Origin of the sequence: Flavobacterium artemisiae (assembly GCF_042678225.1) — a bacterium.
GTDB classification, from domain to species: Bacteria; Bacteroidota; Bacteroidia; order Flavobacteriales; family Flavobacteriaceae; genus Flavobacterium; species Flavobacterium artemisiae.
The window spans coordinates 344,548-401,986 of sequence record NZ_JBHUDZ010000007.1; the positions used below are offsets into that span (position 1 = coordinate 344,548).

The following is a 57,439-nucleotide window of genomic DNA, read 5'->3' on the forward strand; positions in this document are numbered from 1 at the left end:
AATGGTACACAAGATCCTTTATGGGTATTGGACGGTTTGCCATTAGAAAGCAATGATGTTCCTAAAAACTTAGATAAAGACAACATCGACAATCTTACTAACTATTCTATCGCAGGTTTAAACCCTGATGATATTAAAGATATTACTATTCTTAAAGATGCAGCTGCAACTGCTATCTACGGTGCTCGTGCTGCAAATGGTGTTATCATCGTAACTACAAAAAAAGGACGTGCTGGTAAAATGGTAGTAAGTTTTAATACCAATACCTTTATTACACAAAGACCTGAATTTTCTAAGTTAAACTTAATGAACTCTAACGAAAAAGTTGATTTCGAACTTGGTCTTGCTTCACGTGATGATTTATCATATAGAACTACTAGTGGTGATATTGCTCGTATTCTTAATTCATCAAATGAATTAAACGCATACAGAAATGGAGGCTTCTCCGCTTTAAGCCCTGCTACACAACAATCTATCAATGCTTTAAGAGGAAACAATACTAACTGGGGTAACTTATTGTACCAAACTGCAATTAATACGCAGCACGGTTTAAGTTTATCTGGTGGTGGTGAAAAATCAGATTACTACTTCTCTTTAGGTTACTATGATGAGAAAGGTACAACTGTTGGAACTGGTTTCAAACGTTACAACTTAACATTAAAAAACAACTTTGAAATTACAGATAAATTTAAAGTAGGTGTTGGAATTTTTGGCGCAGAAAACAAAACTACATCTTACTTGACAGACATTAATGCGCAAACAAATATTGGAAATTATTCTAGAAACGTAAATCCATATTTAACTCCTTATAATGCAGACGGAAGTTATAAATACGACAGAGATGTTGTTGGACTAAGCAATGGTGATTATATCCCATTCAACTTTTTAGAAGAAAGAGAGAATACATCTAACGAGTTAAAAACAAGATCTGTAAAAGCGTTATTAGATGCTGAATATAAAGTAACTAAAGATTTAAAAGTAACTTCTCAGTTAGGTTTACAATTGGATAACACATCTAGTGAAAAATTTGCTGGTGCAGAAACGTACTATACAAGAACATACAAAGAAAGATCAAGATACTTTAGTGGTGGAAAACAAATGTATTTCCTTCCTACTGGCGGTATTATCCAAAATTCTAATACAGACTTCTTTCAGTACAACCTAAAAACGATGGTGAATTACTCTAAACGTATAGGTGAAAAACACGAAATCGAAGCCATGATCGGTAACGAGTTAAGAAGAAATTACAATACATATGTTTCAACAAAAGGTTTTGGTTTTAATGATAAAACCTTAACTACACAGCAAATTGTTTTCCCAAATGCTGGTTTTGCAAAGGAATCAGATTGGATCTCTTACGCTAAAACTAAAAATGAAAATGCTTTTGCATCGTTCTTTGCTACAGCAGCATATACTTATAATAAAAAATATAATGTTTTTGGAAGTGTTAGATACGACGGTTCAGATTTATTTGGTGTAGATCCTAAATACAAATACCTGCCATTATGGTCAACATCTGCGTCATGGACTGTTTCTGAAGAAGATTTCTTAAAAGACAATTTAACATTATCTAACTTAAGACTTCGTGCTTCTTACGGTTTACAAGGAAATATTGATAAAGGTACTTCTCCTTATGTAGTAGGTGCAAATAGTACAGCTACTATCCTTCCTGGTCAAACTGAACCTACTATTGTAGTGATAAGTCCTCCAAATGAAAAATTACGTTGGGAAAAAACTACAAATACAAACGTTGGTGCTGATATTGGATTATTTAACAACCGTATTAGTATCGTAACCGATTATTATACCAGAAAAAGTACTGATTTAATTGGTTCAAGAGCACTTCCATTAGAAAATGGTTACGAATATACAAACATGAACTGGGCACAAGTAAGCAACAAAGGTTACGAAATCACTTTGTCTACAAGAAATATTGATCGTCCTAATTTCTCATGGAACACAAGCTTCAACTTTTCTCACAACAAAAGTAATGTAGATCGTGTACAGGTACAAGACAACGCATTTTTACCAAGTTTAGAAGGTCGTCCTGTAAATTCTGTATTTGGATTTAAAACAAATGGTGTTGACGAAAATGGTTACCCATTATTTGTAAACAAAAAAGGAGAAACTGTAAATGCTCAAACATTCTTTAGTTTATATGATGATTTAGCAGATATTGTTTTCCCTGGAATATCTTCAGATACAAGATTATCTCCTGCTGAATTTAGAGAGTTATTTACCTATTTAGGAGACAGAGATCCTAAATTTACAGGAGGTCTAACAAACAGCTTCAAAGTACGTAATTTTGACCTTACTGTGGCTGCTTCTTTTAACATCAAACAAACAGTTACAAGAACTCCTCCTTACAACGGAACACAAGTTGACAGAGGACAAAATTACAGTAGAGATATTTTAAATGCCTCTTCTCCAACAAACACTTCATCTAATTTACCTGGAATTGTAAGTGAAACTGGCGGAACAGGAGATTCTTGGATGGCATATCAATATTTTTCAGGAAAAAATGCGATCCAAACGATGAACTACTTAGATACTTGGGCTAGCGAAATGAGCTATATGAGATTAAGCAGTGTGCGTTTAGGATATACATTTCCTAAAACATTTACAGATCATCTTAACATTCAAAGCATCAGATTTAATGTTGAGGCTAGAAACTTATTCGTAATTAGTTCTGATTACAAAGGTTACTTTGACCCAGAAACTTTCGGAAACATTTATGCACAACCAGTTCCTAAATCATACACTTTAGGATGTAATGTTACTTTCTAATAAAAATAAAAGATGAAAAAATTCTCAAAATATATATTACTTTTTGCTGCCGCTTTAACAGCAGCAAGCTGCGATGACTATCTAGACATTACACCTGTTGGTAGAGTTATTCCTGAAACTTTAGAAGAATACCGTGCTGTTCTGACATCTGGTTATGTTGCATATCCAGAGCACAAATCATTAACTGCTGTCCGCACAGATGAATTAAAAATGGAAGAGACAGCACAAGAGATCACAGTCTATAAAGATATATTTATCTGGAAAGACGTAAATCCAGATCGTATTACTACAACTTTTCAATACCAGGATTTATACAGCGCTATTTTTTACGCTAACGTAGTGATTAATGAAGCTGCTCCAAAATTACCAGCATCTGCTGAAAAAGATCAGTTAATTGGAGAGGCTTATGCCTTAAGAGCAATGGCTTTTTTCGACTTAGTTAATTTATTTTCAAAACCTTACAACCCTGCAACATCAGGTTCTGATAAAGGAGTTCCGTTGGCACTAGAAATAGATTTAGAGCAAACATTTCCTTCTCAGAGTGTAGAAGCGGTTTACAATCAAATTATTTCTGATACTCAAAAAGCAGAAAATTTATTAAACGTAAACACACAGACAAAAGGTTTAAACTACCGTTTCTCAAAAGCTGCTATATACAGTTTAGAAAGCCGTGTGTACTTATACATGCAGCAATGGCAAAAATCTCAGGATGCTGCCGACAAAGCTTTAGCGATAAACAGCACTTTGGTTGATTTAAAAGCGACACCTGTATTGGCTACAAAATACGATTCAAAAGAATCTATTCTGGCTCTTGAAGATGGCTACATCAATAGTATTAAATTATTATCTTTTGCTTCAGACGATTTATTAGCAGCATACAACAAAACAACAGATTTACGTTTCCCTATTTACTTTATAGCAGATGGAAGTAATTTCATTATTCAAAAAGGAGGAAATGATGATCAAAAATGTTCATTCAGAACAGCTGAATTGTATTTGACAAAAGCAGAGACTTCATTAAAATTAAACAATCTTAATGATGCTAAAACTACTCTTTTAAACTTTGTTGAAAAAAGATATACAACTGCAGGTTACAATCAAATCGTTGCTTCTGTAAATGCAATGAATGCTGCAGATTTAACAACTTTTATTGCTGATGAAAGACAACGTGAATTCGCTGTAGAAGGACACCGTTGGTTTGATTTGAGAAGAACTACTCAAAAACAAATCATTCACAACTATAGAGGTCAAGATTATACTTTGATGCAAAATGATCCACGTTATACCATTATTGTTCCGGCAAATGTGAGATTAAACAATCCCAATCTATAAGTTACCTATTGTTTTTTTTAAAAGAGTCCAGCCCAAAAGCTGGGCTCTTTTTTATTTATAAAGATCCAAATCAAACTTTTGCGAACGAATTTGCATAAAACAATTACTAGACTATATTTGCAAAATGATTGAGGGTTTGTAACGAACGCTTAAAATCATCCAAAACCAGAAATAAGCGCAAATGAAAATTGTAATTGTCGAAGACGAATATCTTGCTTCCAGCTATCTAAAATCTATTTTAGAACAGCAAGACATTTTGCAGATAAGCGAAATAACAGTTTTAAAATCAATAAAAGAAGCCGTTACTTTTTTTAGCGAAAACAGAATTGATCTGGCTTTTATGGACATTCATTTGGGTGATGGAAAAAGTCTCGAAATCTTCGAAAAAACCATCGTCTCCTGCCCTGTCATTTTTGTTACCGCTTACGACTCATACGCCATTTCGGTTTTCAAACACTTTACAATTGATTATCTTTTAAAACCTTTTGAAGAACAGGAATTACTAGAAGCCCTTTCAAAATTCAAAAAAATCAAAGACAGTTTTAACAGCGATGCTACTCTTCAATCTTTGGTTGCAATCGAAAATCCTGAAAATACCAAAATACAGCGTCATTTTTTGGTCAATCACGGTTATAAACTTATTTCTATAAACGATTCAGAAATCACGTATTTTGCTGCTACAGGAAAACACCTTTTTATTCATGTACAATCGGGAAACAGTTATTTGTACAATAATACCCTTACCGACATCATAAATAGTCTCGATCCGTTTTATTTTTTCAAAATAAATCGAAAATATATTGTGCACAGAAACATCATAAAAGAGGTCATAAAACATTCTGCGCAGAAAGTTGAATTGATTCTAACGGTTCCATCAACCGAAAATGACCCCATTTTGATCAGTAAAAAAGAGATTAATAATTTCAAAAACTGGCTCGATCAGTAATTTAAAACTATAATTCTTCTTAAAATTTGGATTTTCAGAAATGGCTAAAAACTGAATTATTCCTAAATTGTGATTTAAAATCTGTCTAAAAAATACTAAAAACGTTTTAAAACGTTAAAAAAGCGTTATAAGAATCATAAAACTGCGCTACAGAGCCCGTACGTTAACATTTCTTTTTTGGTTTATTCTTTATCTTTGAGAAACAAACATCAAATGAAAAAGAAAAATGCCACATATACGATTTTATCCAAACGAAGAATTTAAAGAAATAGAAATAAATGCCTCACTACAATTACGATACGCAATTTCAAACCGAGGCCGATTAATAAGTTTTACTGACGAAATAGAAACAGGACGTCTTCTCAAAGGCGGTTTAAGCGATGGTTACCCAACCTTTCGATTCAAAGTAAAAAAAGACGACAAAATCGTTAACAAATACCTCTTCCTTTACAAATTAGTAGCACAATATTTTTTACCAAAACAATCTGAAGACCAAACTTATGTTCTTCATTTAGATTACGTGCGAAGCAATGATGATGTAAATAATTTACGCTGGGCAACCAAACAGGAAATGATGGCTCACAGCCGTAAAAGTCCGCGCGTTATTCAGGCGAAAAAAAATCTTATCGAACACAATCTTAAAGCCGACGGACGAAAATTGACTACCACTAAAGTAATGTTAATCAAGAAAATCCTTGCTCGCCCAGAACAAAAAACACGTCTTAAAATGATCGCAAAACAATTTGGCGTAAGTGAAATGCAGATCAGAAGAATTGCCAGCGGAGAAAACTGGGGGCATGTGAAGGTTTAATTTTGTTTCAAGTTTGAAAGTTCAAGTTTCAAGTTGTTAAGTAATGTAAAACTTAGCTAATTCGGAGCGTACAAAAAATAGTTTGCCACGAATTACACAAATTTCCACTAATTACTATAAAATTCGTGTTGATTCGTGTAATTCGTGGCAAAAGCATTTTAGTCAAAAACTCAAAACCTGAAACTTATAATTCTTGGAATTCGAGGCGGAAAACGTTTTCGGTCAAAAACTTAAAACCTTAAACTTGAAACAAAAAAAAACAAACCCGAAAAATTAAAATAAATCCTTAAATTCGCAAGCACAAATAACAAAAGAATAAATCGGAAAATGAGTTTCGGAGATATAATCTCATTTTTCGGTAGTTAATACTAAAAACCAAAAAAATGAAATACGACGTTATTGTTTTAGGAAGTGGTCCTGGAGGATATGTTACAGCAATTAGAGCTTCACAACTAGGCTTTAAAGTAGCTGTAGTAGAAAAAGAAAACTTAGGTGGTGTATGTTTAAACTGGGGATGTATCCCAACAAAAGCATTACTAAAATCAGCTCAGGTTTTTGATTACTTAAAGCACGCTTCTGATTACGGATTGAAAGTTTCTGAATTCGATAAAGATTTTCCAGCAGTAATTCAACGCAGCCGTGGAGTTGCAGAAGGAATGAGCAAAGGAGTTCAGTTTTTAATGAAAAAAAACAAAATTGACGTTATTGAAGGTTTTGGAAAACTAAAACCAGGAAAAAAACTTGACGTTACTGATAAAGATAATAAAGTTACAGAATACAGCGCTGATCACATTATCATCGCAACTGGAGCTCGCTCTCGCGAATTGCCAAACTTACCACAAGACGGTGTAAAAGTAATTGGTTACCGTCAGGCAATGACATTGCCGACACAGCCAAAATCTATGATTATTGTAGGTTCTGGAGCAATCGGAGTTGAGTTCGCTCACTTCTATAACTCAATGGGAACAGACGTAACTATTGTAGAATTTATGCCAAACATTGTTCCTGTAGAAGACGAAGACGTTTCTAAACAAATGGAGCGTTCTATGAAGAAAGCGGGTGTAAAAATCATGACTAACTCTTCTGTAGAGAAAATTGATACTTCTGGAAACGGAGTAAAAGCAACTGTAAAAACAGCAAAAGGAGAAGAAATTCTTGAAGCTGACATCGTACTTTCTGCGGTTGGAATCAAAACAAACATCGAAAACATCGGATTAGAAGAAGTTGGTATTGCTGTTGACAGAGATAAAATCTTAGTAAACGCTTACAACCAAACTAACATTCCAGGATACTACGCAATTGGAGACGTTACTCCAGGTCAGGCTTTAGCTCACGTTGCTTCTGCTGAAGGAATTAACTGTGTTGAAAAAATCAAAGGTTTACACGTAGACCCAATCGATTACGGAAATATTCCTGGTTGTACTTATGCAACTCCAGAAATCGCTTCTGTAGGTTTAACAGAAAAACAAGCAAAAGAAAAAGGTTACGATGTAAAAATCGGTAAATTCCCATTCTCTGCTTCAGGAAAAGCAAAAGCTGCCGGAGCTGCAGACGGATTCGTAAAAGTAATCTTCGATGCTAAATACGGAGAATGGTTAGGATGCCACATGATTGGTGCTGGCGTTACAGATATGATTGCTGAGGCAGTTGTAGCTCGTAAACTAGAAACTACTGGTCACGAAATCTTAAAAGCAATCCACCCTCACCCAACAATGAGTGAGGCAGTTATGGAAGCTGTTGCAGATGCTTACGGCGAAGTAATTCACTTGTAAAAATATACAATGTAAAGGTTCCCCTTTACGGAGTTATATATAATTTTCAATTTATAAAATCCGATTTGCGAAAGTGAATCGGATTTTTTTATTCTAGGAAACGAAAATGTAAACTACGCAATAAAAATCTTTGTCAAAGTTTTAAACTTTGACAAAGATAATCGCGAAATCGCTACGTAAATATGTTGAATTTTTGTCCTTTGAAATAGTCCTTAAATTACTTTTGTATATTTGATTACATTTCATCTTTAAAAAATTATCTATTGACCACTATTTATTTAATTTTCTAATTGACTAATTTTCTAATTATCTAATTAAAAAAAAATGACCACCGACATTATAGAAGTAAACAATTTTATCGTACTCATCGAGCAGTCCAATTCTGATAAAGAGTTTGTACAAAGATGTGAGATTGACGGCGATGCAGTTGGTTTTGCTTTTTATGGTTCCGGAAATGTCGAATTAGAAATTAAACACAACGACCAGACAAAATATTTAACGAACACAACGGGTTTGGCAATTTCATTTTTCGGAAATCAAAAAGTTGGTTTTGCCCATAAAATTGCACCTGAAAAGCCTTTACAATCCATTAGTATTTTTGCTAAGCTCAAAACTATTCAGAATTTACCTCAGACAGAAAAAGAGATTTTCGAGAAACAATTGCCCGAATTGGTCAATCCAAACTCTCATTTTGTAAAAGGCCCTACTCTCTTTATGACTTTAGAAATGCAATTGGCTGTTCAAAAAGTATTTAATACTACTTACACAGGCAACACGAGACTGCTATTTCTAAAAAGTCAGGTGAATGAATTATTGGCACATTATTTTGCACTTTTATCCAGCGAAAAGAAAACAGATTTGACAGAAAAAGACAAAGAAAAACTTTTTCAGGCCAAAGATATTGTGAGTACCAATTATTCTAAACCACCAACAATAACAGAATTATCCAAACTGATTGGCCTGAACAGCAGTAAATTAAAAAAGAATTTTAAAGACCTATTCGGAATTCCTGTTTACAAATTCATTCATGAAGAACGTCTTAATAAAGCGTACGAATTACTTTGTAACAGCGAAAAAACAGTACAAGAAACCGCTTGGGACGTAGGTTACGAAAGTTTAAGTTCGTTCTCAAACGCCTTTCAGAAAAAATTCGGATCGAGACCAAACGAAGTCAAAAAACAATTCTTTTCAAACAAATCTTAATTCCTTTCAGACAAATGTTTTGATAATGATGTGTGCAACTTTGCATCATCATTAATTAAAAAACATTCATCATGAAAACAAACAACATTTTAGTAATCGGCGGTAACGGAAAAACAGGCCGACGTGTTGCACAATTACTAGCGAAAAAAGAAAATGTCAAAATCAGCATTGGCTCAAGAACTGCGGACATTCCTTTTGATTGGGAAAATCCAGAAACTTGGTCACCTGTTCTAAAAAATATTGACAGCGTCTATATTACTTTTCAACCCGATTTAGCGATTCCTTCTGCGCCAGAAACGATTCAAAAATTTACACTCTTGGCCACAAAACTTGGTGTAGAAAAAATGGTTTTACTTTCTGGAAGAGGCGAAAAAGAAGCGCAAGTCTGTGAAGAAATCGTAAAAGCTACAGCTCAGAAATGGACTATTGTTAGAGCATCTTGGTTTAATCAAAACTTTAGCGAAAGCTTCTTTTTAGAACCAATTTTAGCTGGATTTGTGGCGCTTCCAAAAGCAGATGTCCTAGAACCTTTTGTAGACGCTGATGACATTGCTGAAGTTGTTACAGAAGCACTTTTAAACGAAAAACATAACGGACAAACTTATGAGTTAACAGGGCCGCGTTTGCTTACTTTTAAAAATGCTGTTGCCGAAATAGCAAAAATTACTGAGAAAGAAATCATTTTTCAATCATTAGAATTAGATGAATATCTAAATATGCTTCGCAAATATCAAATTCCTGAAGATGAAATCTGGCTGATCAATTATTTATTCGCAGAAGTTTTGGATGGAAGAAATTCGATCATTACAAATGATATTGAAAAAGTTTTAGGACGAAAAGCAGCCGATTTTTCAGCATACGTTCAAAAAACGGCAAAAAGTGGTATTTGGAATGAAATAAATCAGTTATCATGAATTATTTAAGAGCTGTTTTATCAGGAATAATTCTCTGGATTTCTGTTGCTGTAACCTTTTTTATCTTAGAACATACCCCAATTATAAAAGATTCACTAAATATACAAACTGTAATAATCTGTCTTTTTATTATTTTCTATTCGTCAATTGGAGCTTCATTTTATTATAAAAAATCTATTTCGATCTCTGGATTTCAAGTTGGTGTGATTATGTCTCTCACAGCAATTTTATTAGACGCTTTGGTATTTGTTCCTTTAGTAGAAATTCCGAAAGGCAATACCTATCAGGATTTTTTCAGCAATCCATTATTATGGATTCTCGCGATTTTAAATATAGTAACAGTATATTTTTATTCGAAAACAAAATTAAAAATCAACTAAAAAACCAGCATCCGGATTGTATTAGCAATCCGGATTTTTTTATAAAAGCAAAACTTACAAGTTATTAACATTCGAAGTAAAATAAATATCGAAAACTTGACGCGGAAATGCTTAGATATTCTTACAGAATACTTATTTTTATTCCGTATAAATAAGTTATGTTATAGTGATGAAACTCCCTTTTATAGAAATAATCGAAGCCACAACAAAAGATCCAAACTTATTAATGTGGAAATTTTATGATGAAGATAAAGAAATTAAGAACGGAGCTAAGCTGACTGTTCGCGAAAGCCAGCAGGTTATGCTTTTAAACGAAGGCCAATTGGCAGATGTTTACTCGCCTGGACTTCATACTTTATCTACAGAAAATATTCCTATTCTAAGCAGATTAAAAGGCTGGAAATACGGATTTGAAAGTCCGTTTAAAGTCGATGTTTACTTTTTCAACACCCATCAATTTATCAATAACAAATGGGGAACTCCTGCTCCTATTTTGATGAATGATCCACAGTTTGGACAAATCAGAATTCGTGCTTTTGGAAGTTTTGATATTAAAATTGTAGACGTTGCTAAATTCTTCACACAATATGCTGGAACTTATGAGCAGTTAACCATTTTTGAACTCCAAAATCAATTAAGAGATTTTGTGGCTCCAAAATTTGGAGAAGTGCTCGCAAACGAAAACATTACGATTACAGATGTCGCGGGAAATATTACGCAATTAGGCAAGAAAATAGAACCGTATTTAAAGCCCTATTTTTCGCAATTCGGAATAGAATTAACGCAATTTATCATCACAAGTGTGACGCTTCCAGAAGAAGTTACCGCGCATTTTGATAAAATTACGAATATGAATATGGTTACCGATATGGATAAATTTACCAAATTCAATACAGCAACTGCCATTGGCGACAAAGGAACCGCTCTTCATGATGCCACTCAAAATGCATTGAGCATGGGAATTCTTTTAAATCAGTTACAGCAAAGCAAAGAAACTCCAAAGCAGGAAACTGCAGATGATTTGACTTCTAAACTTCAAAAATTAAAAACTCTTTTTGATGCTGGTTTAATAGATGAAGACGAGTTTAAAACTAAGAAAACAGAACTTTTAAGCCAATTGTAATGGAAGAGAAAAAAGTGAGTTCGTTATTAGATAAACTGAAGCAGAAAGCTCAAAACCAAACTAATTACGGCGGTGAAACAGAAATGACAGAAGCTAAAATGAATACAAAAGACTGTCCAAACTGTGGTGCCGGAAGAGCTAAACAAGACGGAGTAACACATTGCGCTTACTGCGGATTTGAGTTTTTGAGCGTCAAACTTACAGACGGAATTTATATCAAAAAAGAAGATAATTCAATTTAAAAAAATCATACAGCGTGTTCGGATTATTCAATAAATCAAAAGGTAAAGAAAACGAAGAAACATTTCCAGAATGGTATGCAGAACTTCAGGAATCACAACAAAGATGGTTTAGTTTTTTGGAAAAACTAGAAGCAAAAATGGAAGAATTTGCCACGGCAGCCATTCCAGAGCTTAAAGAAATACTGCAAAGTGACGACGATTTGTATAAACGAACTTTTCATAGAGTTTACTCTGGTGTCAATGGTCAATTATCAAATACCCGAGAAAAAGCAAGGGAAACTTATGACGAAAAAATACTTAGTGTTTATTACAATTATAATTCACAAATTTCCGTTTTAAGCAAACATCATGATTTGGTTTCCGATTTTAGAAATGCTTGTTCTGATCGTTATGAGGAATTTGAAAACAAATATGAATTTTGGAGAAACCAAATTGAGAAAACTCAGGAACGTGATCTTGAAGTAGAATATCAAAAAATATTAGACGAATATGAAGCTATTAAAAACAAATTCAACTGTACACAATGCGGCGGCGCTATTGAGATAGAGAAAATTTTCTTGATCGAAACGTATATTTTGTGCCCGTATTGCCAGACACAGAATACATTCGCGCCAAGCACGCAGGCGAGAAATCTGCAAAATATTGCCCGCGGACTTGCTGAACAAAGAACAGCGCATTTGTATGAAGAATTTGAAAGAGAAAGTATAAAGGAGCGTGAATTGTACCATCAGCGTCATGAATTGAGTCTGAGTAAAATTCACGAAAGTGATAAAAAAATACTGAACGAAATTCAGGCAAAAATGGACGATTTAGAAGAACAAAGGCAATTTGTTATTAAAAATGCGCCGAGACTCAATCAGATTTATTTGAGAGCGATGTATGACGAATGGAATAAAATCACGCCCGATTTAAAAGAGCACAACGAAAAAATGTATCAAAATCAAATACCCCATCTATAATTTATTAACCCTTAAAAATCAAACAATGTTTAAAAAAATTTTTGGCGCTCTAACTGGCGACAGCAAACAGGAAAATGAAAATTTTGAAGCGCAGACTTCAAATAATAATTATGAAAATGATTATGAAGATGAATACACAGAAGTAGAATACGATCCTGAAACTTTACACGGAACACATTATACGGTTGAGGATTTTGATGCAGAGGTTGCTGAAAGAGCCGAAGCTTGGATTGCAGACGAACGCGCAAACGGAGAGAATGTTCACGAAAAAGATATTCAGAACATTTATTTTAATTACAGAAGAGCGGTTTATACTGAATGGAACAACTGCGATTCTGACCAAATGATTCGTTTTGAACACGCTAATTCATTAAAATACACAGGAATCCAAACTTCTGGTTTTGTAAAAGTAGATGATAATAATCCATTTTTAGAGCCTGTTCACGGTGTAGATTTAAGAACTTATACTGCAATGTGTTTAAAAATAAGCGCTGGAATCGATTATCTTGAAGTTTGTAAAGCAATGGGATTTGAACCAGTTGTTTGGGAAGAATTAAACACAATCTGGCCGCAGCGTATGGGCGAAGATACTTCGTTTACTGTTACGACTTTGTTCGGACAGTATTATGCTGAAAACGTAACAGTTCCTCAATTAGAAAACTTAAAAGCTGCAATTTCGGAAGAAGGACAAGCAAATCTGGATAGAATAAAAACGGATCGTTATTTCTACGAAGAACTTGCTGGTGCTAGACAAGCGGCTTACGAATACGGAATTGACGGAGCACAATGGATTTTGGATAATTTCGGAATTAATTTAGCCGATTTTCAATCAGTTGCTATGCAATGGATGACAGAGCAAAACCAAAATTGGAATTCTGAAGATATTATGGAATTTTCTAATTATCAACAGGAAAAACAAAAAGAATATGCTGCAAAATTTGCTGCAGAACAAGGAGGAAATATCGCAGACGATGTGAATTTCTAAATTGAATTCTTTTCAAATAAAACTAAATCCGATTTGAAGACAGATCGGATTTTTTATGTAAATTAAAGGTTGTTTTTAATTGATTTGTTTCACGAAATAAATCAATTCTACAAGCTTTAAAAAGATCAAAAAATAAAAATTATATAAAATCAGGAATTATGTCAGACACAAAAATATTCTACGCCGACGGAGAAAATCCAAAAATGATCGAAGCTTATAAAAAAGCACAAGAAACTTTTAAATATTTCTGGAGAGAGCTTTCTTGGGAATACCGCAGAATTATTCCCGGACTGGATGTCGCGTGTGTAAAACTCGCTTTTACGCAAGATATAGACGGCGAAACTGTGGTAGAACATATGTGGATTAACGATGTAAATTTTGACGGAGAAACTATTTACGGTGTTTTGGTAAATGATCCTGATGAATTAACGAATGTAAATAACGGAGACGAAATCGCAATCCCGATTGACCAAATCAGCGATTGGCTGTTTGCGAGTCAGGGAAAAACATACGGAGCGTTTACCATACAGGCGATGCGTTCTGAAATGAGCGATGAAGAAAGAGCCTCTCACGATGATGCTTGGGGATTAGAATTTGGCGATTTTAATGATATTCAGGTTGTTTTTGAACAAAAAGAAAAAGCAGAAAATCTTGAAGAACATCCGATGAGCAAGAATATGAAAGAAAGTCTGATCGAATTTCTAAAAGAAAATCCGTCAGAAATAAATTCTCAGGACGAATTGGGTTACACTTTTTTACACCGTGAAGCTATTGCAGGAAATAGTACATCGGTTGAAATTTTACTACAATCTGGAGCCGATAAAAATGCTCAAAATCACGTTGGCAAGACGCCGCTGGATTACGCTAAAGAATTTAATTGGGAACATTTGATTCCATTATTTTAATTAATTAAACAATAAAAAATGGCAAATTCTTTTTATTCTCACCTGGCTTTTATTGGTCCTGAATCAAATGCATCGATTTCTGTTTTAAAAGAATATTTAGATGCTTTTTACGAAGATCCAGAAGATGGCACCCAAACAGAGATTGTTCTGGAAAACAATCAGATTACAATTACTTTTGACGATGGATATAATTTTTATATTTATTTAGCACAAGAAGAGCATGTAAATGTAGAAGCGGTAGAACTTGCAGATTTCAACTCCGAAGATTACAATGAAAATCCTTTTGACGCAGCTAAACTTAGAGCTTCTACAAAACGATTTGAAATTTGGGGAGATGAAGATTTTGACATGGATTATTTTAATGACAGTCTTTTTATATTAGAACAGATTGAGAAATTTAATGACATTATTATCTTCCAAAATCATTAACATTTTTAGATACATTTTAAATCCGATTTGCAGTGACAAGTCGGATTTTTTATTTTAAAAGCATTTTATTTTAATAACTTTAGAGGTAAATTCTATTATTATGAAAGAAATATTTATTGTTGAATTTCCTTCTAATCTTGGGCTAAAAGAACCTCAAGCGGGCAAAGAACCTGGTGTCAAAGATCTGCCGGACTGGCTGTGGAAACATAGTTTTCATAAAATCATTAATCCAAAAGACACTATAAGACTTGATGCGCCAAAATATTCGAATCATAAAGATTCCGAAACCAATATTCTAAATATAGATTCATTGGTTACTTATGCACGCGAACAAGCATATTTGTTAAACAATCTACTGACACAACATAAATTGCCGCTTATTATTGGGGGTGACTGCAGTATTCTTTTGGGGGCTGCAATTGCTTTAAAACAAAAAGGCAATTACGGATTGTTTTATCTAGACGGTCATACCGATTTTATGGATATTTCCCTCTCAGAAACGGGAGGTGTCGGCGGCATGATCGCTTCTATTGTCGCCGGAAAAGGACATGAAAAACTGACTAATATTTTAAATTTGTCTCCCTATATTCAAGAGGAAAATGTATGGTGCGTAGGAAATCGGGAGTATGATGACGAATACGAAAATGAAATTCGAAATGCAGCCGCCGTTTATGTAAGTCTAGAAGAGCTTCGAAAACAAGGAATAAAAGCTTGTGCAAAGAATTTTCTTTTGCAAGTCGAAAGTAAAAAACTGGACGGTTTCTGGCTTCACATTGATGTAGATGTTCTAAATGATCACATCATGCCGTGTGTGGACAGCAGAACACCTGACGGGCTTTCGTACGCAGAGTTTAATGAATTGCTTTCTTTTTTATTGGAAAGCAAAAAATTATCGGGACTTGAAATTACTATTTTAGATCCGGATTTGGATCCAGACGGAAAATATACGAAAGATTTTATTGCAAACTTTACAACTGTCTTTAATGCAGCGCTAAACGTGTGATTACTTGTGTAAATAAAAATAGAAATCCGATCTTCATTAGTAAATCGGTTTTTTTATATTCAGATCGCTTATTTAAAAACATAAACTTTTTCTTATATTTGGGTTTTAAAATATAGAAATGAATTATTTTATCTCGTTTAGAATTCAGAAACAATTCAAACTGATTTTGGGATGTTTTTTACTGCTTTTTTTAAATTCCTGTTATTCTTATAAAATTACCAATAAAGAATTTAGACATTTTAAAAACACTGATTCTAAAGAAACTGCGTATGTTTTGAATGCTTCTTTACAAAAAGAATATAAAATTTTAGAGCAGTCAAATTTGTTTAAAATTACCGAAGACAGTACCAAAACAGATTTAAAAATTAAACTATATCCGCTTCGAACTTATCCAAGCTGCGGTAATCCGCTTATGGCGCAGGTATTTACTTTGGGGCAGATGCCGGTATCACTTCCAAACAATTATGAATTCCAATACGACCAAATACGAAATGGAAAAACGACTTCCCAAAAAATCAATTTGGGAGTAACACAACGCTATTGGTTCTGGGACATCTTTACTTTTAATCGAAATTTCGAAAAAAAAGCAGGAAAGGTTTTATTGGGAGAATCCAAATTCAAACAAAAATAATCCCATTCAGAAAAAGACTCTTATTTATTTGAGAGTTCTTTAATAAAAATCTTTTTAGTAAACGTTTTTATAAACTTTTCCAAAATCGAAGAATTCATTTTCATTTCAAATTTCATATCCCTAAATTTATTTTTCTAAAAAAAGTAAATAATCCGCATATGACTTTAGAAGAATATAAAAAAGAATTTAACGAAGATGATGCAGTCGGCTGGCTGGAAATCGATAAAGAATTTGATCGTTTATATCCAGGACAAGAACCCAAACATTTTGCTCCTGCAATAAATTATATGCTTGGCGGTGAACATCCGCTTGACGGGGTAAGTTATTACGAAAGTAAAAACCAAGAAAACCATTATCATTTTATTACTTACGGCTTTTCTGAATTGTATTACAATGAAGAAAAAGTAGACGGAGAATTCAGTAAATGGGGATTTGAATTGACTTTTAGGCTTAAACCATTTGAAGCCGACAACGGAAATCCGAGCTGGGTTGTGGCTTTACTTCAAAATATTGCAAAATATGTTTTTAGCAGCGGTAATTGGTTTGAAGAATTTCATTACATGCCTGCAAATGGCCCTATTCGTCTTGATACTGAAACTGATATTACGGCATTGGTTATTATTGCGGATCCTGAAATTCCAAAAAAACAAACACCTCACGGCGAAGTTTCTTTTTTACAAATTGTTGGAATAACAACTGAAGAATACGAAAATATCATTGCAAATCCGGAAACCGTCGAAGAACTGGTTTCTAAATTAAAAGAAAACAATCCTTTGTTAATTACAGATTTAAATCGAAAAAACTAAAAATACCTACAAGCCAAAATGATTAATTATAATAACAAAATCTTTAAACCTGTAAGCAATACAGAAAACGGAGAAACTTCTAGCGAAACTGCTTTTCATTACAAACAAAACGGCAGTATTTTGACTTCTGAATATTCTGGCGGAAAAATTATTTCGGGGCATTTAATTGGTTTGGTAAATGACGAAGGTGAAATCGAAATGCGCTACCATCAGGTAAACGAAAAAGGAGAATTAATGACTGGAATCTGTACTTCTAAACCCGAAATTTTAGAGAATGGAAAAATCAGACTTCACGAGACTTGGCAGTGGACTTCTGGAGATCTTTCTAAAGGAAATTCTGTTTTAGAAGAACAATAAAACCTTTTTTCATAATTTTATAAGGAATTTATACCAACCTAAAAGCAATTATTATGAAAACTGAAATCCAGAATTACAATAATGCTCAAACCGATTCGGACAAAGAAATCTGTGATCTTTTGTATGAAATTATAAATGATAATTTGGCTGAAGCCGAAAATAAAATCTGGCACGCACATCCGGTTTGGTTTCTCGACGGAAATCCGATTGTGGGTTACAGCAAACTAAAAGGTTCTGTTAGATTATTATTCTGGAGCGGTCAATCTTTTGAAGAAGAAAAATTGCAAAACGAAGGCTCTTTTAAAGCGGCAGAAATGCGTTATACAGAAATTTCGCAGATCAATAAAGAAGATTTGAAAAGGTGGCTGGAGAAAGGCAGGGAAATCCAATGGGATTATAAAAATATTGTGAAACGAAAAGGAGTTTTAATCCGATTAAAATAAAAAAGAACTCAAAAACAACTACAATCAAAATGAAATTTTTAACCGCCGTAACTTTTTTATTTATAACCCTAAACACATTTTCTCAAAATAAAATGCGACCTGTAAACGAATTAACAAATAACAAAAATCTAGGCTGGAAAGATATTCAGGAATGGTCTGGCAAAGCGACAAATAAACTGGAAATTCTTCCTGCAGATCCTCAAAAAGCTAAAGATGCTTTATACCAAACGCAAGTAACTACAGATTCTGCAATGGGAGCTGTAATTTATAAAACGGGCGGTATTTTGGTAGATGACGGCTGGATCAGGATTTTGGGTTCTGGAAATGCAAAATTAGATCGAAGTCTTCCTGGATGGAACAAAGGAAAATCGTTTAAAGAGTTTGGCGAAAAACCTGATTTTCTATTAGTTGCTGATGATGCATTGGGCGGTTTCTTTATTTTAAACGGCGGCGCGCTTGGAACAGATTTAGGAAAAATGTATTATCTCTCGCCAGATAACCTGCAATATGAAGCGCTTGACATTTCTTATTCGGAGTTTTTGTTATTCTGTTTTAATAATGATTTGAATAAATTTTACGAAGGCAGCCGATGGGAAAAATGGAGAGAGGAAGTCTCTAAATTAAACGGAGATAAAGTCTTTAATTTTTATCCATTTCTTTGGACAGAAGAAGGTCAGGATATTAACAAAACATCTCGAAAAATAATTCCGGTTGAAGAGCAATACGGTTTTAATATCGATATTAGAAAGCAAATGGGACTTTAGTTTTTTTTTAAAGTCGCAAAGCTTCGGAGGTTCAAAGTCACAAAGGTCTTTCATAATCCAAAATTGTATTTAAAAACATCATTTGAAATGAAAAGATAATTCTTACGCAACTATTTCATAAAAACGGCATCTTTTAATTAAACCAAAATAATTAAAACCATGAAAAAAATGCTATTATTAATTGCGTTAGTTGTTATAAGTTCTTGCTCAAACGATGACGCAGCAACAACTTCTCAAAAAAATCTTCAAGGTAAATGGAAATGGACAGGATCAAGCGGTGGATTTGCTGGAACTACTGTTACACCAAAACCAGATGAAGTCATTGTAATTGAATTTTCAGGTTCAAATTATAGAACGTATAAAAACGGTGCTCTAATCTCGGACGCCCCATTTGAAATAAAAACCGAATCTTCTATTTTTGGAGATGACAGGCCGACGATAGTAAGCAGTAATCCTGATAAATATTTTATAAGAATGTCTTTTTCATTTGAAGGAAACAAACTGTTTTTAGCCCAAGAATGTTATGACTGTTTTGGATCGAGTTATGTTCGGGTAAAATAAAAGGACAAGACTTTAGCATGATTTTAATTTGTAACTTTAGATACATCAAAAACGATCTAAAACACTTAAAATCATGCTAAAACAAATTATACTTCTGCTATTTCTGCTTTTAGGTATTACAATTTCTGCTCAAGAAACCAGTTTTATTGCACCCGATTATAAGGCAATAGAAAAAGAAATATCTAATAAAAAATCGACTTATTATTATCCGAAATTAATGGAGCGTTTAATAAAAAACGACACACTTTTAACTCATGACGAATTTCGTCATTTGTATTTTGGCTATTTTTTCCAACCCAAATACAATGCTTTTTGGCAGTCTCCTGATGAAAAGAAGCTTAGAGAATTTTATAATAAAGATACTCTTGGCGTGGCTGATTATGACGAAATTATCAAATTAGCAAATCATTCGCTGAGTGACTTTCCATTTGATTTAAAACAGCTGAATTATCTGGCTTATATCTATCATCTTAAAGGTGACGAAGAAGCTGCTAAAACGGCGTCGTATAAGTTTCACAATATTATGAATGTGATTTTTTCTTCTGGTGATGGAAAACAATGTGAAACTGGTTTTCATGTTTTGCTGGTTGAACATGAATATGTTATGCTGAATCTTTTTGATATAAAATCTAATTCGCAGTCACTAGTGGATAATTGCGATTATCTCGGTTTCGAAAAAGGCAAATACAAAGTAGATGGCATTTATTTTAATATTGAAAAAATGCTCGAAAATGAGAGTAAATCTTTGAAATGATTTTTTTATAACTACATAGGCGTTAAGACGTAAAGATCTAAAGTTTTTAAAACCTCGTATTTTATTTTTTTTACAGTTTTTCAAACTGTTACGCAACCTTTTGTAAATATTTTCATCTTTTAATAAACCAAATATATGTAACCAGATGAAAAACTATTTACTATTATTTACATTATTGATCTTAACTTCATGCAGCAATAACAGTGATGATGCACCTAAAACGAGTCCTAATGCTATTTCGATGGCAAAAAACGTACAAGGAAAATGGAGATGGATCGGAACTAAAAATGGTGTTGACGGAACAATCTCTACTCCCAACTCAACAAATACAACTATTATTCTTGAATTTTCGGGTTCTAAATTTAAAAAGCATGTGGATGAAGCTTTGGTTATGGATACGAAATTTGAGATAATATCTCAAGTTCCGAACGGCGAAGAAATTCTATCACTTGTTACAATGGGTCACCAAAAAGTTACCAGCAAGTCCGCACAAATTCTTCCTGACACTAGTAATGAAATTATTAAAATTTCGGGTAATAAATTAAGTTTAAGCCTTCCCTGCAATCAATGTAATAGCTCTGAATATACTCGAATACAATAAAAAAAAATAAACAAGATGAAAAAAATAATTACTTTTCTATTTAGCATTGTTCTTTTTACAAGCTGTTCCAGTGATGATGATGACAAACAAAATCCAGTTGTTGGAAAGTGGAAAATGGTAAAGATCGAAACGCTCGTTCATATAACAAATACCAAAAGCTCCGAAGATGTTTCTAATCAAAACATTACTTATACATTTGATAGACGTTCTAATTTAACTATTAATAAAAATGGTCAGATAGAAAGTTATAAGTATCAATATAAAATAGATTATCTCGGTGGAGGGATGCCTGGAGAACCCAAAACCTCATTTGTTATTGTAAATGATGCAAAATGGACCTATCAAATAGTAGACGGAAAAATGGTTTTAGGATCATCCTACGTCGACGGTTCTGATTATTTTTTTGAGAAACAATAGTTGTTTTTTTTAGCTGCAAAGGCGCAAAGTTTCAGAGACACAAAGTTTTTTTTTAGATAAAAGATTGTCTTTTAAAAAACTTTGTGCCTTTGTGCCTTTGCGCCTTTGCTACAAAATTTATGTCTTAATTTATTAGAAACAACGAATTGCTGAATAAAAGAATTCCGTTTTCCCAGAAACCTCTAAAAAGCGGATTATCCATCATATAAATTACATTTCCGTCTCCTCTTCTATCCACTGCAAAAGATACTGTTTCAGGCAGTTTCTTCTTAATGTCATTTCCAACAAAACCATAACTCAAAAAGTTCTTCGGAATATAAGCAACATTGATGGCATTTTTTAAAAGTGAAAAGGATCTTTCATTGGTTTTTAAACTAAAATAAGTGTTGCCGAGACCAAATGCCATTGGATAAGTTTTATCTAATTTATTTTCGATAATTGCGCCAGGAATTGTACCTGAGATTTCTCTTCGTTCAGAACCTTCAAAGTCTAAAAAGCGTTTTTTAAGTTCGATTTCTCTTTGCTCTTTCTCCGATTTTTCTTTGTCTTCTTTGCTGGCAAACATACTTAAAGCGTAACCTTCACGATCCTGAAATAAAGAAATGGCGTTGCTCATAGCAATGACTTTTCCTCCGTTTTTAATCCAATCATCAATTTGTCTTTTCTGATCGTCCGAAAAATCATAAGAACCATCCGAAAGTATTAATGTATTGTAATTGTATAATTTAACGCGATTGAAATTAGCTGTTTCTACAATACTTACAGGATATTTTATAACCTCATCCAAGTAATGCCAATTGGCTCCAAATTCTGTCGAAACGATTCCTTTTCCAGAAAGCATCAGGATTTTTGGCGCTTTCAAAAGAACAAAGTTTTCGCCTCCAATATCTTTCGAATTAGTCGAAAATCCTGTCGAAATAAAACTATAATCCGATTTGATTTTAATGATTTCACTGACCGTTTTTTCAAAATCAGCAATTTTCGGATTGTCCGCTCGGCTGATAATTAAACCGCCCGGCTCTATTGTTAAAGTACCAAAAACAGCTTTTTTCATTGCCGAACGCACTTTTATACTCGCCTGATGCAATGCAGAAACTACTTGAGCAGAAACTCTGCTGTTCCAAGGAACATAAAATGCATAAACACTTTCGGGAATAGTTTTGGGAACAATTTCAATTGAACTTTTTGTTTTTAGAGCAAGTGCATTTTTTACCGCATAACCTTCAATTCCGTAAGCCAAAGGCAATGCCCAAGCCGTTATATCATAAGATAAACTATCATTTAATTTTTGATTTGGTTCGAATAAAACCTGCGCCAAAACAGATCTTGGCTGATCTGCTTTTATAAGCAAATCATTTGGCTCAATTTTAAAACTCTCTATTTTCTTATTTTGATAATGAAAACCCGAAGCGCTTGCAGATGCATCGGCGTAACTAAATTCAATGTCGTTCTTTTTCAGCAATTCAGCCAATTGTTCGACTTTTGCATTGCTTTTCAAAACATAGGTATTGTAAATTCCCTTTGCTTTTTTGCGGGCATTTGCATGAAAATCTCTAAAACCTTTAAGCAATACTTCCTTTTGCGAAGCCGCACTTTCTACAACTGTCAATACTGCCGTTGCATGATGCGTTAAACGGTCTTTTATCGTCACATTTGTACCATTTTCCATCGTCACTTCGCGCCCCGCTCCTATTCCGCCCTGTTCTAATGTTAATCCGACAGCGCCGTTATACGTTGGATAAGTATCTCCGTAACTCGGATAAAACAAATCAAAACGTTCTCTGGTATTGTACATCCAGTTTTGTTTGTCGAATTTCTGCGAAATATTTTTCCCTAAAACATTATGAAAATCTTTTTGATACTGCTCAATAAATTCATGAAGCGGTTCTGCAGCAGGCGGAAAAAAGTAAGGCGAATTATAACTCATTTCATGCACATCAGTATGAACCTGAGGCATCCATTGGTTGTATAATTTTAAACGTTGCTGCGATTCTGCCTGCGTCTGCCAAGCCCAATCTCTGTTTAAATCAAACAGATAGTGATTGTATCTTCCGCCCGGCCAGACTTCCATATGTTCACGATCGTACAAACCCGGATGCGTTTTTTTTCCCGAAATTTCTCTAAGCCAGTTTCCGTAACGAGAATAACCGTCTGGATTAATACACGGATCGAGAACTACAACTGTATTTTTGAGCCATTGTTTTGAGGTTTCATTTGACGGATTTAAAAGCTCGTAAGCAACTGTCATCGCACTTTCTGTTCCTGCAAATTCATTTCCATGAACATTAAAACTAAGCCAGACAATAATTTTATCTTCAACTGCAGCATTTTTCGCTGTCGAAAGTCCGATAGAGGCCAAATTATTATTTCTGATTTGTTCCAGATTTTCTAAATTTTCTGGAGAAGAAATAAAGTAAACATTCAAATCACGCTGTTCATTCGTTAAGCCGTATTGTTGTTTTTTAATCAATTTTGAATTCTCTGTCAGGTATTTAAAATAATCTTCAACCTGATGATAATAACTGATCTGTTTTCCGTAACTTGGAATAAATTCTGTAGGAGATTTTAGCTGTGCCAAAGCTGAAATTGAAGTAGTTATAAAAAATAACGCAGCGTAAAAGTTTTTTGTCATAATAGGAAATGGTTTGCAGTTGGTTAAAAATAAGAATTAACTTTATATAATCTCAAATTCCTGTTAAATATTAGCATAATGGATCAATCTTTAAAACAAATACTTTGGAGACAATTTGGAGCGAGTATCGATATGCTCAAAAATGCTATTGAATTATGTCCAGAATCTCTTTGGGACACAGAACAGCAATTTGGCTATAATGCTTTTCATTGTACTTTTTTTCTGGATTATTATTTAACCCTCGATCCAGTAGGTTTTACTCCGCCTCCACCTTTCTCATTATCTGAATTTGAAGATCGGCTCCCTGAAAGAGTTTATACCAAAGCAGAAGTTCTTCATTATTTACAATTCTGCCGTGAAAAATGTAAAAATTTAATTGGTACTATGACAAATGAAATTTATGAGAGTGATTGGATAAACGAATCTAAAACCATGAAATATAATGTAGTTGAAATTCTACTTTACAATATGCGCCACGTACAGCATCATGCAGCACAGTTGAATTTAGTACTTCGAGAAAATATAAATGATGCTCCTCACTGGATCCGTCATGCAAAAGATACTTTTTAATTTTATACCAATGAATATACTAATAGTTTACGCTCATCCGAGTAAAAAATCATATACTTTTCAGGTTTTAGAAAGACTGAAATCAGTTTTAAATACCGAAGACTTTGAAGTCGAAATCTCCGATTTATATGCTTTAAATTTCCAAAGTGATTTGTCTGAAGAAGAATACGAACGCGAAGGTTTTGCTAGAACGGAACTTCCTATTCCTGCTGATGTTTTGGCAGAACAGGAAAAAATAGAAAAAGCCGACTGCATTATTTTTCTTTATCCGGTTTGGTGGAGCGACTGCCCTGCAAAACTAAAAGGCTGGTTTGACCGTGTCTATTCTGTTGGATATGCTTACGGACAAAACGAAACTTCAAGAAAAATGAAAACCGTACCGCTTGGATTGGTTATTTGTACTGCCGGTCATCCGAATGAATTTCTTAACGAAACCGAAATCGCACCAAGCATGGTCAAAATTATGCTTGAAGACCGTCTCGGGAAACGTTTTGAGGAAAAAGAAATGATCATTCTCGGCGGTACTTTAGAACTAGAAAATGTAATGACAACCCATTTTCAGGTCATTGATAAAATTCCGGAGAAAATTAAATTGCTAAACGAAGAATTTTATGACGTTTAATGTCTATTTTTATCGAAAATAATTTAAACATCAATACAATAATGATAGAAAACGACGCATTAGAGAAATCAGTTTTTGAAGAAATTCCAACAGAAAAAATTTATTCCGAAAAAGCCATAAGAATAACGACTTTCTTAGCAGGTCCACTCGTAGCGGGTTATTGTATTTCAGAAAATTTTAAAGTTTTTAATGATTTAGAAAAAGCAAAAAAGACCTGGCTTTTAACTATTCTTCTATCTGTATTAATTATTTTATTGGCTTGCTTATTACCCGAAAATATCCCAACATTCATTTTTCCGATTATTTACGTTTCGATCACGTCTTATTTTCTAAAAACATATCAAGAAAAAGACATTCAAAAACACGTTAGCAATGGCGGCGAAACTTATAACGGCTGGAGAATGGTGGTTATTGGTTTAATAAGCGTATTGGCTCTTTTTTCTGTGATTCTAAGCGTAGTAATGCTTGCCGATTATGTTTAATCAAAATTCCAAAGCTTAAATTCCAAATTCCAATAAAAGAATAAATCTCTGTCCGAAACAGCCCTTAAATTTGTCTTTTACGCACCTTAATCATTTGATTTTTAGATTGTAAATTTACTTTATTAATTTCTAAATCATTTATAATGAGCGCACAAGATTTTACTACAACACTATTGGTTGATCAATCACCAGAAGTTGTTTTTAAAGCCATACAAAATGTACGAGGCTGGTGGTCTGAAGAAATAGAAGGAAAAACAGCAAATCTTAACGATGAGTTTAAGTATCATTATGAAGATGTACATCGCTGTAAAATCAAACTAATCGAAGTGATTCCGAATCAGAAAATCGTCTGGCTGATCGAAGAAAATTATTTCAGTTTTACAAAAGATGATACCGAATGGACGAATACGAAAGCCGTTTTTGATATTTCAAAAAAAGACAATAAAACGCAATTAGTTTTCACTCATATCGGATTGGTTCCAGAATATGAATGCTACGAAGTCTGCAAAGGAGGCTGGACCAATTACATTCAAAACAGTTTAAAGAAACTAATTATGACTGGAAAAGGCGAACCAAACGCTACTGGAAAACCACAAACCGAAACTGAACGAAAATTATCCGAGCGCTAATTAAACTCTAGCTCCAATTGTCTATTTTTTACGCTTAATGCTTTTTTTGATTGTGTCTTTGTTTCCATTTTGCTTAGGATCTGACGACGGTGTGTACGAAGCTCCATCATTTGCACTGTGCCCGGGACCACTTCCTGTTCCTGTACCTTTAGTTTCATCATTTCCAGCTGTGCTTTCGGCGCCTGTAATGGGTCCAGATTGTTCACCTCCTGAATTCGCATCGCCAGAACCTGCAGAGTGGTTATTGGTTGATTGAGTTCCTGCCGTTTGATCGTTTGTCACTGCAGAACTATTAGTTGTACTTGCAGTATCATTTGGAGTTTCGGCAGCTGCGTTTTCAGAATTTGGGTTATTGTAAACTTCATCACTGTAGCCATCCTGTTTTTTACATGAAAATAAAAAGCAGGTCAGAATAATCCCCAATATAACTGTTAATTTGATTTGATTTTTCATAATATAAAAGTTTGGTTTATATGATTTTCAAATGTAGATTAAGCATAACTTCTTATCTTATAAGATTTCCTTTTTATATTACAGCTTTACCTCTCAACACTCAGATTTTCTTTATTTTACCTATGACTCTGAAATAAACAGTTCTCTAATTAGAATTAAACTGTAATAAATAAATTAGGTAACTAATTATCCCAATTATCTAATTGTCCAAATTATCTAATTATTTTTTTTTGGCTAACACAATAATAGATTTGGCTAAAATAAATCTGCCAATCCAAAGCAACTTTGTACCAATCAAAAAAGTACAAAGATGAAAATTACTATTACAGGTTCTTTAGGGAACATCAGCAAGCCATTAACTGAAGAGTTAGTGCAAAAAGGTCACATTGTTTCAGTCATCACCAGCAGTGTCGACAGGCAAAACGAAATCGAAAATTTGGGTGCAAAAGCATTGATAGGTTCAGTAAACGATTTAGATTTCCTTACTAAAGCTTTTACAGACGCAGACGCTGTTTATTGTATGATTCCGCGCACCAATTATTTTGATCCCAATCTGGATTTAGATGCTTTTACACGGGAAATTGGAAATAATTATGCAAAAGCTATCCAAAAATCGGGTGTAAAACGTGTTGTTTTTTTAAGCAGTATTGGCGCACATTTAGTAAAAAACTCAGGAATTATTCAGCGTTACAACGAAATTGAAGGCGTTTTGAACCAGCTTTCAGATGTTTCGATTACCTTTATGCGTCCGACCTCGTTTTTCTATAATTTGGATGCCTATATTCCGATGATAAAAAACACAGGAAGTATTTTTACCAATTACGGTGCCGGTGAATTGATTCCGTGGGTATCACCGCTTGATATTGCAGAAGCAATTGCGGAAGAACTTACAGCTCCAACCGGGAAAAAAATACGTTATGTGGCAAGCGAAGAATTAACAGGAAACGAATCTGCAGCAATTTTGGGCGCTGCAATCGGAAATCCAGATTTAAAATGGGTTTTAGTAAGCGACGGACAAGTTTTAGAAGGATTAATAAATGCCGGAATGCAGCCAAAAATCGCTGAAGGTTTAGTCGAAATGTACGCTGGACTTTACAACGGAATATTGGGCGAAGATTATTATCAAAACCGCCCAGCCGAAATGGGAAAAACAAAACTCGCAGATTATGCAAAAGATTTTGCACGTAAATACAATCAGTAATTAACTTGTCTTATGGCTGTTTCTCAACCGCATCGAATAAAAAGTATCAGCGAATTTCACGAGTTTCGAGATTTGCCAAAACCTGAGCATCCGCTTGTGAGCGTTTATAATTTTGAAGATCTCAAATATCTTAACAAGAACGAACCCAAAAGTCTAATACTAGATTTTTATTCAATAGCGTTAAAGAAAAACGCTAATGCAAAAATGCGTTACGGCCAGCAGGAATATGATTTTAAAGAAGGTGTTTTACTTTTTATCGCGCCAGGACAAGTATTTTCTATTGAAGGAAATTCCGAATTACAGCACACTGGATATTCATTATTAATTCATCCCGATTTTCTTTGGAACACGCCGCTTGCACAGAAAATCAAACAATATGAATATTTTGATTATGCCGTTCACGAAGCTTTACATCTTTCTGACAAAGGGCAAAAAATGATTCTGGATATTCTAAAAAACATCCAGAACGAATATCAATCTAATATTGACAAGTTCAGCCAAGATGTAATTATTGCTCAAATAGAATTGCTTCTTACTTATTCGGAGCGTTTTTACAACAGGCAGTTTATTACCCGAAAAATAAGTAATCACGAAATTTTATCACGCTTAGAAAAACTGCTGGAAACCTATTTCAGCAGTGATTCTTTGCAAAAGAAAGGCTTACCAACTGTTCACGAAATAGCTGAAAATCTAAATTTTTCGCCAAACTATTTGAGCGGTTTATTAAAATCGTTAACTGGACAAAGCACGCAGCAGCACATTCACAATAAATTGATCGAAAAGGCCAAAGAAAAACTTTCGACCACCAATTTATCCATCAGCGAAATTGCTTTTGAATTGGGTTTTGGGCATCAACAGTCTTTTAGTAAATTATTCAAAACCAAAACAAACGTCTCTCCGATTGCTTTTAGGCAGTCTTTTAACTAAAACATTTCGGTAAATTCAATTCATATTTTTCATAAATTTAGTCCAACTAAAAACCGAAAGATATGAATCCATTTTTTAGAAATACTTTAGCTGTACTTCTTGGTCTTATTGTGGGAAGCGTTGTTAATATGGGAATTATTACCATCAGCGGTTCTATAATTCCACCGCCAAATGGCGCAGACGTTACTACTGCCGAAGGTTTAAAAGCTACGATGCATTTATTTGAACCTAAACATTTTATTTTTCCGTTTTTAGCACATGCACTTGGTACTTTTGCAGGTGCATTAACAACAGCTTTAATCGCTTTTAATCATAAAAAGAAATTGGCATTGTGTATTGGAGCATTCTTTTTGTTCGGAGGAATTGTCATGATTTTCACGCTTCCGTCTCCAATTTGGTTTTCATTGGCCGATGCCGTTTTAGCTTATATTCCGATGGCATATTTGGCGGCAAAAATTGCTTTAAAAAAGAAAAACTAAAGACAATGGCAGCTCAAACAAAAATAAAACCCGCCAAAAAATGCTACGAACATCTTGGCGGCAAACTGGGAGAACTTCTTTTAGAAAACTTTGCAGACAAAAACTGGATTGCCAAAAATAACCCGGCCGACAAGCATTTTTATATTACTGAATTGGGAGAAAAAGAGTTTACAAAACTTGGAATTGATCTTTCTAAAATAAAATCTGAAGAAATATAGTTTTTTGATTTCACGCAGCTTTAAAATGATTTTTTAATTAATTAAATCTGTTTATAAAGTCTGTAATTTTATAACTTTCAGATTCATTTTTGCAAAAAAACAAAGCGCTAATTTTCTTACCTTAGTCTACTTTAAAATTTTGAATTATGACTAAGAAAGAAATTGCTAAAAACTTCTTGAATCTCGCTGCAAGCGGACATTCACATGAAGGTTTTCGATTGTATGTAGGAAAGAATTTCAAACATCACAACGCTTATTTTAAAGGAGATGCTGACACTTTAATGCTGGCAATGGAAGAATCTGCCAGAACCAACCCAAATAAGACTTTTAAAATTCATCATGTTTTGGAAGACGGTAATTTAGTTGCCGTTCATTCACACTTAAAACAAACTCCGGTTGATGTAGGTTTTGCAGTAGTTCATATCCTTAAATTTGAGGGAGAAAAAATCGTCGAGCTTTGGGATTTAGGACAGCCTGTTCCCAAAGATACCATTAATGAAAATGGAATGTTTTAAATAATCATAATTTCAATTAGACATCAACAATAAACCAAAACAATAAATAGCAAACCTTTTAAATGAATTCAATTTTCAGATTTACTGTATTAACCGTTCTTTTTTTATTTTCAAATTGTAATTCATTTGCACAAAAAACAGCAGATCTTTCTGTTCAAATTGACAGCACTCTGACGGCATCTTCTCCTAAATTTAATGGAACGATTTTAATTTCTCAAAAAGGAAAAATAATTTACAGTAAAGCTGTCGGTTTTGCTGATTTTGACACAAAAGTGCCTTTAAAGATGGACAGTCAATTTGAAATTATGTCTAACACCAGACAAATTACGGCTGTTTTAATTTTGAAAGAAGTAGAACAAGGCAAAATAGATTTGCAGACTCCAATCAAAAAATACCTGCCAAATCTAAAACAAAGCTGGGCAGATTCTATAACAGTTCATCAATTATTAAATCATACACACGGAATTGTTGATCCAAATAAACCTCTGGCTTTTAGACCAGGAAGTCAGTTTAAATATGGTAATGAAGGGTATCCTTTTCTAGGGCTGATTATTGAATCTGTTACTAAAAAGCCTTACGCGGAAGTGGCTGGCGCTCTTTTTAAAAGTCTTAAAATGAAGAATACTTTTTGTTATTCTAAAGACAATAATCTAAATTTGGTTACGGGTTATATGAATGAAAATGGTAAATTAGAAAAAGCAGAAAACTCTTTAATTACTCCCTATAAAGTTCCATCTGCTGGAGTAATTTCAACCGCAAATGATGTGTTGATTTGGAATAATAATCTTCATAAAGGAAAAATCTTAAAACCTAAAACGTATCAATTAATGATCCACTATACTATTTTGGCACAGCATAATGTTTTTGGAAAAGAAAAAGTCGGCTATGGTTACGGACTCAGAATTGTTGACAAATAATCTCCTAAATATTATGGGCACACTGGTCTAGGAGATGGTTTTTCTTCTTTAAATTTGTATTTCCCAGAAAATGATGTGAGTATGATTGTATTAGAAAATGAAATGAATGCAAATTCTGATTTGTTTTATAAAATGGGAATTAACATCAAAAAACTGCTTTTGAAAAGTGATTTGTTCAACCAAAAACAATAAAAATGGCAACCAATAAAACTACCGAAACCCAAGATAGTGTTACTGATTTTATTAACGCTGTTGAAAACGAAGCCAAAAGAAAAGATGCTTTTGAGCTTCTTAAAATACTACAAGAAGCAACAGGTTTTGAACCAAAAATGTGGGGACCAAGTATTATTGGTTTCGGAAGTTATCATTATAAATACGATAGCGGTCATGAAGGAGATGCGCCGTTAGCCGGTTTTTCGCCTAGAAAAGCGGCAATGACCGTTTATTTTTATCTGCCGGAGGAAAAGAAAGAAGAATTTTTATCGAAACTCGGAAAACATACCTCTTCTAAAGCTTGCATATACATTAAAAAATTAGCTGATATTGACATAGAAATCTTAAAAAAGATCGTTTTGCTTTCTATCGAATACACTTTAAAATTATATCCTCCAAAATAAAAAATGATCACATTCTTAATTTTAATAGCCCTTTTTTTAATTGCCTTTTGGGGTTTTATGCAACAACCGAAATTCGGAAAAGCTCCTTCTGGTGATAGATTAAAGCTTATTTTGAATTCGCCTCAGTACAAAAACGGAAAATTTGAAAATCAGAATTACACGCCGGATCTTGCCGAGGGAGTTAGTTATTTTTCGATGTTTTATGAATTCTTTTTCAAAAAAGTAGAAAGAAAAACTCCAACCGATTTGATTCCGTCAGTAAAAACAAATTTATTAGCACTTTCGCTGGATCAAGATGTTTTGGTTTGGTTCGGACATTCTTCTTATTTCATACAATTGGCAGGAAAGCGTTTCTTGATCGATCCTGTTTTTAGCGGCAACGCCTCGCCTATTCCCGGCACGACAAAATCGTTTAAAGGAACAGATATTTATACCGTTGATGATCTTCCAGAAATTGATTATTTACTGATAACGCACGATCATTATGATCATTTGGATTATGAAACTATTCTAAAACTCAAACCAAAAACAAAAAAAGTAATCACGGCTCTTGGCATTGGTTCACACTTTGAGTTTTGGGGTTTTCCTGCAGAAAATATTATTGAAAAAGATTGGTTCAACAAAGTAGCATTAGATCAAAATCTAACACTTTATACCGCTCCATCAAGACATTTTTCGGGAAGAAGTTTTAAACGCTGCAACACGCTTTGGACTTCATTTATTTTAGAAACAAACGATTTCAAAATGTATTTGGGCGGTGACAGCGGTTATGATTCTCATTATAAAGAAATCTATGAAAAATATGGTCCGTTTGATATTGCTCTTATTGACAACGGCCAATATGACGAAAAATGGAAATACATTCATAATATGCCGGAAGATGTCATAAATGCAATGAAAGATTTAAAACCTAAACGGGTTTTGCCTGTTCATTCTTCTAAATTTGTTCTGGCACTTCATCCTTGGGATGAACCTTTGAAAAGAATAACAGAATTGAATCAAAACCTTGAAAATCCTTTTCCGTTAGTTACTCCGATGATTGGTGAATTGGTCGAACTCAGAAATGAGAATCAGCAGTTTAAAAAATGGTGGGAAGGTATTCTATAAAATAAATATAAAAATGAAAAGAAAAGTATTTTTCTTAGCGCTTATAACGGTTTTCTTTTCTTGCAATAAAAAAGAAATAGTCCTAAAAAAGACACCTAAAAATGTTGATACTATCGCTGCAAAAGATTCTGTAAAAACAAGTCCAATCGAAAAAACAACAGATTCTACAGCTTGTGTTGATGTTGTTATTGAAATTTTGACAACTTCGCCTTCCTACATAAAAGACACAAAAGGATTGTATGAAGCTGTTGTAAAAAATGGAGGAACTTCTATTGGAATTACTGTCGAAGGAAGTCCAAATCCCAAAACAGATAAAGCTTTAAGCTATTCTGAAACTTATGATTTAAGTCTTCATGAAACATATCCAGATCGAATGCCGACTATTGCAAGATATACTTTTGATCCTTCAAAAAACCAACTTTTTGAATATGATGTTGTTGAAGACACTTTAATGCCCTTAAAATTCAATAAAAATTTACTTTCAAAGTTTTTAAAAGCATGTAAATAAAAGATTTAAATTAATCGATATCTCTTAAAACAAAAATAAATTGAATAAGCTATTAAAATTTTTCCTTTTTATTTTCCTTTTCAGCGTTCAAGGAAATGCCCAGAACACTTATGTTTTCCTGGGTTCCTACAATCGTGATGTAAATGCCGAATCGATTCAGGTTTACGAATTGGATATGAAGGGAAATCCAAAGAAAATAACATCGGTTAAAAACATAATCAATCCGTCCTATTTAACGCTTTCGCCAGACGGAAAATATCTTTATGCCTGCACAGAAACCAAAACGCCAAATGCCGGAAGTGTAAGCAGTTTTGAATTCAATCCAGAAAAAAAATCGCTTACTTTTTTAAACAAACAATCCAGCGGTGGAGAAAATCCTGTGTATCTGTCGGTTCATAAAAACGGAAAATGGCTTGTAAACGCTAACTATACAGAAGGAAGTGTTGCGGTTCATCCAATTTTAGAAAATGGCAAAATTGATTCGCTTGCACAGAATTTTCAATATAAGGACGGAAGTGTAAACAAAGACAGACAAACACGTTCGCACGTACATTCGGCTGTATTTTCTCCAAACCATGATTATTTGTTTTTACCCGATTTAGGAGCCGATAAAATACGTTGTTACGCCTTTGATGAAAATCTGAAAAAGCCTTTGGTTGAAACAACAACACCATTTACCAAAACCGATTTAGAAGCGGGACCAAGACATTTTACGTTTCATCCCAATCAAAAATTCGGATATTGTATTGAAGAGATGGCTGGACAAATAAGTGTTTATAATTACGAAAATGGTGTTTTAAATAAAATCCAGCGTATTGCAGCGCATCCCGAAAAAATAAAAGAAGGTTTTGAAAGTTCTGACATTCATATTTCTCCCGACGGAAAATTTCTATACGCTTCAAACCGCGGTAAAGAAAATAACATTGCTATTTTTTCTATTGACGAAAACGGACTTTTAAAAAACATTGGTTATCAATCTACTTACGGAAATCATCCCAGAACTTTTGCACTCGATGAGAGCGGAAATTTTTTAATTGTTACCAATGTGCTTTCTGGAAATGCAACTATTTTTAAAAGAAATCCAGAAACTGGAATGCTGAAAAAAATAAGTAAAATTAAAATGGAAAATGTCTCTTGTGTTCAGATAAAAAAGATATAAATAGTATTTGTCATTGAATTTCAAAACAAAACCACTTTTAAAACATAAAAAAATGAATACTCCAATTTTAAATTTACAACCCGAAATAATAGAAAATGAGACCATTAAATTAGTTCCGCTTAAAGAAACTGATTTTGAAAATCTTTTTGCAGTGGCTTCAGATCCGTTAATTTGGGAACAGCATCCGAATAAAAACCGATATGAAAAAGAAGTATTTTTAAACTTTTTTGAAGGCGCAATAGAAAGCAAAGGAGCGTTTCTTATTATCGACAAAACTACAAACGAAGTTGCCGGAAGTACCCGTTTTTACGATTACGAACCCGAAAATAAAAGTATTTTTATTGGATATACTTTTTACGGAAGAAAATTTTGGGGAACAGGATTTAATTCTCAAGTAAAAAAAATGATGCTGGATTATGCATTTCAAGCCGCTGATAAAGTTCATTTTCATATTGGTGCCGAAAATTTCCGTTCGCAAAAAGCAATAGAAAAATTAGGTGCCGAAAAAATAGACGAAATCAATATGGCATATTATAATGAGCCTTCGCGACATAATTTTGTTTACAGAATAAAAAAGTAAAGAACGATTCGTAATTGTTGAGTAGAAGAATTTAAATTTTAACCATTATTTAAAAGAAAAAAATGTCACTATCAAACTTCAATTTACAGCCCGATTTCTTAGAAAACAAAATCACAAAGTTAATTCCGTTAGAAGAAAAACATTTTGAAGCATTATTTGAAGCGGCTTCCGACCCTTTAATCTGGGAACAAAATCCTGTAAAAGATCGACATACAAGAGAAGGATTTAGTGCTTTTCTTGAAATCATAAAAACAAAAAGTTCCTTCTTAATCCTCGACAAAGAAACTAATGAGATAATGGGAACGACAAGTTTTTATGATTACAATCCCGAAAAATCGAGTGTTGGAATTGGTTACACTTTTATAACCAGAAAATATTGGGGCGGACCTTATAATGAGTCCAACAAAAAATTAATGATCGATTATGCTTTTCAGCATGTTCATTCAATCCTTTTTCATGTTGGGGCAGAAAATTTCCGTTCTCAAAAAGCTGTTTTAAAACTTGGAGCAACAAAAATCAATGATATGACATTTACAATAAATGGTGTAGAGGTACCTTTTTTTGAATACGAATTGCGCAAATAAATTAGTCTCCGTTTACACATCAAACTTTTATATTAAACCTTACACAAATAATGAAAAGAATAACCGTTTTCTGTGCCTCTAGTTTTGGTACAGACAAAATTTATGAAGAACAAGCCGTTTTAGTTGGAAAAACTTTGGCAGAACAAAATATAGAATTGGTTTACGGCGGCGCAAACGTCGGTTTAATGGGCGCTGTTGCTGATGGTGCTTTACAAGCTGGCGGAAAAGTAATTGGTGTTCTTCCGGACTTTTTACGCTCTAAAGAAATCGCGCATTTAGGTTTAACCGAATTAATTTTGGTGGAAAGCATGCACGAAAGAAAAACCAAAATGAGCGATTTATGCGATGGTGTAATTGCTCTTCCCGGAGGTTTTGGAACGCTCGAAGAACTTTTTGAAATGCTGACTTGGGCACAGCTGGGACTTCATAAAAAACCAATCGCGATTTTAAATATTAACGGATTTTACGATGCATTAATTACTTTGCTCGAAACGATGACCGAAAAAGGTTTGTTAAAAGAAGTCAATCAAAAAATGCTTTTGGTAAGTGATAACATTGATGATTTATTGTATCAAATGAAAAATTATACGGCACCGACTGTTGGAAAATGGATTGAGAAGAAAGAGGTTTAATTTTTTAATTAGGAATGATGAGTTATAAATTTTCTGTTATACTATATAACATAATGGCTGAGAGTTAGATGTAAAAAAATAGCCTTATCTTTACATTTCTTTCAAAATTCCAACCAATAATTCATAACTCATCATTCACAATTTTAAAAAGATGAAAACAGAAAACAATAAATATGCGAAGGCCGAAATGCTGATTCGAAAACCTGTTTCAGAAGTTTTTCAGGCTTTTATTGATCCAGAGATTACCCATAAATTTTGGTTTACGAAAGGATCGGGAAAATTAGAAGAAAACCAAAAAACAGAATGGACTTGGGAGATGTATGGTTTTTCGCTTTCGGTTACGACTTTGGTTTTACAGGAAAATAAAAAAATTGTCGTAGAATGGGGAAATCCAGACGAAACCACTTTGGTTGAATGGATTTTTAGTCCGTTAAACGAAAATGAAACTTTTGTAAGCATTACAAATTCTGGATTTCATGGCGATACCGATAAAATTATAGATCAAGTCAGAAATTCTACTGAAGGTTTTACATTGGTTTTAGCAGGAGCAAAAGCATATTTGGAACATAAAATAATATTGAATTTAGTTCTTGATCGATTTCCGAAAGGATTAGCTTAGGTTTTGTTTCAGGTTTTGAAGTTTTAAGTTTCAAGTTCTTTACTTTGAACTTATATTTAACCGCAAAGTGCGCAAAGATTTACGCTAAGCACGCTAAGTTTTTCACATATCGCTTTGCGAACTTTGCCTTTTTATAAAACCACCAAACAAAAATCTTTGCGAACTTTGCGTTTAATTTCACATCCCAACAAAACCTGAAACTTTGAACCTGAAACCTGAAACAAAAAAAAATGGAAGTTAAAAAACCCGAAAATATCGACGAATATATTGGAGCATTTCCGAATGATGTTCAGGAGATTTTAGAGAAAATCAGGATGACAATTCAGAAAGCGGCTCCAGAAGCAAAGGAGAAAATCAGCTATTCAATGCCGGCTTTTGAGCAAAACGGAATTGTAGTTTATTTTGCTGCTTTTAAAAATCATATTGGTTTGTATGCGCTTCCGAGCGGACATGAAACTTTTCGCGAAGAACTTTCGAAATATAAATCTGGAAAAGGTTCTGTACAATTTCCGTTAAAAGATCCGATGCCTTTTGATCTCATTACACGAATTGTAAAATTTAGAGTAAAAGAGAATTTGGAGAAAACTAAAAAGAAATAATTCTCAATGAACTTACAAGAACATTACGATCAGCTTTACAAAACTGCCAAAGAAGCTATTTTAGACGGAAAATATTCCATCGACTCACTTATTAAAAATGAATCCGATTCTAGATTTGGAATTACACTGCTTATTCGTCCAAGCGACGAAATAAAATCAGAAATACAATTATTACTTTACGATTTAAGAAAAGCAGAACCTGAGCAGTATTTTTATCCCGATTCTGACATTCATATCACCGTGATGTCTATTATTTCTTGTTCGGAAGAATTTGCATTAAACCAAATTTCACCAAACGATTATATCGAAATCATCTGTAAAAGTCTGGTTGAAGTTGACCGTATTAAAATTCAATTTAAAGGCATAACAGCATCTCCATCAGCGATTATGATTCAGGGATTTCCAACTGATGAAACTTTAAATAATTTACGAAATAAATTACGCGAAAACTTCAAAAATTCTGGTTTACAACAAAGTATAGACAGCCGATATACTATTTCTGCAGCGCATGCCACAGTTATGCGTTTTCAGGATAAACTTCAAGATCCGAAGAAGTTAATCGAAATCTCAGAAAAATATCGTGATTATGATTTTGGAGAATTTGAAGTTAAAAACTTAGAATTGGTTTATAACGATTGGTATCAGCGTAAAAGTAATACACGAGTTTTAGGAGATTTTGGCTTGAGATAATCGTTGTCAAATATGATGATTCATTTTTTTATATTTTGATTGATTGAGTAATTTTCTATCACTGTCAAATATATTTACAACTATGTTATTTCCATTAATGGCCGATTCAAAAAACAATTCTTTTTTCTGAATACTTTGTGTGCTTAATAATTTAATATGCAAAGAATTTTCTTTTATATGTATTTGAAATTTTACAGGAAACGAAAAGTTATTTTTAATTTTTAAATCTTTATAACCGTATACAATTGTCGCATCCGTTCCTAAAGGAGTAAACCTTGTTTCTTCTGTATAAATATCGATAGAATGATTATGCCTTTCTAGAATTTCTAATCCTGCAATCAGACTTATTTGGTACACTATTCCAGAAACTTGGCAAATGCCGCCTCCAACATCTTCAACAATCACATTATTTACTATCGTTCTGCTTTTTTTAAAATGAAATTTTGGGTTTCCGATAATTTTAAAAAACGAAAAGATTTGTCCCGGTTTTAAAACGTATTGATTTATCTTTTTGGCGGCCAATTCTAGATTATACAATTTGTTTTCAAAACCTGCATTTTTTTTGATTTCCTGCTCGATTGAAATTTCATAATCAAAATGTAAATTATCATTAGATACAACGGCATATTTAAACAAATCTTTATTAAAAAGATCTGTTCTAAATCTGTTTGCTATTTTTAATCTGATTTTGAATTGTCGCCACATATTTATTTCTTTTCCAATTCAATAATTAAATACGAGCTGTATTCTTTTAGAAAAGAATTTGCCAGAACTGAGTCTATCTTTACAAAAAATCTTCTGCAAAAGTTAGGAAATCGATGTATCGGAAAAAATAAAACACCAAATGTTCTTTTGACTTTAAAATTGGGATGCTGCTTAAAATCAGCAATGCTCAAACTGTTTGCGCCATGCCAATTATTTGCTTTGTAGCCAAGAATTTTTCTTCTTTTACTTGACGGAATATCCAGAATAATGCGGCCGTTCTTTTTTAAAACTCGATTACATTCTGCTAATATTTTTTTCGTTTTAATTTCATTTAAATGCATGAAAAAATGAAAACTCAGAATCGTATCTACAGAATCATTATCCAGATCAAGCGCGTCGGCTTCGTTTTTAAGAAAGATTTTTTCTGGAAATTTCTTTTTAGCAATCTCAACCATTGCTGCACTTGCGTCAATACCGATTTGCGCATAATTGGAAAGTCTTCCTGTTCCGCATGCTAAATCAACATTGTGTTCTTCTGGATTAATTATTTTATCTAAAATAGTACGCTCTTGAAGATCTATAAATTTTCCGTAAGTATTATCAAACCGATTTTCATCGTAAGAGCCTGCCAAATCATTATAATAATTTATAATTTCATCCATTTTTTTGCTTTTAAACTATAGACGAAAATAAAATTATTCTTACTTAAAACAAAGTTTATTTTAGGAGTTATTTAAACTTTCCGAAATGCCACAAAACTCCAGATGGATCGTGCAGAAAACATTCACTTCCCCACTCTTCATAACGAATTGGTGTTAGCTTTACGCCATATTTCTCAGTAAGATTTAAAGCTGAAAGTTCGTTGTAATATCTTTCGACATCATCAACTTCTAAGAAAATCATCGTGTTTTCTATCCAATTTTTATCGTAATAATCCTGAAGGTAAAAAGCGATTTCTCCTGTTTTAAAAACAGAAAAATTGGCTGCTAAAACAGTTTCTTCAAATCCTAAATCTTGGTAAAATTTTCTGGAGATTTGAAAATCTTTGGAACCGATAAACGGACGGATTGATTTGGCGTTGTGGTTCATATAAAATATTTTAATTAGTAAACCGCTTTTTCCTTATTTAGCCTTAATTTTTACCTAACTTTTTAGTAAAATTAACCTTTATTAAAAATACTTCCAATACCTCGACCAATCTGTTCAATTGCTTCAATACCTTTTGCTAGAGGTGTCGAAGTAAAATCTTCGTATGCATCCATCGCGCTTTCTTGTCGGTCGTCCTGCGGATATACTAAGATTACATTGTTATCTGGGAACGATTTTTCGAATTTCTGAGGTAATTTATCGAAGATCGATTGATAAGACACTGAACCTTTTCTTGAAAGATTGAAAACAACTAAATCAGTAGGTTTTATTTCGTCTGAAATACTTTCGAAATCTTCCCAATCCATGATACTCTTAAAGCCTAATTTTGCATTTAATTTCAAATTTAAGGCAATTTGCTGAATGATTTGATGTGTGCCATATTCAGCATAAATTATAATCGGAATACTTAATTCCTGAGATAAACGACAGATTTTCTGCAACAGTAAATGAAACCCTTTTCCTCTTTCTGAAAATGGCGGACAAACAAAAACCAGTCTTTTTTCTTCAATGAAATTCTTTTCTAATTTACAGATAAAAAGACTTTTGTCAACGTTATTGATAATTGAGTCGACATTTTCACCAAAAATTTTATCTAAGAAACCTGTTTTTCTCGGCCATCCGATAATCACAATATCCGACATAATTTCCTTAGACGTTCTAGCAATTCCACTCGCCGGATTATGATCGATTCTGGCAATAGTATTTATTTTTACTTCTGATGCCGAACCTTGAATTACAAATTTATCAACGGCTTTTCTGTATTTCAAAATATTCTTTTCAGCCTGATTGTTATTCGGAACAATCGTCAATAAAGTCACAGGATTTGCCGATTTTTTATCTTTAATCAATAAAGCAAAATCTAACAAACTTGCCGTTGCAGATGTTTTTGCAAGCGGAATCAAAATATGTTCGTCCAGCATGAAATCTTTTCCTGCGTCTTCATGCGAAACTTCTTCTTCGCAGATAGCGATTTTTTTTGCCGCTTTTTCGGTTGCAAATGAAGCGACAATACAAGTAATCAGAATTAAAATAATGGTTCCGTTAAGGATATTTTCGTCTAAGATTTTAGCTTTATAACCCACTAAAATTACAGCAAGAGTGGCTGCTGCGTGTGCACTGCTCAATCCAAAAATCAACTGGCGTTCTGTTTTGGTATATTTAAAAGCAATTTGAGTAAAAAAGGCTGCAATCCATTTTCCAAAAATGGCTACAACACTTAAAGTTCCAGCAACAATTAAAGCTGTTGGTCCGCTCAAAATAACACTTATATCTACCAGCATTCCGACAGAAATCAAGAAAAACGGAATAAATAATGAATTTCCAATAAACTCAATTCTATTCATCAAAGCAGATGAATGCGGAATTAACGGATTTAATGCCAAACCTGCCACGAATGCGCCGATAATTGGCTCTACTCCTGCTACTTCTGCCAAAAACGCGGCAAAGAAAACTACAGAAAGTACAAAGATATAATGCGCATGTTTTTCACTTTCTAATTTCTTAAAAAACCATTTAGCGACTCTCGGAATCAAAAGGAACATAATTGCTGAAAAAATAGCCAGGGAAACTCCCAATTTAAGCCAAAACGCCTGAGTAAGATTTCCTTGACTGCTTCCCATAATTACCGCCAGAATAATCAAAACAGCTGTGTCGGTCAAAATTGTTCCTCCAACAGTAATTGCAACCGCTTGGTTTTTAGCAATTCCAAGTTTGCTCACAATCGGATATGCAACTAAAGTATGCGTTGCAAACATACTTGCCGTTAAGAAACTTGCATTAAAATCGTATTGTAACAGATAATAACAAACTGGAAAACCTATCGTAAGTGGTAAAATAAACGTAAAAAAACCGAACAACAAACTCTTGTTTCTGTTGGCTTTAAACTCATTCATATCCAATTCAAGCCCCGCTATAAACATGATATACAAAAGTCCGATGGTTGAGAATAAATCGACTGCCGAATTTTTGGCCAGAATATTAAATCCATGTGGTCCGATTACAACACCAGAAAGTATAAGCCCAATGATACCTGGAATATTTATTTTTTTTAGTAAAATTGGAGAGAGCAGAATTATAAATAGTATTAACGAAAAAATCAATACTGGGTTGGTTAGAGGTAATTCGAATTCCTGTAATAAATGCCTGAAAAATTCTATCATATTGTAACTTTAATCTTCTTTGCGGTATTATAATTTGTAAAAAGACGTTTTTCAGAATTAAAACAAAATCCCTAAAGTATTAATAAAAGAATTGAGGTTTTTTGGCCTCACTTCCGTACAAAAATACCGAAAATTAGCGAACTTTTTACGGAAACCGCATATTAAGCAATTAAATTTATTTCGTTGCTGAATTATTAAAATTTAATATTTTTTTTAACAAATACGCAAGATTGATAATAAAAGATATTAATTCGTTGCATTATTCAATTATCTTTGTGATAACAAAATTAAAACAATGGAAGAATGTATCTCAGTTTTTGATATGCTTAAAATTGGTGTCGGCCCTTCATCCTCACATACTTTGGGACCTTGGAGAGCTGCAGAACGTTTTTTAGAAGAGTTAAAAGACGAAGCAATTTTAGACGAAATCACTAGAGTAAAAGTTGATTTATACGGTTCTCTTTCTTTGACAGGAAAAGGACATGCTACCGATTTGGCCGTAATGCTGGGTTTAAGCGGTCAAGATCCCGAATATATTCCAGTTGATGATATAGCCGGAATTATCAAGAAAATCGAAACTACAAGCGAAATCAATTTAGCAAACCGAAAAATGATTCCGTTTTACTTTCTTCAAGATATTGTTTTCAATAAAGACTTTCTTCCTTTTCATGCCAACGGATTAAAATTTACGGCTTACAAAGCGGACGATTCGGAGTATGAATCTACTTTCTACTCCATCGGAGGCGGATTTGTTGTAAAAGAAGAACGCAGCAATGCTAAACAGAAAGAAGTTATAAAATGTGCTTTTCCGTTTCCAATTCAAAACGCAGCTGAATTGTTGAATTATACGATTTCTGAAAACAAATCGATTTCTGAAATTGTGTATCAAAATGAAATCTCAATGCGTCCAGAAGCCGAAGTTCATTCTGAATTAATGCGTGTTTGGAACACGATGTTAGAATGTATGTATATTGGCTGCCATTCTGAAGGTATTCTTCCAGGTGGTCTGCACGTTCGCAGAAGAGCTTTTGATATGCATCAAAACTTAATTGGTTTATCAAATTATAATGATCCGCAGTCTTGGCTGGAAGAAATTAGAAAAACCGAAGTCAAATTCCGCCAGATCTTAAAATGGGTCAGCTGTTTTGCACTTGCCGTGAATGAAGTAAACGCGTCTTTAGGCCGTGTGGTTACAGCACCTACAAACGGAAGTTCTGGTGTGATTCCAGCAGTTTTAATGTATTATATGGTGATTGAAAACCATAATGCAGGCGAAAAAGAAATCAAACAATTTTTGATGGTTGCCGGCGAAATCGGAAGTATTTTCAAAAAAGGCTCTACTATATCTGCAGCTATGGGCGGTTGTCAGGCAGAGATTGGCGTTTCGTCATCTATGGCCGCAGCGGCACTTTGCGAACTAATGGGCGGAACTCCGGCTCAGGTTCTTATGGCAGCAGAAATCGCAATGGAACATCATTTAGGATTAACTTGTGATCCTATTGGAGGTTTGGTTCAGATTCCGTGTATCGAAAGAAATACGATGGGCGCTATAAAAGCGATAAATGCAGCAGAATTGGCTCTTGAAACAGATTCTAAAAATGCAAAAGTACCGTTAGACAAAGTTATTAATACGATGTGGGAAACTGCAAAAGATATGAATTCAAAATATAAAGAAACCTCAGAAGGTGGTCTTGCGATTGCTGTAAACATGGCAGATTGCTGATTTTTTTTAGCTGCGAATTTTACGAATTAAAAAATTTTTACAAGTTTTGAAAATTGTGAAATTCGCGGCTAAAAAACAACTTCATAAACTTCGAATTTAGAAACGGAAAACTTCTCAGCATCTAAATATTCTTTTATTGCTGATCTTCGTTTTACATTTATTCAATACTTTTACATATTCAAAAAAAAACATAAAATGTCAGTAGCAAAAAAAGATTATAAAAGAATCACAACAAAGTCATTAATTGAAATGAAAAGCAATGGAGAAAAAATCTCTATGCTTACGGCGTATGACTACACAATGGCTAAAATTGTTGATACTGCCGGAGTCGATGTGATTTTGGTGGGAGATTCGGCTTCCAATGTAATGGCGGGTCACGAAACTACACTGCCAATCACTTTAGACCAAATGATTTATCATGCTTCTTCTGTTGTTCGCGCAGTAGAAAGAGGTTTGGTTGTAGTTGATTTACCTTTTGGAAGTTACCAATCTGACTCTAAAGAAGCTTTGCGTTCGTCTATCAGAATCATGAAAGAAAGCGGCGCTCATGCTGTAAAATTAGAAGGCGGAAAAGAAATTAGAGAATCAATCAAAAAGATATTAAATGCTGGAATTCCAGTTATGGGACATTTGGGTTTAACACCTCAGTCGATCTACAAATTCGGAACTTACAGCGTTCGTGCAAAAGAAGAGGAAGAAGCTGAAAAGCTAATTGAAGACGCAAAAATGCTCGAAAAAATTGGCTGTTTTGCAGTGGTTCTTGAAAAAATCCCTGCTGATCTTGCAAAACAAGTTGCAGAAAGCATTTCGATTCCTGTTATCGGAATTGGTGCCGGCGGAGGCGTTGACGGACAAGTTTTGGTTATTCACGATATGCTTGGAATGAATAATGAATTCAGCCCGCGTTTCTTACGTCGTTATTTAAATTTATATGATGAAATGACGAAAGCAATCGGTCAGTATGCTGCTGATGTTAAGTCTAGTGATTTTCCTAATAATAAAGAACAATATTAAAAGTTGCTAAGGTTCTGAGATTCTTAGATTCTAAGTTTTTTTTAGCAGCAAAGACTCTAAGACACAAAGTTTAAGATTCAAAGCTTTTCAAAAATAATTTTAATTGCCTCCAGCTTTAGCTGGAGGTATTTTTTAAGTTCTGTCGTAGGCTTTAGCCAAACTTTTTCAAAATCTAAAATCTAAAATCTATATTCTATATTCTATATTCTATATTCTATATTCTATATTCTATATTCTAAAATCTAAAATTTTTCAACTTTGAAAATTCTTTCCAACAAAAATAATCTCCAAATCCTGCACGAAGACAATCACATTATTGTCGTAAATAAACGTGTTGGTGACATTGTACAGGGCGATAAAACAGGCGACAAACCTTTGTCTGATATTGTGAAAGAATACATCAAAGAAAAATACAATAAACCCGGAGATGTTTTTTTAGGCGTAATTCATCGTTTAGACCGACCTACAACTGGAATCGTGGTTTTTGCACGAACTAGTAAAGCGCTTTCGCGAATGAATGAATTGTTCAGCAATCGTGAAACCAAAAAAACATACTGGGCCGTTGTCAAAAACAAACCTAAAGAACCAAAAGCAAAATTGGTTCATTATTTAAAGCGAAACGAAAAAAACAATACTTCCAAAGCACATTTAAAAGAAGTTCCAGACAGCAAATTAGCGAGTTTGGATTATACTATTATAAAAGAACTTCAAAATTATACGGCTTTAGAAATCAATCTTCATACGGGACGTCATCATCAAATTCGCGCACAGTTAACTGCAATTGGTTCTCCTATAAAAGGCGATTTAAAATACGGTGCAGATCGAAGTAATCCAGACGGCGGTATTCATCTTCATGCAAGAAAACTGACCTTTGTACATCCTGTTTCAAAAGAAGACATTACAATTATTGCTCCAACTCCAGACGATCCGATTTGGAATGCTGTCTGATTTTTATGATTTAATTGTTATTTTTTTAATTAGAATCGATTAACTTGCATAGAGAAAAAACAAGCTGATCGAAAAATGGATTATAAAAGTGACATCGGATATCGAAGAGAAACGCTTAAAAAGCTGCTGTATAATATTCAGAAAAGCGAAGATTTAATTATTAAAGCTTTGTATGATGACTTTCAAAAACCAGAATTCGAAGCTGTTGTTACTGAGACTAGTTATGTCATTTCAGATCTTAAAGAAACGATTAAAAACATTAATAAATGGGCAAAACCCAAACGTGTTTTTCCATCACTTCTTAACTTTCCTTCCAGCGATTTTCTTTACAAAGAACCTTACGGAAATGTCTTAGTCATTGCTCCTTGGAATTATCCTTTTCAACTTGCTTTATGCCCTTTGATCGCGGCCGTTGCTGCAGGAAATCGTGTTACTTTAAAACCTTCAGAACTTACGCCGCACACATCGGCTATTATTGCAAAAATCGTAGAAAAGACTTTTCACATCAATCATGTTGAAGTTTTTGAAGGCGGAGTCGAAGTTTCTAATAAACTATTGGCACAACGCTGGGATTATATCTTTTTTACCGGAAGTATCGCTGTAGGCAAAATTGTAGCAAAAGCTGCTGCTGAGAATTTGACTCCGGTTACTTTAGAATTGGGCGGAAAAAATCCGTGTATAGTAGACGAAACAGCCGATTTAAAACTGGCAGCAAAAAGAATCGTCTGGGGAAAATTTATAAATGCCGGACAAACCTGCATCGCACCCGATTATATTTTGATTCAGAAAAATATGAAAGTTAATTTCATTACGTATTTGATTGAAGAAATTATAAAAGCGTACGGTAAAAAAATAGATAGATCTCCCGATTTCGCCCGAATTATAAATACCAAAAACTGGTATCGCTTGACAAATATGATTCAAAACGAGAATGTTTTGTTTGGAGGAGAAAGCAATCCTGACAAATTATACATTGCTCCTACTCTTCTCGAAGAACCCGATTTGGATAGCCCAGTAATGAAAGAAGAAATTTTTGGTCCGATTTTACCAATTCTAACTTATGAAAACGACAACGACATTCAAAACGTGGTAAGTCGTTATGAGAAACCTCTTTCATTTTATATTTTTAGTGAAAATAATTCATTCGTTAAAAAATTAATCAAACAATACTCTTTTGGAGGCGGTTGTGTTAATGACACAGTTGTTCATTTTTCTAATAAACGTCTTCCTTTTGGCGGCGTTGGACACAGCGGTATGGGTGCTTATCATGGTCAGTTGAGTTTCGATACTTTTTCGCATCACAAAGCCATGGTTAAAAAAGGAAATTGGCTTGATCTTCCTATGCGTTACGCGCCTTACAAAGACAAATTAGCTTCGATAAAACGTCTTTTAGACTGGTTATAAATGTTGGAAAACAATTTCGTTATGTTTTGTAGATTTTTAGACGGAATTGATTAAAAATATTATATTTACGACAACGTAACGAGCTAAACACATAAGTCTATAAAACAACTTTACATTAAAATGAAATCTACACTTGACAAAATTGATGAGATCAAAAGAAATGGCTATACATTAAATCTTTCTAGTGTTATTGATAATGCTTTTGAAAATTTCAAAAAAATAACACTTTATTCTGCCTTAATAATATTAGTTTTTTCTTTTATAATAGGCGTTATTTTGGTGGTCGTTTTAGGAGCTGTTTACGGCTTAGAAAATGTATCTAAAGTTATTTTGGAAAGCATGCAGCCATCAAAATTAACTTTAAATGAAATACTAATCTCTACAATAGGTGTTTCTATTGCTTCGGCATTCTTTGCCCCATTTGGTGCAGGCTTTTTTAAAATGGCCGATTCGGCAGCTAAAGACATTCAATTTAAAGTTTCGAACATTTTCCATTACTACAAAGCGCCCTATTTTGCGCAGCTATTTGTTACAACGCTAATTGTAAGTGCTGTAAACAATGCAATTGCAAATACACTAGAAAGTGCAGGTCTTGTATTTGTGGGTGTTGCTATTTCAATTTTCATCAACTTCTTCATGTATTTCACAGTCCCGCTGATTGTATTCGGAAATCTTAAAGCAATCGATGCAATTAAAGGAAGTATAGTACTTGTCACTAAAAATCCATTGGTGATTTTTGGAGCATTCCTTCTCGGAATTATTGGTTCTGCTGTCGGTGCGTTTGCCTGCGGTGTAGGAGTATTGTTTACGATTGTTTTTAATACATCTATGATTTACGCTGCTTATTACGAAATTTTTACTAGAGAAGAAGAAGAAAATTCGATTGATACTATCGGTCAAAAGGATTTAGATTAAATACAGAGTATTCTTAACCCAACGAAGAGATTCACCAACTCTTTTTAAGAATCCTTAAAGGCTGTTTACTTAACCAACATACCCCAAATTCTATGGCAGCAGCCTATAGTTTTTTCAGTTCGTTGTTACCAGGAATTACCAATTTTGGTAATAACCTGAAATCAATTATGACAAACTGGTATGTATTTAATTCGGATATTATTTTCTACAATAATCCGAAACTTATCTTGTTAGGTCTGTCGCTGCTGGGATTTTTATCATTATTGGTTTATCAGTTTTTCAGGATCAAAGCCAAGATTGGTAATTTCATTGAAAAAAAGAAAGAAGAAGAAACCGTAAGCCGCGAATACCAGCTTTACATTTTATTCTTCGGAATCGCGGTTATTGTTATCGAAATCATCAACGAAATCTTTAAAATAAGACCTAAAAGTTTACTTATTATTAATGTTTCCATTGGTGTTTCTGTTCTTATTATTTATGCTATAACAGACCGTGTAAAATGGCTGAGAGAGCATATTCAGCAGATTTTTATCTTTTGTTTCTTTATTTACATGAGTTATGTCGGCTCTAATATCATTTTACTTTCAAATGACGTTGTGCCGATAATTGTCTTTCTGATATCGTTTTTCTTCTCCTACAACATTCTAAAACCCATTAAAATTTATTGGTTTTTTGTTGGTCTTGTCTTTACTTTTTTAATTGTAACGGTAGCTTTACAATTGATTCCGATAAAATCTTCGATTCTTTTAATCAATTTCTGCATCTTGATTTTCATCATTAATCAAGTTAAATATGCAGTATTGCAGAACAATCGCGATAATTTTAGATTTGCCAGTGAAATTGTTCACAAAGGAAATTCGCTTACCATTGCATCCAATCAAAAAAGAGAAATACTTTTTTGCAGCGAAACCATAACACCAATTCTAGGTTATCAGCCGGAAGCAGTTATGGGTTTGAAGTTTTGGGAACTTACCGAAGATGTCGAATTTTTAAAAAAGCCAGATCAATTTATAACCGAAGACAAACTTTATATTCGAAAACTTAAAAACGAAAACGGCGAATTTAAATACATTCAGTGGAAAGACAAAAAATTCTCTGAAGACCTCATTATCAGCATCGGACAAGATGTAACAGAGCAGATTTTAGTTCAAGATCAATACAAAAACCTGATTCAGACCGCAACCGATATCATATTTGAAATTGACAGCGACGGTTATTTTTCATTTATAAATGAATTTGCCTACGCTGCTTTAGGTTATTCCGAAAAAGAAATCATCAAACAGCATTATTCAAATTTTATTGATGACAGTTACATCCATAATGCAGTTGATTTTTACGAGAATATCGTTCTTAATACCCATAAATATCCCGTAATTGAAATTCCGATCGTAAAGAAAAACGGCGAAGAATTATGGATTTCGCAAAAAATTATTGTCCGCAAAAATGAATCTGGGCAAACCATTGGTTTTTCAGGAATTGCAAGGGATATTACCGAAATTAAAAACATTGAAAACGAGAAAAAAAGACGTCTCGAAAAAATTGAAGCTTACAACAATTCGACCAAAAAATTATCTACAACTGACTTTAGCAGTTATAACGAACTCGACACTGTAATTGATTATATCATAAAAGAAGCAGCAATTGTAAGCAAAACCAATCGTGTGAGTTTTTGGAAATATTACAAAGATTTAATCAGCTGCAAAAACCTTTACAGTATTGACAATCAGAGTTTGAGCGACAAAAATATTCTAGATAAAGAATCGTATCCAATTTATTTTGAAACACTAAAAAACAAAGCGATAATAAATGCTCCAGACGTTTTTAATAAATTAGAAACTTCTGAATTTGAAAAAGTTTATTTTACAAAAAACCATATTAAATCAATGCTAGATGTCCCAATTTTTTTCAGCGGACAATTGGCAGGAGTCGTTTGTTTTGAAAGCACCGAAAAAAAACGGGAATGGGATAACGAAGATATCAATTATGCCCGAACCATTTCAGATGTAATTTCGCTAGCGATTTCTTCGCAGATGCGATTAGAAGCAGAACGAAGATTAGAATTTAAAAGTCAGCTTTTGTATGCACTTTCACTTTGTACAGAGAAATTTTTGTTGAGTAAAACCACACAGCAAATGTTTCAGGAAACGTATGATTTGATCGGAAAAGCGGCTAAAGTAGATCATATGTATTATTACGAAAGAGATTTTAGTTCTAATACGGTATGCCAGAAATACAAGTGGTCGCGAATGGGTGTTGCGCATCAAATTACACCGCTTCGTCATATGACGGAAGAAAATCTGCAAGAGATTTATGATGCCGCAAAAAACAAAAAAATCCTTAATACGCTTACCAGACGACTAGAAGATGGTTATTTTAAACAGCTTTTAATAGACAACGAAATAAAATCGATCCTGATTCTTCCTTTGTTTATCAACGATATATTTACAGGTTTTATTGGCTTTGATGATTGCACCAAGGAACGAAAATGGTCTGAAGAAGAAATTTATATTTTTCAGGTTTTAGCCAATAATATTTCGTCGGCATTAGAAAGAAATCGAAACGAAACCCGAATTTTAGAAAGTGAAGAAAAATTCAAATTAATCGCCAACAATATCCCAGGAACAGTTTATTTATCAAAATTTGACGCATTTTCTACTAAGATCTTTCTAAATGACGAAGTCTTAAACCTAACAGGGTATTCAAAATCGGAGTTTATAGAAAATAATTTATCTTTTCTTTCGTTGATTCATCATGATGATAAAGAAGAAGTCATCAACAATCAAATTGACAATCTGCAGAAGGGAATGCCTCTCCATAATGTGTATCGAATAAAACGAAAAACAGGCGAATACATTTGGGTTGAAGAATTTGGCGACGTTATTAAGAAAGATGATGAAATTGAGTTTGTCGGCGGTATTTATTTTGATATTACCAATAAAAAAGAAATCGAAGACGCCATTAAAGCCAAACAATTAGCGGAAGCGGCAAATAAATCTAAATCGGATTTCTTAGCCAATATGTCGCACGAAATTCGAACACCGCTTAACGGAATAATTGGTTTTACCCATCTGCTAATGAAAACTGGATTGGAAGAAATTCAGGAAAAATATATGACTACAATCAATCAATCGGCACATTCACTCCTTGAAATTATTAATGATATTTTAGACTTTTCAAAAATTGAAGCAGGAAAACTAGAACTTTTTATTGATTTATATGATATTAAAAAAGTACTCGGGCAGGTTTTTGATTTGATTGTTTATGAATCGAATCAAAAAAATCTCCAACTTGAATTGAATGTTGATTCAGATGTTCCAAAATATATTTGGACGGATATCGTTAGAATAAAACAAATCTTAATTAACCTGCTTTCTAACGCTGTCAAGTTTACAAATCAGGGATCAATCAAACTAAATGTTTCTGTTTTAGGAAAAGACAAAAACGACAATTATGTTATTCGCTTTTCTGTTATTGATACTGGAATTGGAATTTTAGAGAAAAATCAAAAGAAAATATTTAAAGCTTTTTCTCAGGAAGACAGTTCTACAACAAGAAAATTTGGCGGAACTGGATTAGGACTAACAATCTCGAATCAACTTTTGGCATTAATGGAAAGCCGTTTACAGCTCGAAAGTAAAATTGGAGAAGGCAGTACTTTTTATTTTGATTTGAGTTTAAAAACAAGTAATCAAAGCATTAACGACAAATACAACGCCGAAATCAAAAGTTTAAATTTAGACATAGAATCCGAAGAAAACGAACCTAACGAGAAAAACATCACCTTTTTAATTGTAGAAGACAATAAAGTCAATATGCTGCTTTTAAAAACGATAATCAAAAATCTATACAGCAATGCTTATATCTTCGAATGTGAGAACGGCTACGAAGCAGTACAGCGATTTGAAAGCATAAACCCAACGATCGTTTTTATGGATATTCAAATGCCAATTATGAATGGCTACGAAACTACCCGCGCGATTAGAAATACAAAAAAAGGGCGTGATATTCCTATTATCGCCGTTACAGCCGGCGCAGAAAAAGAAGAAAGAAACAAATGCATCTCTGCCGGAATGGATGATTATATTTCTAAGCCTATTATGAAAGGAACTGTAGAAGAAGCTTTAGTAAAATGGCTGCGATAAATTATTATTAGCACATAATTGTTCTGAATGTGAAATTTATCATAAAAAATATATAAATTCGTACAGCAAAAAATCTAAAAATTTTTAATACAATTCAATATGAAGTGGTTAGGCAAAAGAGAAAGTGATAATGTTGAAGACAGAAGAGGAATTTCTGGCGGAAAAGCCGTTATTGGCGGTGGTGTTATTGGGATTATCATTTTGCTATTAAATGTTTTTGGCGGAGAAACAGGTCAAACGATCGGATCTGCTTTAGAACAAATGCAAGGCGGACCGCAGCAAACTGAAGCCGCAGCCCCTTTGAGCAAGGAAGATGAAGAAATGGGAAAATTTGTTCGAGTGATGCTGGCATATAATGAAGACACTTGGACGAAAATTTTTGCTGAAAACGGCATGACATACGAGAAACCTAAATTGGTTCTTTTTAGAGGCTCTGTTAACACAGCTTGCGGTGGCGCATCATCAGCTTCTGGTCCGTTTTATTGTCCAGGAGATCGTAAAGTTTATATGGATTTAGGCTTTTTTGAAGAATTAAAAACAAAATTCGGTGCCAAAGGAGGTGATTTTGCAATCGCTTATGTAATTGCACACGAAATTGGCCACCACATTCAAACATTATTAGGAACCTCTGCCAAAATGCGTCAAGAGCAAGAAGGCAAAAGCGAAGCTGAAGCCAATAAACTTTCAGTAGCTTTAGAACTCCAAGCCGATTTTTATGCTGGTGTTTGGGCTCATGATAATCAAGAACAGCTTGAAGCTGGAGATATAGAAGAAGCTTTAAGCGCCGCAAATGCAGTTGGTGATGATGCTATTCAAAGCAAAATGCAAGGACACGTAGTTCCAGATTCTTTTACACACGGAACATCAGAACAGAGAATGTACTGGTTCAAAAAAGGATTTAAAACCGGCGATATCAAACAAGGAACTACATTTGATGAAATAAGATAATACATAAACCAAATATAATAACCGCGAAAAGCACAGCCTTACAGTTGTGCTTTTTTTTGTTTAAACCATATAAGTGATATAAGTTCATTTAGATGCGATTAAGTTAGTCTTATTTAAAAAAAGTAAAACTTAAATTACTTACATGAACTTATATGGTTTAAAAAAATAAAAGCACAAAAAAAGCCTTGAATTTCTTCAAGGCTTTGATTTCTGGGTGGCTGACCGGGTTCGAACCGGCGACCCGCGGCACCACAAACCGCTACTCTAACCAGCTGAGCTACAACCACCATTTTTCTGCTTAGCGAGTGCAAATATAGAACAAAGGTTGAGTTCTACAAAGAAAAAAATGAAAAATTTACAATAAATTTTCTAAGCTATTGACTGCCAAACATCTTTCAACTGTAAAACCTTCTGCAAAATCCTTCCCAACTAGTCTTCCTAAGTCTTGCGCACGATAATTTAAGCTTTCAAAAAAGTTTTTACTCGTAATTGGTGTCGCAGGTTCTTTTGAATCTGGATCGTAAAATTGCGTTTTATATGCTGCAACCGCTTCTATCTTCTGTTTTTCAAAACCAGTAATATCTACAACGAAGTCTGGTTCGATATTTTTCCATTGAATATAATGATACACTACTTTCGGTCTCCAAGCTTCTTGTTTTTCGCCATCAAGAGTAGTTTCAATTTTCATTAAACCCGATAAAAAACAAGAATCAGAAACTAGTTTGCTTCCTTTTCCATGATCAATATGACGATCGTCTATTGCATTGCATAAAACAATTTCTGGTTTATACTTGCGAATCATTTTTATGACTTCTAACTGATGCTTTTCATCATTAACAAAAAAGCCGTCGCGCATACGCAGGTTTTCGCGCGTTACAACGCCTAAAATCTTCGCAGCAACTTTTGCTTCTTCATCGCGGGTTTCGGCCGTTCCGCGCGTTCCTAATTCGCCGCGCGTTAAATCTACAATACCTACTTTTTTCCCTAAGGAAACTTCTTTTAAAATTGTTCCGGCGCAGCCCAATTCAACATCATCAGGATGTGCGCCAAAGGCTAGTATATCTAATTTCATATTTTACAATATCAATATCAAAAATCAATTTCAATTCTCAAAAATTCAAATTGAACTTTAATCTATTTTCTTTACTCTTTTTTTCTGTTTTCTATTTTTTCAAAACTCTTTTCATCGTCATGGATTTATTGACGCTTTCCTCCCATTCTTTCTCTGGAATACTTTCTTTTGTAATACCGCAGCCCATGTATAAGATCGCTTTATTGTCCTGAATCTGCATGCTTCGTAAATTTACGAATAAATCTGAACTTCTGGATTCGCCGGCAAAACTGCTGTTTAATTCGCCCAGAAAACCAGTGTAAAAAGTTCTATCGTAGTTTTCATTCTCCAAAATAAAAGCTTTTGCTTTTTTCTTTGGCAATCCGCAGACGGCTGGGGTTGGATGCAGTGTATCGATTACTTCTTCTAAAGTGGAATTATCATTTAAAATACCCGAAATATCAGTTTTAATATGCCAAATCGAACCTGCTCTAAAACTGTACGGTTCTGTAACCGAAACTGACAAAACAAATTCTTTAAGTCTTTTGACAATAAAATCAGTTACAAATTGCTGTTCTTCTTTTTCTTTCTGCTCCCAAACCACCTGAGTTTCTGGAGATGCTTTTTGAGTTCCAGCCAAAGCTGTTGTTGCAAACTCATTTCCGTCTGCTTTTAATAATTGTTCTGGTGTTGCTCCCATCCAAAAACCAATTTTAGGATGAAAAAAGCAATACACAAAAGCGGCAGGATATAGAAATGTTAATCGCTGAAAAACTTCTGCAAAATCGAATTCAGACAAAGGCACTTCTTCACTTCGAGACAAAACTACTTTTTTGAATTCTTCATTTTTAATAGCGTTGATTCCTTGTGCAACTAAATATTCATATTGAAATTTTGCTTCTGGATCAAAATCCTGATCATCTATTTCGATAGAGTCAAAAATGGTAATCTCTTTCTCAGCGCTGATTAATTCTGATTCACTTTCTGGAATTAAAATCAATTGTTTTTCATCGAAAGAGGCGAAAACAAACCCTTTTTCAGTGAAGTTTTCAACTTTATGCAACGTATTATTTTGCTGCAGTAAACCGACAATCTTTGAGGTATTTGGTTTTAAATAAAGTATAAAAGGTAATTGCTGCTCGTAATGTTTTTTAATTTTAGAAAAAAAATCTTTCATGTTACTCATTTTTCTTTCTATCCAAAACCATATTGGTCAATTTACAGAGCGAAACCAAATTTCCTGCTTCATCTGTAATTTTGATTTCCCACAAATGCAGACTTCTGCCTTTATGAATAATTCGGGCTGTACCAAAAACATAACCTTCTCGAATACTTTTTAGATGATTAGCTGAGATTTCAATTCCGCGTACTTCTTGTTCTTTCGGATTGATAAAAAAGAATGAGGCTGCGCTTCCTACACTTTCCGCCAAAGCAACAGAAGCTCCTCCGTGAAGTAATCCCATTGGCTGGTGAACACTAGGATTTACTGGCATTTTTGCTGTCAAAAAATCTTCTCCAGCGTCGATATATTCAATTTTCAGCGTTTCCATTAATGTATTTTTAGAAAACTCATTACAGTGCGCTAAAATTTGTTCTTTTGTATAATTCATTAAAATATTCTTTAAAATCGTAAAATTAAAGAAAGATAAGACACAAATCGAAAAATCCGATTCTAAAATTAAAAATCAATTATGAACTTGTCAGTTTTTTGTTATTTTTACAAAAAGAATTAAAAACAATCTTTTGGCTTAAAAGTATTTTTTTAGCCACAAATTACACAAATTTCCACCAATTCGGAGGCTTCAATAATTTGTAGAATTTGTGCAATTTGTAGCTGAAAAAAAAATCTAATCTCTGGCAAAAAACATATCTAAATGCGTCAATACTTTATACTTTTCTTTTTTAGTTTATTCATAGCTTTGAGTTCTTGCCGAACTGATTTTGATACTGTTGCGAGTTCAGGAGATTTAAAGTTTTCCAGAGATACTGTTTATTTGGATACTGTTTTTAAGAATATTGGTTCGAGCACTTATCAATTAAAAGTTTACAATAAAAGTAAAGACGATATCTCGATTCCGATCATTCAATTAAAAAAAGGTTTAAATTCAAAATACCGAATGACCGTTGACGGAATGTCTGGCAATAATGGAAAGATTTTTAACAACGTTACACTTCTGGCAAAAGACAGTTTGTATATTTTTATAGAAACAACAGCCGATATTACAGACGCTGATCCAACAGATTTTTTATATACTGATGAAATTCAGTTTGACAGCGGTGCTAATCTTCAAGAAGTTGCTTTGGTTACCTTGATTCAAGATGCTGTTTTTCTTTTTCCAAAACAAAATCCTGACGGCTCAAAAGAGAAAATAAAAATTGACGACAAAGATGTTGACGGATTTTATTTGGAAGACAATGAACTGACTTTTACAAATCAAAAACCTTATGTGATTTATGGTTATGCTGGAGTTCCTCAAAATAAAACTATCCATTTTGAAGCGGGATCGCGCGTACATTTTCACGCTAATTCTGGAATTTATGTCGATAATAATGCGTCTCTTCAAATTAACGGAAGTAAATCGAATACTGAAAAACTAGAAAATGAAGTCGTTTTTGAAGGCGATCGACTAGAATCTCTTTATTCTAATATCCCAGGACAATGGGGTTCTATTTTATTTGCTGACGGAAGTACAAACCATACTATCACTAATTTAACTTTAAAAAATGCAACAATTGGTTTGGATTTCAAAAGTCCAAACAATATTGTTCAAATTAAAAATACACAGCTTTACAATTGCGCTCAATATGGAATATTAGCTCAAAACGCTCAAATTAATGGCGAAAACATTGCCGTAAATTATTGTGGACTAGCCTCTCTTTCATGTGTTTATGGTGGAAGTTACAGTTTCACACATTGTACTTTTAATAACAATTGGTCTGGAAGTTCACAATTTGCAGTGAATCTGAGTAATAATCTGGTAGGTGCAACTCCAGAAACCAATCCGCTGACACAAGCTGCTTTTAACAATTGCATTATTTACGGTTCTGCAACCAACGAATTTAATTTAAGTAAAAATGCCAATGCTGCTTTTGTATATCAATTGAATAATTGTCTTCTAAAATTCAGCAGTTCAACAACCAATCCCGATTATCAATTTAAAACAGATGCTGTGCATTACAATAATATTATTTTGAATGAAAATCCGAAGTATTACAATATCAATCAAAACAAATTGAATATTGATAAAAATTCTGCCGCTTTCGCGAAAGGAAATCAGGCGTATATAATTTCAACTGATATTTTAGGAATTACGAGAACTTCTCCACCTGATTTGGGAGCTTATCAAAGTAAAGATTTTCCGAAGTAAATGTATCAAAAGTTGAGACTAGAGTTTTTTTCTTCTATAGCTATTAAA

General features: G+C 33.6%; 61 protein-coding genes and 1 tRNA gene (1 of these 62 cut by a window edge). 52 read left to right on the forward strand and 10 right to left on the reverse strand.

The features are described 5' to 3' along the window. The 24 genes from ACFSC2_RS06620 to ACFSC2_RS06735 all read left to right on the forward strand — a co-directional run. On the forward strand, nt 1–2,787 hold the 3' portion of the coding sequence (locus ACFSC2_RS06620) for a SusC/RagA family TonB-linked outer membrane protein (RefSeq protein ID WP_379817106.1). Its footprint begins 558 nt before the window's first position; the window shows 2,787 of its 3,345 coding nt (coding positions 559–3,345); its start codon lies beyond the left edge, outside the window; its stop codon occupies nt 2,785–2,787. Nucleotides 2,788–2,799: 12 nt separating this feature from the next. After that, nucleotides 2,800–4,119, forward strand: a complete 1,320-nt coding sequence (locus tag ACFSC2_RS06625) for a RagB/SusD family nutrient uptake outer membrane protein (RefSeq protein WP_379817105.1) — start codon at nt 2,800–2,802, stop codon at nt 4,117–4,119. A 181-nt stretch (nt 4,120–4,300) separates the two neighbouring features. After that, nucleotides 4,301–5,065, forward strand: coding sequence for a LytR/AlgR family response regulator transcription factor (locus tag ACFSC2_RS06630; RefSeq protein WP_379817104.1), 765 nt, complete (start codon nt 4,301–4,303; stop codon nt 5,063–5,065). A gap of 226 nt (nt 5,066–5,291) precedes the next feature. Continuing rightward, a complete protein-coding gene (locus tag ACFSC2_RS06635; RefSeq protein ID WP_379817103.1) occupies nt 5,292–5,876 on the forward strand; it encodes an NUMOD4 domain-containing protein in 585 nt (194 codons plus the stop codon). A 383-nt stretch (nt 5,877–6,259) separates the two neighbouring features. Continuing rightward, nucleotides 6,260–7,648, forward strand: a complete 1,389-nt coding sequence (lpdA, locus tag ACFSC2_RS06640) for a dihydrolipoyl dehydrogenase (protein ID WP_379817102.1) — start codon at nt 6,260–6,262, stop codon at nt 7,646–7,648. 324 nt (nt 7,649–7,972) lie between these two features. Continuing rightward, nucleotides 7,973–8,851, forward strand: a complete 879-nt coding sequence (locus tag ACFSC2_RS06645; RefSeq protein ID WP_379817101.1) for a helix-turn-helix domain-containing protein — start codon at nt 7,973–7,975, stop codon at nt 8,849–8,851. Between the two features lie 71 nt (nt 8,852–8,922). Continuing rightward, nucleotides 8,923–9,765, forward strand: coding sequence for a Rossmann-fold NAD(P)-binding domain-containing protein (locus tag ACFSC2_RS06650; RefSeq protein WP_379817100.1), 843 nt, complete (start codon nt 8,923–8,925; stop codon nt 9,763–9,765). After that, nucleotides 9,762–10,145 carry a DUF5367 family protein gene (locus ACFSC2_RS06655; protein WP_379817099.1) on the forward strand — a complete coding sequence of 128 codons (384 nt, stop codon included), beginning with the start codon at nt 9,762–9,764 and terminating at the stop codon, nt 10,143–10,145. The genes ACFSC2_RS06650 and ACFSC2_RS06655 overlap by 4 nt, the downstream gene beginning before the upstream one ends. A 169-nt stretch (nt 10,146–10,314) precedes the next feature. Next, nucleotides 10,315–11,268, forward strand: coding sequence for an SPFH domain-containing protein (locus ACFSC2_RS06660; RefSeq protein ID WP_379817098.1), 954 nt, complete (start codon nt 10,315–10,317; stop codon nt 11,266–11,268). Continuing rightward, complete coding sequence (locus tag ACFSC2_RS06665) at nt 11,268–11,510, forward strand: Rcat domain-containing protein (RefSeq protein WP_379817097.1); 243 nt, start codon at nt 11,268–11,270, stop codon at nt 11,508–11,510. The genes ACFSC2_RS06660 and ACFSC2_RS06665 overlap by 1 nt, the downstream gene beginning before the upstream one ends. 14 nt (nt 11,511–11,524) lie before the next feature. Next, nucleotides 11,525–12,469: a hypothetical protein gene (locus tag ACFSC2_RS06670; RefSeq protein ID WP_379817096.1), complete on the forward strand. Its 945-nt coding sequence runs from the start codon at nt 11,525–11,527 to the stop codon at nt 12,467–12,469. A 25-nt stretch (nt 12,470–12,494) separates the two neighbouring features. Then, entirely contained in the window at nt 12,495–13,454 is a 960-nt protein-coding gene (locus ACFSC2_RS06675; RefSeq protein WP_379817095.1) for a DUF6620 family protein, read from the forward strand. 158 nt (nt 13,455–13,612) lie between these two features. Then, nucleotides 13,613–14,359 (forward strand): DUF2314 domain-containing protein, encoded by a 747-nt coding sequence (locus ACFSC2_RS06680; protein ID WP_379817094.1) that lies wholly within the window; start codon nt 13,613–13,615, stop codon nt 14,357–14,359. Nucleotides 14,360–14,377: 18 nt separating this feature from the next. Then, the gene (locus ACFSC2_RS06685) at nt 14,378–14,788 is read left to right on the forward strand and encodes a hypothetical protein (protein WP_379817093.1); all 411 of its coding nucleotides are present in this window, start codon (nt 14,378–14,380) and stop codon (nt 14,786–14,788) included. A gap of 100 nt (nt 14,789–14,888) precedes the next feature. Further along, nucleotides 14,889–15,791 (forward strand): arginase family protein, encoded by a 903-nt coding sequence (locus ACFSC2_RS06690; RefSeq protein WP_379817092.1) that lies wholly within the window; start codon nt 14,889–14,891, stop codon nt 15,789–15,791. 118 nt (nt 15,792–15,909) lie between these two features. Beyond that, the gene (locus tag ACFSC2_RS06695; RefSeq protein WP_379817091.1) at nt 15,910–16,422 is read left to right on the forward strand and encodes a hypothetical protein; all 513 of its coding nucleotides are present in this window, start codon (nt 15,910–15,912) and stop codon (nt 16,420–16,422) included. Between the two features lie 158 nt (nt 16,423–16,580). Further along, entirely contained in the window at nt 16,581–17,228 is a 648-nt protein-coding gene (locus ACFSC2_RS06700; protein ID WP_379817090.1) for a suppressor of fused domain protein, read from the forward strand. An 18-nt stretch (nt 17,229–17,246) separates the two neighbouring features. Then, entirely contained in the window at nt 17,247–17,585 is a 339-nt protein-coding gene (locus ACFSC2_RS06705; protein WP_379817089.1) for an avidin-fold protein, read from the forward strand. 53 nt (nt 17,586–17,638) lie between these two features. Next, the gene (locus ACFSC2_RS06710) at nt 17,639–18,028 is read left to right on the forward strand and encodes a DUF1801 domain-containing protein (protein ID WP_379817088.1); all 390 of its coding nucleotides are present in this window, start codon (nt 17,639–17,641) and stop codon (nt 18,026–18,028) included. A 29-nt stretch (nt 18,029–18,057) separates the two neighbouring features. Then, complete coding sequence (locus ACFSC2_RS06715) at nt 18,058–18,792, forward strand: DUF2625 domain-containing protein (RefSeq protein ID WP_379817087.1); 735 nt, start codon at nt 18,058–18,060, stop codon at nt 18,790–18,792. A gap of 159 nt (nt 18,793–18,951) precedes the next feature. Continuing rightward, a complete protein-coding gene (locus ACFSC2_RS06720) occupies nt 18,952–19,353 on the forward strand; it encodes a hypothetical protein (RefSeq protein ID WP_379817086.1) in 402 nt (133 codons plus the stop codon). Nucleotides 19,354–19,426: 73 nt separating this feature from the next. Then, nucleotides 19,427–20,107 carry a DUF4919 domain-containing protein gene (locus ACFSC2_RS06725; protein WP_379817085.1) on the forward strand — a complete coding sequence of 227 codons (681 nt, stop codon included), beginning with the start codon at nt 19,427–19,429 and terminating at the stop codon, nt 20,105–20,107. A 145-nt stretch (nt 20,108–20,252) separates the two neighbouring features. Continuing rightward, entirely contained in the window at nt 20,253–20,708 is a 456-nt protein-coding gene (locus ACFSC2_RS06730) for a hypothetical protein (RefSeq protein WP_379817084.1), read from the forward strand. Between the two features lie 15 nt (nt 20,709–20,723). Continuing rightward, complete coding sequence (locus ACFSC2_RS06735) at nt 20,724–21,125, forward strand: hypothetical protein (protein ID WP_379817083.1); 402 nt, start codon at nt 20,724–20,726, stop codon at nt 21,123–21,125. 124 nt (nt 21,126–21,249) lie between these two features. Here ACFSC2_RS06735 and ACFSC2_RS06740 read toward each other — a convergent pair whose 3' ends face one another. Then, complete coding sequence (locus tag ACFSC2_RS06740) at nt 21,250–23,757, reverse strand: M14 family zinc carboxypeptidase (protein WP_379817082.1); 2,508 nt, start codon at nt 23,755–23,757, stop codon at nt 21,250–21,252. 78 nt (nt 23,758–23,835) lie between these two features. Between ACFSC2_RS06740 and ACFSC2_RS06745 the strand changes: the two genes are divergently transcribed. From ACFSC2_RS06745 to ACFSC2_RS06760, 4 genes are all read left to right on the forward strand, one after another. Beyond that, nucleotides 23,836–24,327, forward strand: a complete 492-nt coding sequence (locus tag ACFSC2_RS06745; RefSeq protein WP_379817081.1) for a DinB family protein — start codon at nt 23,836–23,838, stop codon at nt 24,325–24,327. A gap of 10 nt (nt 24,328–24,337) precedes the next feature. Further along, complete coding sequence (locus ACFSC2_RS06750; RefSeq protein WP_379817080.1) at nt 24,338–24,949, forward strand: NAD(P)H-dependent oxidoreductase; 612 nt, start codon at nt 24,338–24,340, stop codon at nt 24,947–24,949. Between the two features lie 41 nt (nt 24,950–24,990). Beyond that, a complete protein-coding gene (locus ACFSC2_RS06755; protein WP_379817079.1) occupies nt 24,991–25,431 on the forward strand; it encodes a hypothetical protein in 441 nt (146 codons plus the stop codon). Nucleotides 25,432–25,574: 143 nt separating this feature from the next. Further along, nucleotides 25,575–26,060 (forward strand): SRPBCC family protein, encoded by a 486-nt coding sequence (locus ACFSC2_RS06760; RefSeq protein WP_379817078.1) that lies wholly within the window; start codon nt 25,575–25,577, stop codon nt 26,058–26,060. A 21-nt stretch (nt 26,061–26,081) separates the two neighbouring features. On the opposite strand, the gene ACFSC2_RS06765 is transcribed toward ACFSC2_RS06760, so the two are convergent. After that, a complete protein-coding gene (locus ACFSC2_RS06765) occupies nt 26,082–26,513 on the reverse strand; it encodes a hypothetical protein (protein WP_379817077.1) in 432 nt (143 codons plus the stop codon). Nucleotides 26,514–26,823: 310 nt separating this feature from the next. Between ACFSC2_RS06765 and ACFSC2_RS06770 the strand changes: the two genes are divergently transcribed. The 16 genes from ACFSC2_RS06770 (at nt 26,824) to ACFSC2_RS06845 (ending at nt 37,865) form a co-directional block, all read left to right on the forward strand. Further along, on the forward strand, nt 26,824–27,714 hold the full coding sequence (locus ACFSC2_RS06770) for an SDR family oxidoreductase (RefSeq protein ID WP_379817076.1): 891 nt from the start codon (nt 26,824–26,826) through the stop codon (nt 27,712–27,714). Between the two features lie 12 nt (nt 27,715–27,726). Then, nucleotides 27,727–28,641 carry a helix-turn-helix domain-containing protein gene (locus ACFSC2_RS06775; RefSeq protein WP_379817075.1) on the forward strand — a complete coding sequence of 305 codons (915 nt, stop codon included), beginning with the start codon at nt 27,727–27,729 and terminating at the stop codon, nt 28,639–28,641. A gap of 62 nt (nt 28,642–28,703) precedes the next feature. After that, entirely contained in the window at nt 28,704–29,120 is a 417-nt protein-coding gene (locus ACFSC2_RS06780; RefSeq protein WP_379817074.1) for a hypothetical protein, read from the forward strand. A gap of 5 nt (nt 29,121–29,125) precedes the next feature. Beyond that, complete coding sequence (locus tag ACFSC2_RS06785) at nt 29,126–29,338, forward strand: ArsR family transcriptional regulator (protein ID WP_379817073.1); 213 nt, start codon at nt 29,126–29,128, stop codon at nt 29,336–29,338. A gap of 146 nt (nt 29,339–29,484) precedes the next feature. Next, entirely contained in the window at nt 29,485–29,853 is a 369-nt protein-coding gene (locus ACFSC2_RS06790) for a nuclear transport factor 2 family protein (protein ID WP_379817072.1), read from the forward strand. Between the two features lie 62 nt (nt 29,854–29,915). Next, a complete protein-coding gene (locus ACFSC2_RS06795) occupies nt 29,916–30,770 on the forward strand; it encodes a serine hydrolase domain-containing protein (RefSeq protein WP_379817071.1) in 855 nt (284 codons plus the stop codon). Nucleotides 30,771–30,964: 194 nt separating this feature from the next. After that, the gene (locus ACFSC2_RS06800; protein WP_379817070.1) at nt 30,965–31,387 is read left to right on the forward strand and encodes a DUF1801 domain-containing protein; all 423 of its coding nucleotides are present in this window, start codon (nt 30,965–30,967) and stop codon (nt 31,385–31,387) included. Between the two features lie 3 nt (nt 31,388–31,390). Beyond that, nucleotides 31,391–32,494 (forward strand): MBL fold metallo-hydrolase, encoded by a 1,104-nt coding sequence (locus ACFSC2_RS06805; RefSeq protein ID WP_379817069.1) that lies wholly within the window; start codon nt 31,391–31,393, stop codon nt 32,492–32,494. Nucleotides 32,495–32,507: 13 nt separating this feature from the next. Further along, nucleotides 32,508–33,002, forward strand: coding sequence for a hypothetical protein (locus tag ACFSC2_RS06810; RefSeq protein ID WP_379817068.1), 495 nt, complete (start codon nt 32,508–32,510; stop codon nt 33,000–33,002). A gap of 40 nt (nt 33,003–33,042) precedes the next feature. Then, a complete protein-coding gene (locus ACFSC2_RS06815; protein WP_379817067.1) occupies nt 33,043–34,161 on the forward strand; it encodes a lactonase family protein in 1,119 nt (372 codons plus the stop codon). 52 nt (nt 34,162–34,213) lie between these two features. Continuing rightward, complete coding sequence (locus ACFSC2_RS06820) at nt 34,214–34,741, forward strand: GNAT family N-acetyltransferase (protein WP_379817066.1); 528 nt, start codon at nt 34,214–34,216, stop codon at nt 34,739–34,741. A 62-nt stretch (nt 34,742–34,803) separates the two neighbouring features. Beyond that, the gene (locus ACFSC2_RS06825) at nt 34,804–35,325 is read left to right on the forward strand and encodes a GNAT family N-acetyltransferase (protein WP_379817065.1); all 522 of its coding nucleotides are present in this window, start codon (nt 34,804–34,806) and stop codon (nt 35,323–35,325) included. Nucleotides 35,326–35,375: 50 nt separating this feature from the next. Next, nucleotides 35,376–35,957: an LOG family protein gene (locus ACFSC2_RS06830; protein ID WP_379817064.1), complete on the forward strand. Its 582-nt coding sequence runs from the start codon at nt 35,376–35,378 to the stop codon at nt 35,955–35,957. 151 nt (nt 35,958–36,108) lie between these two features. Then, entirely contained in the window at nt 36,109–36,576 is a 468-nt protein-coding gene (locus tag ACFSC2_RS06835; protein ID WP_379817063.1) for an SRPBCC family protein, read from the forward strand. Between the two features lie 230 nt (nt 36,577–36,806). Next, nucleotides 36,807–37,175, forward strand: a complete 369-nt coding sequence (locus ACFSC2_RS06840; protein WP_379817062.1) for an iron chaperone — start codon at nt 36,807–36,809, stop codon at nt 37,173–37,175. 6 nt (nt 37,176–37,181) lie between these two features. After that, entirely contained in the window at nt 37,182–37,865 is a 684-nt protein-coding gene (locus tag ACFSC2_RS06845) for a 2'-5' RNA ligase family protein (protein ID WP_379817061.1), read from the forward strand. Nucleotides 37,866–37,871: 6 nt separating this feature from the next. On the opposite strand, the gene ACFSC2_RS06850 is transcribed toward ACFSC2_RS06845, so the two are convergent. The 4 genes from ACFSC2_RS06850 to ACFSC2_RS06865 form a co-directional block, all read right to left on the reverse strand. Continuing rightward, nucleotides 37,872–38,570 (reverse strand): VanW family protein, encoded by a 699-nt coding sequence (locus ACFSC2_RS06850; protein ID WP_379817060.1) that lies wholly within the window; start codon nt 38,568–38,570, stop codon nt 37,872–37,874. A gap of 2 nt (nt 38,571–38,572) precedes the next feature. Further along, nucleotides 38,573–39,232, reverse strand: a complete 660-nt coding sequence (locus ACFSC2_RS06855; RefSeq protein ID WP_379817059.1) for a class I SAM-dependent methyltransferase — start codon at nt 39,230–39,232, stop codon at nt 38,573–38,575. A 67-nt stretch (nt 39,233–39,299) separates the two neighbouring features. Then, the gene (locus tag ACFSC2_RS06860; protein ID WP_379817058.1) at nt 39,300–39,659 is read right to left on the reverse strand and encodes a VOC family protein; all 360 of its coding nucleotides are present in this window, start codon (nt 39,657–39,659) and stop codon (nt 39,300–39,302) included. Between the two features lie 71 nt (nt 39,660–39,730). Further along, nucleotides 39,731–41,878, reverse strand: coding sequence for a cation:proton antiporter (locus ACFSC2_RS06865; protein ID WP_379817057.1), 2,148 nt, complete (start codon nt 41,876–41,878; stop codon nt 39,731–39,733). A 295-nt stretch (nt 41,879–42,173) separates the two neighbouring features. Between ACFSC2_RS06865 and ACFSC2_RS06870 the strand changes: the two genes are divergently transcribed. From ACFSC2_RS06870 to ypfJ, 7 genes are all read left to right on the forward strand, one after another. Then, nucleotides 42,174–43,601, forward strand: coding sequence for an L-serine ammonia-lyase (locus ACFSC2_RS06870; RefSeq protein WP_379817056.1), 1,428 nt, complete (start codon nt 42,174–42,176; stop codon nt 43,599–43,601). Nucleotides 43,602–43,796: 195 nt separating this feature from the next. Next, entirely contained in the window at nt 43,797–44,615 is an 819-nt protein-coding gene (gene panB, locus ACFSC2_RS06875; protein ID WP_379817055.1) for a 3-methyl-2-oxobutanoate hydroxymethyltransferase, read from the forward strand. Nucleotides 44,616–44,873: 258 nt separating this feature from the next. Next, nucleotides 44,874–45,563, forward strand: a complete 690-nt coding sequence (locus ACFSC2_RS06880) for an RluA family pseudouridine synthase (RefSeq protein ID WP_379817054.1) — start codon at nt 44,874–44,876, stop codon at nt 45,561–45,563. A 75-nt stretch (nt 45,564–45,638) separates the two neighbouring features. Further along, nucleotides 45,639–46,967, forward strand: coding sequence for an aldehyde dehydrogenase (locus ACFSC2_RS06885; RefSeq protein WP_379817053.1), 1,329 nt, complete (start codon nt 45,639–45,641; stop codon nt 46,965–46,967). Nucleotides 46,968–47,087: 120 nt separating this feature from the next. Continuing rightward, nucleotides 47,088–47,882 (forward strand): hypothetical protein, encoded by a 795-nt coding sequence (locus ACFSC2_RS06890; protein WP_379817052.1) that lies wholly within the window; start codon nt 47,088–47,090, stop codon nt 47,880–47,882. Between the two features lie 92 nt (nt 47,883–47,974). Then, nucleotides 47,975–52,024 carry a PAS domain S-box protein gene (locus tag ACFSC2_RS06895; protein ID WP_379817051.1) on the forward strand — a complete coding sequence of 1,350 codons (4,050 nt, stop codon included), beginning with the start codon at nt 47,975–47,977 and terminating at the stop codon, nt 52,022–52,024. A 99-nt stretch (nt 52,025–52,123) separates the two neighbouring features. Further along, nucleotides 52,124–52,972, forward strand: coding sequence for a KPN_02809 family neutral zinc metallopeptidase (ypfJ, locus tag ACFSC2_RS06900; RefSeq protein ID WP_379817050.1), 849 nt, complete (start codon nt 52,124–52,126; stop codon nt 52,970–52,972). A 213-nt stretch (nt 52,973–53,185) separates the two neighbouring features. Here the strand turns inward: ypfJ and ACFSC2_RS06905 are convergent. The 4 genes from ACFSC2_RS06905 to ACFSC2_RS06920 all read right to left on the reverse strand — a co-directional run bounded on the left by ACFSC2_RS06905 (nt 53,186) and on the right by ACFSC2_RS06920 (nt 55,633). Then, nucleotides 53,186–53,259, reverse strand: a tRNA-His gene (locus ACFSC2_RS06905). 68 nt (nt 53,260–53,327) lie between these two features. Continuing rightward, nucleotides 53,328–54,044, reverse strand: a complete 717-nt coding sequence (gene bshB1 / locus ACFSC2_RS06910; protein ID WP_379817049.1) for a bacillithiol biosynthesis deacetylase BshB1 — start codon at nt 54,042–54,044, stop codon at nt 53,328–53,330. Between the two features lie 91 nt (nt 54,045–54,135). Beyond that, a complete protein-coding gene (locus ACFSC2_RS06915) occupies nt 54,136–55,200 on the reverse strand; it encodes a chorismate-binding protein (RefSeq protein WP_379817048.1) in 1,065 nt (354 codons plus the stop codon). Nucleotide 55,201: 1 nt separating this feature from the next. Beyond that, entirely contained in the window at nt 55,202–55,633 is a 432-nt protein-coding gene (locus ACFSC2_RS06920; RefSeq protein ID WP_379817047.1) for a PaaI family thioesterase, read from the reverse strand. 264 nt (nt 55,634–55,897) lie between these two features. Between ACFSC2_RS06920 and ACFSC2_RS06925 the strand changes: the two genes are divergently transcribed. Then, nucleotides 55,898–57,391 (forward strand): hypothetical protein, encoded by a 1,494-nt coding sequence (locus ACFSC2_RS06925; RefSeq protein WP_379817046.1) that lies wholly within the window; start codon nt 55,898–55,900, stop codon nt 57,389–57,391. Nucleotides 57,392–57,439: the final 48 nt, after the last annotated feature.

What these genes read in the sequence shown, in the direction of transcription:
- ACFSC2_RS06860 (WP_379817058.1), bottom strand. Translation starts at nt 39,659, where the DNA reads ATGAACCACAACGCCAAATCAATCCGTCCGTTTATCGGTTCCAAAGAT.
- ACFSC2_RS06780 (WP_379817074.1), top strand. Translation starts at nt 28,704, where the DNA reads ATGAATCCATTTTTTAGAAATACTTTAGCTGTACTTCTTGGTCTTATT.
- ACFSC2_RS06655 (WP_379817099.1), top strand. Translation starts at nt 9,762, where the DNA reads ATGAATTATTTAAGAGCTGTTTTATCAGGAATAATTCTCTGGATTTCT.
- ACFSC2_RS06685 (WP_379817093.1), top strand. Translation starts at nt 14,378, where the DNA reads ATGGCAAATTCTTTTTATTCTCACCTGGCTTTTATTGGTCCTGAATCA.
- ACFSC2_RS06635 (WP_379817103.1), top strand. Translation starts at nt 5,292, where the DNA reads ATGCCACATATACGATTTTATCCAAACGAAGAATTTAAAGAAATAGAA.
- ACFSC2_RS06660 (WP_379817098.1), top strand. Translation starts at nt 10,315, where the DNA reads ATGAAACTCCCTTTTATAGAAATAATCGAAGCCACAACAAAAGATCCA.
- ACFSC2_RS06735 (WP_379817083.1), top strand. Translation starts at nt 20,724, where the DNA reads ATGAAAAAAATAATTACTTTTCTATTTAGCATTGTTCTTTTTACAAGC.
- ACFSC2_RS06745 (WP_379817081.1), top strand. Translation starts at nt 23,836, where the DNA reads ATGGATCAATCTTTAAAACAAATACTTTGGAGACAATTTGGAGCGAGT.
- ACFSC2_RS06800 (WP_379817070.1), top strand. Translation starts at nt 30,965, where the DNA reads ATGGCAACCAATAAAACTACCGAAACCCAAGATAGTGTTACTGATTTT.
- ACFSC2_RS06720 (WP_379817086.1), top strand. Translation starts at nt 18,952, where the DNA reads ATGAAAAAAATGCTATTATTAATTGCGTTAGTTGTTATAAGTTCTTGC.
- lpdA (WP_379817102.1), top strand. Translation starts at nt 6,260, where the DNA reads ATGAAATACGACGTTATTGTTTTAGGAAGTGGTCCTGGAGGATATGTT.
- ACFSC2_RS06705 (WP_379817089.1), top strand. Translation starts at nt 17,247, where the DNA reads ATGATTAATTATAATAACAAAATCTTTAAACCTGTAAGCAATACAGAA.
- ACFSC2_RS06645 (WP_379817101.1), top strand. Translation starts at nt 7,973, where the DNA reads ATGACCACCGACATTATAGAAGTAAACAATTTTATCGTACTCATCGAG.
- ACFSC2_RS06895 (WP_379817051.1), top strand. Translation starts at nt 47,975, where the DNA reads ATGGCAGCAGCCTATAGTTTTTTCAGTTCGTTGTTACCAGGAATTACC.
- ACFSC2_RS06845 (WP_379817061.1), top strand. Translation starts at nt 37,182, where the DNA reads ATGAACTTACAAGAACATTACGATCAGCTTTACAAAACTGCCAAAGAA.
- ACFSC2_RS06850 (WP_379817060.1), bottom strand. Translation starts at nt 38,570, where the DNA reads ATGTGGCGACAATTCAAAATCAGATTAAAAATAGCAAACAGATTTAGA.
- ACFSC2_RS06820 (WP_379817066.1), top strand. Translation starts at nt 34,214, where the DNA reads ATGAATACTCCAATTTTAAATTTACAACCCGAAATAATAGAAAATGAG.
- bshB1 (WP_379817049.1), bottom strand. Translation starts at nt 54,044, where the DNA reads ATGAAATTAGATATACTAGCCTTTGGCGCACATCCTGATGATGTTGAA.
- ACFSC2_RS06760 (WP_379817078.1), top strand. Translation starts at nt 25,575, where the DNA reads ATGAGCGCACAAGATTTTACTACAACACTATTGGTTGATCAATCACCA.
- ACFSC2_RS06795 (WP_379817071.1), top strand. Translation starts at nt 29,916, where the DNA reads ATGAATTCAATTTTCAGATTTACTGTATTAACCGTTCTTTTTTTATTT.
- ACFSC2_RS06755 (WP_379817079.1), top strand. Translation starts at nt 24,991, where the DNA reads ATGATAGAAAACGACGCATTAGAGAAATCAGTTTTTGAAGAAATTCCA.
- ACFSC2_RS06925 (WP_379817046.1), top strand. Translation starts at nt 55,898, where the DNA reads ATGCGTCAATACTTTATACTTTTCTTTTTTAGTTTATTCATAGCTTTG.
- ACFSC2_RS06830 (WP_379817064.1), top strand. Translation starts at nt 35,376, where the DNA reads ATGAAAAGAATAACCGTTTTCTGTGCCTCTAGTTTTGGTACAGACAAA.
- ACFSC2_RS06625 (WP_379817105.1), top strand. Translation starts at nt 2,800, where the DNA reads ATGAAAAAATTCTCAAAATATATATTACTTTTTGCTGCCGCTTTAACA.
- ACFSC2_RS06855 (WP_379817059.1), bottom strand. Translation starts at nt 39,232, where the DNA reads ATGGATGAAATTATAAATTATTATAATGATTTGGCAGGCTCTTACGAT.
- ACFSC2_RS06835 (WP_379817063.1), top strand. Translation starts at nt 36,109, where the DNA reads ATGAAAACAGAAAACAATAAATATGCGAAGGCCGAAATGCTGATTCGA.
- ACFSC2_RS06870 (WP_379817056.1), top strand. Translation starts at nt 42,174, where the DNA reads ATGGAAGAATGTATCTCAGTTTTTGATATGCTTAAAATTGGTGTCGGC.
- ACFSC2_RS06890 (WP_379817052.1), top strand. Translation starts at nt 47,088, where the DNA reads ATGAAATCTACACTTGACAAAATTGATGAGATCAAAAGAAATGGCTAT.
- ACFSC2_RS06825 (WP_379817065.1), top strand. Translation starts at nt 34,804, where the DNA reads ATGTCACTATCAAACTTCAATTTACAGCCCGATTTCTTAGAAAACAAA.
- ACFSC2_RS06675 (WP_379817095.1), top strand. Translation starts at nt 12,495, where the DNA reads ATGTTTAAAAAAATTTTTGGCGCTCTAACTGGCGACAGCAAACAGGAA.
- panB (WP_379817055.1), top strand. Translation starts at nt 43,797, where the DNA reads ATGTCAGTAGCAAAAAAAGATTATAAAAGAATCACAACAAAGTCATTA.
- ACFSC2_RS06915 (WP_379817048.1), bottom strand. Translation starts at nt 55,200, where the DNA reads ATGAAAGATTTTTTTTCTAAAATTAAAAAACATTACGAGCAGCAATTA.
- ACFSC2_RS06650 (WP_379817100.1), top strand. Translation starts at nt 8,923, where the DNA reads ATGAAAACAAACAACATTTTAGTAATCGGCGGTAACGGAAAAACAGGC.
- ACFSC2_RS06775 (WP_379817075.1), top strand. Translation starts at nt 27,727, where the DNA reads ATGGCTGTTTCTCAACCGCATCGAATAAAAAGTATCAGCGAATTTCAC.
- ACFSC2_RS06695 (WP_379817091.1), top strand. Translation starts at nt 15,910, where the DNA reads ATGAATTATTTTATCTCGTTTAGAATTCAGAAACAATTCAAACTGATT.
- ACFSC2_RS06665 (WP_379817097.1), top strand. Translation starts at nt 11,268, where the DNA reads ATGGAAGAGAAAAAAGTGAGTTCGTTATTAGATAAACTGAAGCAGAAA.
- ACFSC2_RS06920 (WP_379817047.1), bottom strand. Translation starts at nt 55,633, where the DNA reads ATGAATTATACAAAAGAACAAATTTTAGCGCACTGTAATGAGTTTTCT.
- ACFSC2_RS06700 (WP_379817090.1), top strand. Translation starts at nt 16,581, where the DNA reads ATGACTTTAGAAGAATATAAAAAAGAATTTAACGAAGATGATGCAGTC.
- ACFSC2_RS06885 (WP_379817053.1), top strand. Translation starts at nt 45,639, where the DNA reads ATGGATTATAAAAGTGACATCGGATATCGAAGAGAAACGCTTAAAAAG.
- ACFSC2_RS06715 (WP_379817087.1), top strand. Translation starts at nt 18,058, where the DNA reads ATGAAATTTTTAACCGCCGTAACTTTTTTATTTATAACCCTAAACACA.
- ACFSC2_RS06865 (WP_379817057.1), bottom strand. Translation starts at nt 41,878, where the DNA reads ATGATAGAATTTTTCAGGCATTTATTACAGGAATTCGAATTACCTCTA.
- ACFSC2_RS06710 (WP_379817088.1), top strand. Translation starts at nt 17,639, where the DNA reads ATGAAAACTGAAATCCAGAATTACAATAATGCTCAAACCGATTCGGAC.
- ACFSC2_RS06805 (WP_379817069.1), top strand. Translation starts at nt 31,391, where the DNA reads ATGATCACATTCTTAATTTTAATAGCCCTTTTTTTAATTGCCTTTTGG.
- ACFSC2_RS06630 (WP_379817104.1), top strand. Translation starts at nt 4,301, where the DNA reads ATGAAAATTGTAATTGTCGAAGACGAATATCTTGCTTCCAGCTATCTA.
- ypfJ (WP_379817050.1), top strand. Translation starts at nt 52,124, where the DNA reads ATGAAGTGGTTAGGCAAAAGAGAAAGTGATAATGTTGAAGACAGAAGA.
- ACFSC2_RS06680 (WP_379817094.1), top strand. Translation starts at nt 13,613, where the DNA reads ATGTCAGACACAAAAATATTCTACGCCGACGGAGAAAATCCAAAAATG.
- ACFSC2_RS06785 (WP_379817073.1), top strand. Translation starts at nt 29,126, where the DNA reads ATGGCAGCTCAAACAAAAATAAAACCCGCCAAAAAATGCTACGAACAT.
- ACFSC2_RS06730 (WP_379817084.1), top strand. Translation starts at nt 20,253, where the DNA reads ATGAAAAACTATTTACTATTATTTACATTATTGATCTTAACTTCATGC.
- ACFSC2_RS06810 (WP_379817068.1), top strand. Translation starts at nt 32,508, where the DNA reads ATGAAAAGAAAAGTATTTTTCTTAGCGCTTATAACGGTTTTCTTTTCT.
- ACFSC2_RS06770 (WP_379817076.1), top strand. Translation starts at nt 26,824, where the DNA reads ATGAAAATTACTATTACAGGTTCTTTAGGGAACATCAGCAAGCCATTA.
- ACFSC2_RS06725 (WP_379817085.1), top strand. Translation starts at nt 19,427, where the DNA reads ATGCTAAAACAAATTATACTTCTGCTATTTCTGCTTTTAGGTATTACA.
- ACFSC2_RS06790 (WP_379817072.1), top strand. Translation starts at nt 29,485, where the DNA reads ATGACTAAGAAAGAAATTGCTAAAAACTTCTTGAATCTCGCTGCAAGC.
- ACFSC2_RS06740 (WP_379817082.1), bottom strand. Translation starts at nt 23,757, where the DNA reads ATGACAAAAAACTTTTACGCTGCGTTATTTTTTATAACTACTTCAATT.
- ACFSC2_RS06840 (WP_379817062.1), top strand. Translation starts at nt 36,807, where the DNA reads ATGGAAGTTAAAAAACCCGAAAATATCGACGAATATATTGGAGCATTT.
- ACFSC2_RS06750 (WP_379817080.1), top strand. Translation starts at nt 24,338, where the DNA reads ATGAATATACTAATAGTTTACGCTCATCCGAGTAAAAAATCATATACT.
- ACFSC2_RS06690 (WP_379817092.1), top strand. Translation starts at nt 14,889, where the DNA reads ATGAAAGAAATATTTATTGTTGAATTTCCTTCTAATCTTGGGCTAAAA.
- ACFSC2_RS06765 (WP_379817077.1), bottom strand. Translation starts at nt 26,513, where the DNA reads ATGAAAAATCAAATCAAATTAACAGTTATATTGGGGATTATTCTGACC.